This is a genomic window from Spirochaeta cellobiosiphila DSM 17781, assembly GCF_000426705.1.
Classification (GTDB): domain Bacteria; phylum Spirochaetota; class Spirochaetia; order DSM-17781; family DSM-17781; genus Spirochaeta_E; species Spirochaeta_E cellobiosiphila.
The window spans coordinates 685,728-743,398 of the sequence record NZ_KE384554.1 but is presented as its reverse complement, the minus strand read 5'-3'; the positions used below and the strand labels follow the sequence as shown (position 1 = coordinate 743,398).

The following is a 57,671-nucleotide window of genomic DNA, read 5'->3' as shown; positions in this document are numbered from 1 at the left end:
CTGCTGATAATTATACAACACTAAACTATTCTTATTTTCAGGATAAAAATTTATTACTATACGGTTTTCAACAAACCTATTTCTTAACGAGAAGAAAGCATTATACTTTTTTGGAAATTCAAGAATATATAGATGAGAATGTATCTTTTAGTTATCGTAAAGAGAAAAATGATCAAGGTTATTACATTTTTGAAACAAGTAACAAAAAGAAATCCATAGATATCATAAAGAGATTTGAAAAACAAAGGGAAGAGATTATGTCTTACTATATCTCTCAGTATCCTAATGAAGAAAAGGCAATAAAGAAGTTAAATATTTTGTATCCCACTAAACAAGGGAAAGACTTAGTGGGAGTGGTAGATACATATTATAATATTAATAACGGAATTTTTCTATTGACAGAAAAAGGTGATTTCCATGCTTACAATACTAAAGGGAAGATAACTATCAGTGATGATGGTAGAACGGCATATATCATGGAGGAAAAAGCTAATCAGTCTTGGCTTTTCACCAAAATTGATTTAACTAATTTAGAGATACTAGATTCACAAAAGATTTATTTAAATGAGTATGGAATTAATGGTGTCTATGTTTCTCTGTCGACATATTTTAATGGAAAATACACGGTGTCTTTTTGTGGGAGCGTGTATCCCTTACCTGAGGTGATGCCACGTGATGGAAGTTATCATGATGAAAGTTTTAAGGAACTCATTATTTCTTTTAACAATACCAATTTTGCATATGATATTGTTAAATATGATGATTTTAAATATCCTTTACTTAATTATCCAACATATCCTGATCTTAAGTATTACTTAGTTAATTCGTTGTATAAAACGGATGTTAATATATCATATCTTCCTGTGGGATTTGCATCGAGTTATATGAGGAAATATTACTTTAGTAATCCTACCTATTTATATAAGCTAAACAAAAGATTATATTTTTTACCGGAACAGGAATATTATTTCACAAAAAAACCTGGATACATTACCCATGTAGAATACATAAAGAATCATACAGATTATCAATTAGACATAGAAAACATTATTAGCAGTACATATCAGAATATAGATTTTGGTGAAACAAGTAGGTACCAAGGTGATAATGATATAGATAATGTAACTCAGACTATAAAACTAGAAAGTGATCATGATTTATTTAGTATTGTAATCTGCAATGGGCAATATGATAATGAACGAAAGAATATGGATCGTAATTATGGGCGAATTAAAGAAATAGAGATAAGATATGATAGTAGACCAGATTTAGTTCATAAGGTCATGTTAGAAGATTTCCATGCAATGCAGTTAATACCATTAGCGATTCAGGATGAACATTCTGTTAAAATTACTATTAAAGACATCTATGAGGGTAACAGTATCGATCAACCTTGGGTTTTAGATTTTGTAGGAGTAATTTATAAATAACTCAGTGTCACATCCAATTATATACCTGGTGTAAGCCGTTGGGGTTGCTTCAGTTCAATTTTGGGTGACACTGTTGGTAACAAAATAACAGAGGGTCACATATTGATGGAGCAGTGAATAATGCTTTTTCAGGCCCCATTATCTGGGCAACAGACTCAAAAACAGGTAAAAAATATCAAACGGACACGGCAACTAATATGGGATTACTGGAAATGAATCTAGCAGGAAGTGATCATTTATAATATGTCGCAAGTCCTAAGTGGTGTAAAACTCATAAAGCTTAATCATGATATAAACAAGAAGGTTATGAGAATGGAATAACACCTATTGTAACTAATGATTTTCATAACAGTGCAAAAAATATAACATTGTATCCATTATATGGATATAAACGCCATGACCAGATTGATGTCGTAAGCAATGATCATGCTTTGGTTAATGCTTTTGCCGATGAGACCTGAGAATGGTGAGAGGGTTTGGCCTTCAAGCCACTATTAACATGAGGAGATGAGGGGCATCAAAGGCATGTAATCTTGATGATTATTTCATAACGACATCAGAAATATTACTTACAACTGGCCTGGCAACTGCTAACAATACAGATAACTGGAATAATATCTATAATTTCTCCAGTCAAAATCCTCAAATAAACGATTGGAATAATTTTTTCTGGAACAATTATAGAAGTATGCCCTTGGATTATTGGGATTCATTAGATAGTCAGACAAACAGTTATCTAGCTAATTTAATGTTTAATAGTGATATTTATGGAGCAGCATTTAGATGAAAAAAATTACAATATATCTATCTTTCTATTTAATAATTTCCACCATGGTATTTAGTGATGATTTTTCTATTGATCTTGTTGATAAATTGGGAAAGGAGTTAAAGTTTAGAGACATTGCCGCTACTTATTGTTTTGTTACTGACGATATTATTTTCTCTAGCGGTGCTGATACAGAACCCGTATTATTCAGTATTTCAGAAAATAGAATAATTAAAAAGGTTCCCGTTGAAATATATGACTGGAAATGGGGGTGGATTGGTGTATTGCCTCCCTTAATCTGTGATGATTCAAATGATAGTCGAGTTATGTATTTTAGTTTTGGAAAAAATTACTATTCATTAGATAACTCCTTGAAATTGCAAAAATATAATAGAGAAGAATTCAATACTATTATCAGTCTCTCTCAAAGCAGTTGGTACAATATTGAAAAAAAGCTTACAGATGAACATTTTATAGAAGATCCACATTCTGCTTACCCTATCAAAGCTTTTAAACTAAAACAGGGTTATGAAATCCATTTTGGAGAAGATACACTTTATAACCAAACCATCGGTGAAGAAGATCTATCTCGAGTAAAAGTCTATAAACACGGAAAGATGATTATGGGCTTAGAGGATGTTGTCCCCAACTTCTATCATAGCATTTGGGATAGTCTTCAATACGATGTCAGTCCTAATAAGGAGTATATTATTATTCTTGGTTGGGAAGGGATAACATGGGAGTGGGGAAAAAACCGATATCCCTATGAAGATGTTTACCTTTTTAAGATAAACTATCCAGAATAGTTACAACTAGCCTTAGTGGTATGACCGGCAGTACCAATGTTAACCTGGCCAAAATAGCTTTTAAGGATTTAAAAGGCGGTTATGATATGAGTATGGGTAGATTATCTTTTGTAGCTCAGGGATGTGATATCCCTAAGTCATGAATCCATGAGAAATGTTTATGCCAATGGAGATAATAGCCAGGCTCAGGAAAACTGCAGGATATATTCCTAAATAAACTGATATCAGAAAAATTAGTAGTGACATAATAACCAATGTAGAGTATCCACTAAATGGTAGCCTAGGAAGTGTCTTGGATATTTGACTCTTTTTGAGGCATTTAGAAAAGTGTTGCTCTATACACTTATTGACCATAAGAGATCATAGAGATACCGTTGAATAAGAAAAAAAAGCACAATAAACAAGGAGTAATATATGATGAAAAAAATACTTTTAATTATGGTTATGAGTATAATTACATTCTCATGTAGCATCACAGAGGAGATAGATTCTGATGTAAACTTAAATGCACCTGGAGAGTACAGTGTTGATAAGGGGTATGTTGTATCGCTTCCATATAATAATGCCACCGTAAATACTACTATCAAGTCAATCACCGTAAACAATGATTTATCTCTAGGTATCAATATGATTTGGACCGTGTATGTTGATCAAGGTTATAGTGTTACAAAATATTCAGATGCTAATAATTATGACATTAACCTAACAGATAATTTTGGGAATACATATTTTATGACAGATGCTAAAGATGCTGCTGGTGTGGATGTTACGATGACTAATGGTGATAGTTGTTTTGGGACCTTTGTTTTTCCACAACCCACTAATGGTATAATTGAATTATCTTTTAATGATGATGATAATAATATTTCAATTACAATAAATGTAGTCAAATAGAGTTTTAGGTGTAAAAGAAAGATAGAAGAAGTCTAATTGATTTGCCTTATAAATAAAAAGTTACAAGCTCAAGCTTTAACTTAAAGTTGTAACTATAGAAAGCACCCCATTGAGTAGTTAAGTATTCCCCTTTTACTTTCCAAATAGGTGCCTTTCATTACTACACTATGACAGTTGTGGAATTCACCCATCGTCAATTGACAAATTCCGTCATCTTCAATTGACGATGGGTGACAGTGACAGGCTAAAATGGTGACAGTGACAGGCTAAAATGGTGACAGTGACAGGCTAAAATGGTGACAGTGACAGGCTAAAATGGTGACAGTGACAGGCTAAAATGGCGACAGTGACAGGCTAAAATGGCGACAGTGACAGTACTACCTCTTTTAAGACCTCAATTTACCTTTCGAAAAGTGCGGACATCAGTTAAATCTTACCATCCCAACACTTCCCCTCATAATAACCCCATAAAACCAAAAATCACCCATAAAGGGTGATCTCCTGATTCCCAATACAAGCTAACATTGCCTTTAGAATAAGGAATCGATATATGAAAAAAAGCAAAAATTTAAACCTATCAACCCTCATAGTTATTGTCTTTGCCACATTAGTTATAGCCTTAGTATTGGGGGTATTACATGCCGCCTTACAAACCATCACTGGAGTTATAGGGAAGCTTTGTTTAGGATTAGTGACAAGCGCCTTAATCGGAGGAGCCTTTGTTGGATTAGAGTATCTAACCAAATGTAACCGTCCTTCACTATTTCAAAAATTCTGTATGATATCAGCGGCCTTGTCCCGTTATGTTAGCTGGGTGTTTTTCTTAAAATTCATGGATATAAGTGATGGATTAGTCCTTAATCCTATTCATCTTTTAGATTTGATCCATAAGATTGGCTCTGTGGGCTTGTGGGAAGTCTCAGGAATGGTCGTCAAAGGACCTCTATTATACCTTGCCTGGATCATAGAATCCCTCTGGATCATCCTATTCTCACCTGTGATCATCTCCCTCTTCAAAATAGATCTAACCCTATGTCCAGGATGCCATAATTGGATTAGGAATAAAACAAGCTTTGGCCCTTATAAAGAAGACTATGACAAAAAGAGTCTACGATATGATTTAGAAAGGGGATCCTGGAATAGTCTCAAGAATCTGTATCCTTCCTCAGGAGATGCTTTAACTCACACTATTATAGATATTTACAGCTGTCCAAAATGTAAGGATAGAGCTTATCTTCAGGTGGTTAGCAACAGAAAAGAAAACACTCCTGATCAAAAGGAACGCTATAGTACTACCGTCCTCATACCCAAAATAACCTTATCCCAAACAGAATGGGATTATGTCAAAGACATCTTATCTTAGCTAAAAAAGAGACCCCTGGGAAATTTATCTTGTTGTGTAAATCCATAGGATGACAAATTCAAAAAGGAGGGGGATGAAAAAGTTAATCAATCAGGATTGCTCCCCCAGGGGTACATATAAATAAAAAAGTTTTATGAAGAAGCACCCAGACTAATTCAAGGCAACTAACAGAAGCCTCTCCTCTCCAGGTGAATTCAATAGACAAACAACAAAGAGAAGGAAAAGGTTATAAAAAAATATATAAATAAGATACAATTACTAGATTGGTGAATGAGTGAGGAAAATTTGATAAAGAATGTACTAATTAAGTTTTTGTTGATTTGTATAATGATCATTATAATTTTTGTGATGGCCCATAGATATTTAAGTAAATCCATTCAGAAACAAGAACAAAATCAATCAGACGAGGCTAACCTAGACTTTTCTCCTGATACAGAGTAAAACGAGGATCATGAAACAAATACAATGGTTTCCCGGCCATATGAACAAAACCCGCAGGTTAATAGGGGAGAATCTTCCTTCCATTGATGTGATTATTGAAATCCTCGACGCAAGGGTTCCCGAATCCTCCAGAAACCCTATGATAAAGGATATTATTGGAGATAAACCTCGTCTGGTCATCCTTAATAAAACTGACCTGGCAGATCCTTCTGTCACTAAGATTTGGATGAAGCGTTATGCTGAAGAACCGGATGTGTTACCCCTCGCTTTAACGAGTAAAGATAAGAATCAGATTAAGCAAATTATCCCAGGATGTCGTACTTTAGGTAAGGATCGTAATACCAGAAAGCGACGGGCTTTACGTGCCATGATTGTCGGAATTCCTAATGTGGGGAAATCCACTGTTATAAATGCTCTTAAGGGGCAGAAAAAAGCTAGTGTGCAAAACAAACCAGGACATACTAGACATTTACAACGGGTAGCCTTAAATCCTGACTTTGAATTGGTTGATACTCCGGGGATATTATGGCCTAAATTTGAAGATAAAAGAGTCGGTTATCGATTGGCTCTCCTTGGCTCTATTAAAGACGAGATCCTGGATCTATTTGATATCGCAGGTAAAGGTCTTAATTATCTACGTCTTAATTATCCTAAAGAGTTACAGGAAAGATTTAAATTAGAGGAATTACCAGAAGAACCTATGGTACTTCTAGAACTTATGGGCCGTAAAAGGGGTATGCTTCAAAAGGGTGGTATTGTGGATATGGAACGCATTTGCCATGTCTTCTTATCAGAGTTACGAGAAGGCAAAATAGGACGTGTTAGTTTTGAAAAGCCTGATGAAGATACTTTATGGTTTACAGAAGAGGAAGAAGAGTCAGGGGAAGAGAATTAAACTTCCCCATTAACAAAACCTTCTTAATTGAATTGATAGAGGGTTACATCTAAACTTCCATATTGGATATAACGTTTGATGTGAGCCTGTTGATTATATAACTTTTCCAGCTTTTCATTATTGGTGATAATGACCTTTCGCCAAGAGGGGTAGCTTTCATTCCACTGACTTAAGCTTCTATAGAGGTCTTCTGCTTTTTGTTTGTCCTGAAGCCTTTCCCCATAGGGGGGATTAGTAATGATGTATCCTTCATCAAAGTCTGCTTCTCCCTTGGTGGCGTCTTCCTTGTAGAACAGAATCTGATCACCAATTCCAGCCTTCTTAGCATTCAGCCGAGCTGTATCCAGGACTTTATCATAGTTATCTCCCCCGCTTAAAGGACTGGTAAGTTCTCTTTTCGCTTGAAGTCTTGCTTCTCTTTTGACCTTTTTCCATAGATCCTCCTCGTGGAAGTTCATTTGTTCAAAGGTAAAAGTCTTCTTGATACCAGGTGCTATATTGAGATCCATAAGGGCCGCTTCAATGAGTATGGTTCCACTTCCGCAGAAGGGATCATGAATAGGATAGCCCGGTTGCCATCCTGAGTAGATAATCATAGCTGCCGCCAGAGTTTCTCTTAAGGGGGCTTTCCCGGCTTCTTCTCGATAGCCCCTTTTATGAAGTCCATCGCCAGTTAAGTCTAGACCAACTAATAATTCGTCTTTATCCCAATAGAGTCTTATATTGGCTGGTTTTCTATTGTTCGTCTTTTCTGTACAGTTGAGTGCTTCCAGGATAGCCTTATGAGCTGTCTTTTGTGTAATAGGAGAGCTTTTGATCTCTGATCGGTAACTTCTTACCTTATCAATCTTTATATTCCAAGTGTTATCTATGGCAAGTGACCAGTTCAGTTCTTTTATCCCATCAAAAAGCTGATCAAAATTATGGCATTTCCATGTGCCCATTTTTAAAAGGATTCTTTCTGCTGTTCGTAAATAGATATGGGCTTTATATAAGCCTTCCAGATCTGTATCTACGATAATACGACCACGACTTTTGTCATTTATTGTTAAACCTAATTTATCCAGCTCCTTCTCTAGAGCTTTTTCAATCCCTGGAGCGTGGAGGATTATTATTTCCATCTTCCTTCCTTTTGCTTGTCAGGCCTTAGTATAACCTATAGAATAACTTAGGTCGACGGGACTTCCCTCGGACATTAGGAAGGATATAATGAATAATACATATTATCTCATGAGACATGGCTTGAGCGAAGCTAACATTGAAGGTCTAATCATTTCTGATCCTGAAGTGGGTACAAAAAAGTATGGCCTCACTCCCCAGGGACGGGGTGTGGTTCGTCAGGCTTTATCCTCAAGGGAATTAGATTCTCAGACTATTATATATAGCAGTGATTTCTTACGAACTCAGGAAACAGCCTGGGAAGCATCACGATTGTTAGAATCCAATGCCCCTATCTTAACAGAAGCCTTAAGGGAACGATTCTTTGGAGACTTTGATGGGGGGCCAGATACTCATTATGCAGAGATTTGGGAAAAAGATGAAAGCTTACATAATGATAATACCTGGAAAAATGTTGAGAGTCCCCAGTCTGTACGTCAGCGTACAGAAGCGCTGATTCATCAATTAGAAAAAGATTATCAGGGAGAGAAAATCCTTCTCATTTCCCATGGGGATGCCTTGCAGATACTGCAAACCTTTTTTGAAGATGTGGAACCATGGACTCATAGATCTCTGGATCATCTCCATACAGGGGAAATCCGGAAAATGACAAAAAAAGGAGAATAATCCATGCCTTATACAACAGATGATGTACGCATAAAGGAATTAAGACCTTTGATACCACCGGCTATTCTGATGGAAGATATTCCCTTATCAGAAGAAGATCGCCGTCTAGTGGTAGACACAAGAATCAAGATAGCAAAGATACTCAAAAAGAATGATGATCGTCTTTTAGTTGTTGTCGGACCCTGTTCTATTCATGATGTGGATGCGGCTCTGGACTATGGCAGACTTTTAAAAGAGGCCAGACAGAAATATTCCGGTGAACTTGAGATTATCATGAGAGTTTATTTTGAGAAGCCTCGAACCAGAGGTGGTTGGAAAGGGCTCATTAATGATCCTGATTTAGATGGTAGTTTTCAGATTAATAAAGGTCTTCGTATGGCTCGGAAGCTATTAGTAACCTTAACTGAAATGGGTCTTCCTGTGGCGGTTGAGTTTCTGGATACTATCAGTCCCCAGTTCATTGCAGATACTATATCCTGGGGTGCCATAGGGGCACGGACAACAGAAAGTCAGGTTCACAGAGAATTGGCTTCCGGACTCAGTGCTCCCATAGGTTTTAAGAATGGAACCAATGGTAATTATAATATAGCCATTGATGCTATTCATGCGGCACGGGCTTCCCATAGCTTTTTGTCAGTAACCAAACATTCTTTGGCTGCCATTGTCTCTACAAAGGGGAATCCCCATTGTCACCTTATCTTAAGAGGTGGTGTGGATGGTCCTAATTATTATGAAAAAGACATCTCCGAGGCCGTAAAGGCTCTGGAAGCTTCCGGTTTAGAAGGCAGTTTAATGGTTGATTGTTCCCATGGTAATTCCTGTAAGGACCATACAAAACAACCTATGGTAGTGGATTATCTATCAGATCTTGTTGGCAGGGGAGAGAAAAACATTATTGGTCTTATGATTGAGAGTCATCTCAAGGGGGGGAAACAAAGTATTAATCCCGATAAGAACTTAATGGAATATGGCAAGAGCATAACAGATGCCTGCTTGAGCTGGGATGACACACTACCCCTATTTGATCGTTTGGCAAAAGCAGTTAAAGCTAGGCGTCAAGGTGATTAAGTAAATAAATCAGCTGGTGTATAGCTGTTGTTTTTCTAATATCTATATGCCAGTCTATATGAGCTGATAATCTTTCCGTTTTTTCTATACGGGGGGATCCAAATAAAATAATAGTGGATGGTTCTCGCCCTTCTTTGGCTTCATACTGACGAAGCTCATTAATGAATTCTTCACCATATAGTCCCATCCCGGTAATAAAGACGGGTTTGGGATAGAAGAAAAAAAAGTCTTCACCCCTAAATTCTAAAGGAAGATGATCGAGGAAAGCTCTCACATCACCATAGGCCATCTTAAGCTCTCCTGTCCGGAGAGGAATATCACCAGTATAGGATTTTGAGATAGAGAGTCGGGAAAAAGCAGAATCCAATAATAGAAAAATATTGTCTGGTTTACCTTCTTTTAGGGTATCAATAAAGTTGGTAAACTCTTTAGTAATCATAGAAAACTCCTGATGTAACTTGTTAACATTATGATATCAAATAAAGGAATATCAAGAGTATTTTCCTAAAAACATACTTTTTTTGTAACACTCTGAGTGTTCTCTTTGTTTAAAGGATGTATTTGAATTGGAAAACAATTCACCCTCCAAGCTTATGAGCCCCTTCGGTTTATCTCCTTTACCTTAGGGACTCATTTTTTATTTTTTGCCACCGTAGATACTATTGTAATGCTTGCCGTAGAGTTTATCAGAATTAGCAATATGTTTAATAAGCCAGTTAGCTACTTCGTCTTGCACTCTGGTTGCCAGTAAAGGAGTAGGGCCTTTTTCTTCTAGTTCTTTTGATAGAACTTTTAGCTTGTCTATGAACTTATTATGAATGACTCTATGGTTTTCAAGGTCTGGATATTGTATCCTTTCCATCATCTTTTCTTCATCACTGAAATGTTCAATGACGTATTGAGCCAGCTTGTCCAATAAAGGCTTGATACTATCTGTCCCTTTTCCTGACACCATGGCTATCAGATAATCATCCAAAGCTTTAATAAGCTTCTTATGTTGATTATCCATTTCTTCCACACCAACACTAAATCCTTGTGACCATTTTATTCCTATCTGGGCTTCACTTATGCTGTTTTCCTGGATACCAGTATCCATTTGTTCAATACTCTTACTCAGGGTTTCCATGTTGATGCGGTTTTGATGGATTAAGGTCATTATCTGCATTCCCACCTCATTAAGGTTTTCCATACGAGTGGTGATTTCTTTAATGGATGTTTCTGTCTGTTGGCTGGATTTATCCACCGAAGCCATAGATTCGTTAATGAGTTTTGTCTGTTCTTTGATTTTAATAGAGCTTTCATGAACATCATGGCTTGTATCTGACAGTATCTGAACAGACTTGAGGATTTCATGTTGTCCAATGGCTAATTCTTCCATGCTGGAACTGATTTCCTGGAAGGATTGACTAGCATCATGAACTTCTTCATTAACCTCGGCAAATATCCTTCCACTAGCTGTACTAAAATCTTGAACCTGTGCCATTCTGTTGGTGATTTCCGTCAGGGAATCTGTTATATTTCTCGCGTTATTTGCTGTTGTTGAGGCTAACTTGCCTATTTCACTGGCAACGACAGCAAAACCTTTACCCTTTTCCCCTGCATGAGCCGCTTCAATGGAGGCGTTAATGGCTAAAAGGTTTGTTCTGCTCGCTACGTCATTAATCATTCCCAATAATTCCATGATAGTACCGGTCTGCTGGGAGACTTCTTTTATCTCTCTAACGGTTCTATCAATAACTTGATTGCCTTCTGCTGATTTTTTCTTTAGGTCATCCATGTCTATGGTTCGTTCTTTAGTAATGCGCGCTACGTTTTGAATACTGGCATTCATTTCCTCTACAGCTGAAGAACTAACCTGAACCGCTGAGGACTGGTTTTCCACTAAGCCTGATAGATCTCTGATAGCGTTTAATATATAAGTAACCGCATCATTGGACATATGGATGTCCTTGGTTAATGAATCCACATTCGTACCAACTTCTTCAAGGTGTCCCCCGATTTCCTGCATACGTTCCAAAGACTTGTCATAGCGTTTGACCAGGGAATTCCCTAGTGTTTTATTGTTACCAGCCAAGGTGTTGGCTTCCAGTAATAATTCGTGAAGTCTTAAAAAATACCGTTGCAGATGGTTCCGTAGATTACGGTTACCATCGTCTGTCCATGTGCTTAATAAGTTATGTAGGTTGATCTCACCTTCATTAAGCTCTCGCAGGTGTTCTTCCAATACCGTTACCTTACTTCCCCGGTTGAGTAATAGGAATACTATTCCTGGTATTGCCGTAAAGATAAACATTATCGGCCATTGGATGGGAGTTAAAGTAAAGATAAAGGTTCCTGCTATGGTAACTACAACAGCTGCAAAAATAGATAAGAGTATGTTCCTTATGTAGATTTTGATTGTACCCACAGTCTGAGCCTCCAGATGAGTTTATGATGGCTGTATATTAGCATTTTTCAATGAATTAGCACAGCCTTAATCTTGCTTAACAATCAAGCTGACAGGGTCCAAATTTGATTTTTGACTGTTTTTTTATTAAATTTATATCAGAACATTATTACGGAGGTGTTTTATGAAAAAGATTTTATTACCTGTAGATTTCTCTGATGTGACTACACGACAAGTTGACGAGGCTGAGAAACTGGCAAAGAAATTCGGTGCTCAAGTTAAGATCCTCCACATAGAAGTTCCTGTTGTTATACCTGCTGGTTATCCCGGTGCGGGACCAGCTGTCGTTGATCATATTCAGCCTAATACAGAATTTGATGAAAAACAGCTTACTGCCTTGGAGTCTACTCTGGCTAGATCCGGTATTGATGTAAGTCAGGAAGTGGCAGAGGGTGACCCTGCAGATCACATTCTTAATAAAGCAGAAGAATGGGGTGCTGATTACATTATATTAGGGTCCCATGGTCATGGGGGATTGTACAATCTCTTTCTTGGGTCTGTTAGCCAGGCTGTTGTCCATAAGGCTAAGTGTCCTCTTATTATAGTTCCCTCAAAGAAGTAATTCTTCATGTGATGATTTGCGAAAAGCCCCTGGACTCAATCCGATTTCTTTACTAAACAATCGGTAGAAGTAGTGAGGGTTTTCAAATCCTGACTCATAACTAATATCGATAATCGATTTGTCGGTATACCGGAGCAGATTAACGCTATAATTTAGTTTTTGACTGTTAATAAATTGACTGGGAGTCTTCCCTATGTATTTTTTCATACTTCGGGAAAGATGTTCCCGGCTTTTGCCGGATAAACTAATCATTTTCTTCAACCCGCCCCTAAAATTAACAGGTTTTATCATTTGTTCCAGTAGTTCGTTGAACCACATAGGTTTATCCGAATCATAGGTTTTAGGTAAATATAGTAATCCTACTAAGTCAAATATGAGATTCCTTAAATACAAATTAGCACGTAATTTGTCCCAATGATGTTGATAATGAATTTTGGTAATTTGTTCTGATAGATTGCCTTCCTGAGTCGCTGACAGATGGATGGTTGGTGGCATTGGTGGGTCTAGTATAGTTTGACGGTCAAATCCCGGTCCAAGATAGCTGAAGAGATCTTCCATTACCTTTGTGGATATTTCCAGATTGAATAGGGTACAGCTGTTTCCATGAAAGGGCAGAATCCTATGGATATCTCTCGGTCGGATAAGTATCAAGGTTCCCGGGAGAACAACCTGTTCTTTGTTATTAATAATATGGAGCATCTGTCCTTCTTTAATAAGCATGATTTCAAAAAAACTATGGCGATGGAGCTGTGTATAATAATCATTAGGAATTTTAACTTCCTTGAAGAAAGTTTCTGAAATCTTATCAAACTCACCCTTCAGTAACGGTATAGATTGCTGACTGTTCATATCACAATAGTGTATTTAAATTATTCTTCACAGCAATAGTTATTATTCTATTTTTAACAAATAAACCTTGATATCCCTCGATAAATACCTAATCTCTATACCAGATATCATCTATGTGAAACAAATAGATCACAATAGTGCAAGACGAGTGCCGTTTTATAGCTCATATTGATATTGTCATTATAGAAAAGAAAAAGGAGGGACTATGATAAAGAATATTACTGGTCCATGGAAATTTTCAACGGCTCATGATGATAAGTCTATCTCAGTCTCAGTTCCCGGGTCAGCCTTGGATCACCTGTTGAAATCCAATAGAATCAAGGACCCTTTCTGGGGAACAAATGAGAAGACAGCCCTTGAGGCATTAGATCAAGACTTTATTTATGAAGTCGATATCACTTTGACGTCTCAGGATCTGGAACAAGGCCATCTGGATTTATATTGTGAAGGTTTAGATACTCTATGTGAGGTCTATTTCAATGATCAATGGCTAGGTTTCACAAACAATATGTTTAGACCTTATGCTTTTTCAATATTAGATCAGGCTCAATTAGGTCTAAATCGCTTGAAGTTCCTTTTTAAGAATGCTCAGGAGTATTTGAAAGCACAGCAGAAGAAAGAATTCTTATGGAATCCTGAACATACCCTTAGCGGTCTTGGTCATATTAGGAAAGCTCATTATATGTCGGGTTGGGATTGGGGCCCTAAGTTACCCGATGCGGGCCTGTTTAAGTCTGTCTCTATTAGAAGTTGGAGAGATAGTCTATATAAAGGTATTAAGATTTATCAGGATCATAATAAGGATGGTGTTACTTTAAGTTTTGAGGCCCAGTTTGAAGGAGCCCTTCCTTCTGAATTAGAATGGTCCTTCCTGGACCCCGAATCCAATCTAATTAAAACCTGGACCAGTACCTCTTCAAAAACTGAGCTTGTCCTTGAGAGCCCCCGATTATGGTGGCCAAGGGGGATGGGGGAACAACCTTTGTACCAGCTCCAATTAGTCTATTCTGATGGATCAGAGTCTCAAGAGGTTACTCAGATTATTGGTTTAAGGACATTGACCGTGACTCAGGAAGAGGATGAGTGGGGTCGTTCCTTTGCCTTGACTGTTAATGGGATTCCCTTTTTTGCGAAAGGAGCTAACTATATTCCAGAAGATAATTTTCTTACAAGAATCACAAAGGAGAAAACAGAAGCCTTATTAGAGGAATGTCTATGGGCTAATTTTAATCTCATTCGAGTATGGGGTGGCGGCTATTATCTGGATGATTACTTTTATGATTATTGTGACAAAACCGGTTTAGTTGTTTGGCAGGATTTTATGTTCGCCTGCTCAACCTATCCTACTCGGGAAGACTTTAAAGAGACTGTTAGAGAAGAAATCCAATACACTGTCCGCCGTTTGCGAAATCATCCTTCTATTGCCCTGTATTGCGGTAATAATGAGTTGGAGACGGCTCATGTAGATTGGGGGTTTGATGCTTCCCAGGAGAATAAAAATAATTATCTTGAGCTTTTTGAGAATATGATTCCTTCTGTTTTGAAAGAAGAAGATCCTCATCGCTTTTATTGGCCTTCCAGTCCTTCCAGTGGAGGAGGGTTTGATAAGCCTAATGATCACAATCATGGGGATGTTCATGATTGGCGCGTGTGGCATGGTGAAGAACCTATTTCCTATTTCAGGGATAAGTATCATCGCTTCTTGTCAGAGTTTGGCATGCAATCCTTTCCTGTGTGGTCTACAATTGAAAGTTTTACTGAGCCTTCAGATCGGGAACTATTATCAGAGGTGATGAAGAATCATCAAAAGAATGAAGCGGGAAATCAGAAGATTGCCCATTATATAAGAGAATCCTTTGGTAATACAAAGTCTGATTTTAAGACCTTGGTTTATGCTTCTCAAGCGGTACAGGCAGAAGCCATAACAGAAGCGGCTATTCATTTGAGACAGCATAGAGGTCGTTGTATGGGGGTTATTTATTGGCAGCTAAATGATTGCTGGCCCGGTGCTTCCTGGTCAAGCATTGATTATTACCATAGACGAAAGATGCTTCATTATCAAATCAAGGAAGCTTATGCTCCTGTCGTCATTACCTCACGCAGGGAACAGGATAAGATTATCCTGTATTTAGTAAATGATACGAATAGGGAAATCCAGGGGGATTTCTATTACACTTTGAAGAATCAGGATTTTGAGGTGAAAGAAGGGGATTCTAAATCAGCTATGTGTCCAGCCTATTCTGTTATTAACTGGGAAGTTCCTTTGCCTAAGGGCACGGACATAAGTCGTGACTTTATGGATTACCATTTTCAAACCAGGCAAGGTCAGTTATGGGAGGGCTTTAGCTTATTCTGTGATAGAAAAGAATATAATTTTGTCTCTGCCAAAGTTAGAATTAGTTCCCTTAAAGATAATAGTTTGACTTTAATCGCCGACAAATTCACTCCTTTAGTTTGGATTGATTCCAGTCAGGATTTGAAATGGGATCGTAACGCCTTCCCCATGACAAGACGTGAAATATCAATAAACCTTGAAAGTTTCCCAGAGCCTGTTGATAGGGAGAAACTTCAAGTTATGACACCTGATGAGTGGCAAATATAAAATAAAACATGATAAGGAGATAATGATGGCTGATAATATTCTAGTCAATGCTAAATCACTTCCTAATATCCCTTGGCAGGACAGACCTGCTGGATATGAATTACCTGTATGGAGATATTCAGAAAACCCTGTTATCAAAAGGGATGCAACAAAAAACTCCAATAGTATTTTTAACTCTGCAGTAGTGGCCTTCAAAGATGGCTTTGCAGGAGTCTTTCGAGTCGATGATAGAGCTCGTAGAATGAATATTCACAGAGGTTTTAGTAAGGATGGTATCAATTGGAAGATTGAAGATGATCCTATTGCCTTTGTTCCTGCTGTACCTGGTTTGCCTGACTCTGAGTATAAATATGATCCAAGAGTGATAGAGATCGATGGGCGATTCCATATTATTTGGTGTAATGGTTATCACGGTGCTTCACTTGGTTATGGTTACACTGATGACTTTGAAACCTTTTACCAGGGTGAAAATCTTATGATGCCTTTTAATAGAAATGGGGTCCTCTTCCCAAGGAAGATTGGTGGGGAATATGTTATGTTATCCAGACCTTCTGATTCAGGACATACTCCTTTTGGGGATATTTTCCTTTCCCATAGTCCTGATTTAACATACTGGGGTAAGCATAGGCACGTGATGGCTCCAAGAGGTTCTGATTCTGGTTGGCAGAGTACCAAGATTGGTGGGGGACCTACTCCTATCGAAACTAAAGAAGGTTGGTTAATTATCTATCATGGTGTCCTTAACTCCTGTAACGGCTTTGTTTATTCCATGGGAGCGGCTCTGACAGACATTGATGAACCTTGGAAAGTCATAGCTCGTACGAGACCTTATTTATTAGCTCCAACCATGCCTTATGAACAGGTTGGTGATGTTCAGAATGTTTTCTTCCCTGTAGGTTCTGTTGTTGATGGAGATACAGGTAGAATCGCCATCTATTATGGAGCTGCTGATACTGTAACTGGTTTAGCCTTTACCTATGCTGATGAATTAGTAGAATTTGTTAAGAATAATAGTCTTTAAGTGTTGAGGTGACATGATAGAAACTTTATTTGAACTAAAACGGTCCTTAACTAAGGAACTTAAGGATAACGTCTTAGCTTTCTGGCTTAAGGACATGATCGATAGGGACAATGGTGGTTTCTATGGTCATCTTAATAACCAGGGAGTTCTCCAGAAGGAGGCTCCCAAAGGTTTAGTAATGCATAGCCGATTTCTCTGGGCCTATGCTGCGGCTTATAATCATTTTGGGAAGGAAGAATATCTTGAGGGAGCTAAGCATTCTTTACTATTCCTGGATAAGTATTTTTATGATATAGAGAATGGTGGTTATTATTGGCTTACTGATTACAAAGGTGAGCCTAAAGAAAAGCATAAACAAATATATGGCCAGGCTTTTCTTCTCTATGGTTTGAGTGAATATTATATAGGCACAAAGTCTCCTGAAATTCTTCAAAAAGCTCAAGATATTTATTCTGTACTAGAGGACAATGCTTATGATCCCATATGGGGTGGTTATTGGGAAGCTTTAGATGAAAGCTGGAATCCTGTTAAGAATACTGCGTTGAGTGATGTGGATATTGATTGTGATAAATCAATGAATACCAATCTTCATGTTCTGGAAGGGTATACAAATTTTTACCGCATCAATCCTACAGCGCAGGTAAAATTATCATTAACTCGTTTAATAAAGAATATATGTTTAGATATCAGGGATCCTCAAACAGACCATATGAATCTGTATTTTGATAAATCATGGAAATCTCTTAAGTCTGTTGTGAGCTTTGGCCATGATATTGAAGCCAGTTGGTTACTTAAAGAAGCGCTCCAAGTCCTGGACGATGAGGATTTAAACAAAACCTATAATCCTATTGTCCTGTCTATGGCGAATAAGGTTCTGGCTGAAGGCTGGGATGATAAAGAGGGCGGTATTTATAATGAACGTGAAGGTTCCCATTGGGATAAGGATAAAATCTGGTGGCCCCAGGCGGAATCTATGGTCGGTTTTTTCAATGCCTGGCAAATGACAGGACAACCTCATTATCTAGAGGCTGTCTACAAAACATGGGACTTTATAAAGAAAAACATTATTGATCATGATAAAGGGGAATGGTTCTGGGGACGTCGTGCTTCCGGTACTGTTATGGATGAATATGAGAAGGGGGGACAGTGGAAGACTCCCTATCATAACGGACGTGCCTGTATGGAACTCATAATGAGGATTAAGGAGTAATAAATGAGTGTATTTGAAGATAGAAAGAAAGCTGTATATAAAGCTTATAATGACCTTATCAGTAAAAAACTTAAGAAAGTAGAACCCTCAAATGGAGTCTATTACCGATATGATGCCCCTATTTTAACAGAAGATCATGTTCCTGTTCATTGGAGATATGATCTAAACCCTAAAACAAATCCTTTATTTCAGGAACGTCTGGGTATTAATGCTGCTTTTAATGCAGGGGCCATTAAGTTTAAGGGAGAATATATGATGGTGGTACGCGTAGAGGGAGATGACCGTAAATCCTTCTTCGCTACAGCAAAGAGTCCAGATGGTATCAATCATTGGGAATTTGTTGGGGAACCACTTCTTTTGGAAGATGTAGATTCCATGGAAACCAATGTGTATGACATGCGATTAACAGCTCATGAAGATGGATATATCTATGGTATCTTTTGCGCAGAAAGTCATGATCCAGATGCTCCTGAAGGAGACACTTCCCGTGCCGTAGCTGCCGCAGGAATCGTAAGAACCAAAGACATGGAGAATTGGGAGCGTCTGCCCAACTTAAAGACCCCTGGACCTCAACAGCGAAATGTCCTGCTTCATCCGGAATTTTATAAAGGGCAATACTTATTATATACTCGCCCTCAGGACGGCTTTATCTCAACAGGTTCTGGTGGGGGTGTCTGCTGGGGACTATCCGATTCTATGGACAATGCCCATATCAAAGAGGAAAACCTCATGGATCCAAAAGTTTATCATACCATTAAGGAAGTGAAGAACGGAGGAGGGGCTGTTCCTATTAAAACAAAAGAGGGCTGGCTTCATATAATGCATGGTGTTCGTAACACGGCTGCAGGACTTCGCTATGTTATCTATGCTGTTCTCTCTGATCTTAATGAACCTGGAAAGGTTATAGCCTCTCCAGGAGGACATTTCATCGCACCTAAGGGTATTGAACGGATAGGTGATGTATCTAATGTTGTGTTTTGTAATGGAGCTATTCTCGATGATGATGGACGTTTACTAATCTACTATGCTTCCAGTGATACTCGAATGCATGTCGCAGAAACTTCTATCGAACAGATGCTGGATTATGTAAAGAACACACCAAAAGATCGATTGCGATCCAGAACGAGCGTGGAAGATCGTATATCCCTTATTAGAAATAATAAGGAATTCCTATAGTAATGATAAAGTCTTCCTGATTGAGGAAGACTTTTCTTTTATAGAGGCCTCCATTATATTGGGGGTAACAAAACACTTCTTGTAAGGAGACATTGGTGGATAACCAAAAAATCGTTGAATTAGCCCAAGAATATATAGCCAAAGAGAATCATCCCTTTTTTAAGAAGGAAGTGGAAGAGCTTCTTAAAAAAGAGGATTACCCAGAGCTTAATGAAAGATTCTATACTTCCCTTAGTTTTGGCACAGGTGGATTGCGGGGCCCCATTGGTGGTGGTTCTAACCGTATGAATCCCTTGGTTGTTCGTAAAGCCACCCAGGGGTTGGCTAATTATGTCAATAAAGCTGTTCCTCAGAGTCCTTCTGCTGTCATTGCCTATGATTCCCGTAATTATAGTGATCTCTTTGCTCTGGAAGCTGCTTTGGTTTTATGTTCTAGTGGTATAAAGACTTATTTGTTTACTGAGTTAAGACCTACCCCGGAATTATCCTTTGCCTTGAGGGAACTGAAAGCCTCTACGGGTATTGTTGTCACCGCTAGTCATAATCCAGCTGCTTATAATGGTTATAAAGTTTATTGGTCCGATGGTGCCCAAATTGTTCCTCCCCATGATAAAGGCATCATTGAAGAAGTCCGTAATGTAAGCTCTCTTCCCAAGATACTAACGAAAGAAGAAGCAGAGGAGAAAGGTCTTCTTGTTTGGATAGACAAAGAATTGGATGACAAGTATAAGGCTCAACTTAAAAAAGAAGTGATTCGTCCTGAGTTAATCAAGGAATTAGGTAAGGACTTAAAAGTTGCTTATACCCCTCTTCACGGAACAGGGGGGACCATGGTTCCCTCCGTATTGGCTGATTTGGGAATAGAGGTAAATATGGTTCCAGAACAAGCTGAGCCTAATGGTGATTTCCCCACTGTTGAATTCCCTAATCCAGAAGAGGCCAGTGCTCTTAAGATGGTTCTTGATTTAGGTAAGAAAATAGGAGCACATCTTGTGATGGGAACTGATCCAGACTCGGATCGATTAGGCATTGCTATTCCTGAGGGAGAGGACTATCGTCTGGTGACAGGTAACCAGCTTGGGGCCTTATTGGCGGATTATGTCTTCTCTGGCATTAAAGAAAGGGGGGATTATCCTGAGCATCCAGCCTTTGTTAATACGATTGTAACTTCTGATTTCCAACGAAAGATTGCTGAAAGCTATGGCGCTACCCATTTTCAAACTTTGACCGGGTTCAAATACATAGGGGAAAAAATTAAGCAATTTGAAGAGAAAGGAGACTACCAGTTTCTTTTTGGTGGGGAAGAAAGCTATGGATACCTTGTTGGTACTGCTGTGAGGGATAAAGACGCTGTTGTTGCTGCCATGATGACTGCGGAGATGACCTTATACCATAAGTCACAAGGGAAATCCTTACTGGACCGGTTAAAAGAACTATGGTCAGAACATGGTTATTACAAAGAAATTCTTCTCACCCATACCTTTCAAGGCCAAGCAGGTTTAGAAGATAGAGAAAGGCTAATGGAAACCTTGAGAACAAAAACACCCAGCACCTTAGGTGGAATCGCCATTGATAAGGTAAAGGACTATCTTACAGGAGAGACTATTATGGATGGGAAAGCTCTTCGTAATATTGATCTTCCTGAATCTAATGTTCTCCAATTCCTATTAAAGGATGGCTCTATTGTGACAGCACGTCCCAGTGGTACTGAACCTAAGATCAAATTCTATGGGAGTTGTTGTACAGATATAAGTTCTACTTTAGAACAGGCAGAAGCAGAAGTGGGCAAAAAAATAGAAGCCATACAGCAGGATCTTAAAAGTTTTCTTCCTTAATGGGGAATTAAACCTTCTTGTTTCAAAATGAGAAGAGTATCTTCACGCCAGAATTTATTAGCTCTTGGGTTTGCAGGACTGGGATGAGGAATATTGATAAGCTTTACTTTATTAGAGGGGAGTTTGGGAATGATTCGTTCCAGATAGGATAAGCTGAACTTCCCAATCCCAATGCAATATTCAGGGTTCATCCAAGCGAGCATGTCCAGATAATATTTATCACATAGGGGAAAGAGTTGGTCTTTCTCCTTTTTTTTGAGTTTGTCAGGTGTGATATTTCGACCCTTTTCATCCAGGAATAAGAGGGGACAGTAATTATGAACAAAGTTATTCGCAAAAAAATCATCTGCTGTTCCATAGAGTTCCTTCATTAGTCCCCAGAAACGTTTGCCGCTTACTTCCCGCCTGGTTGAATCAAATCCCAGTATGGGTTTAGCAGGATGAGCGTATAAAGGTTGAAAGACTTTCCCCTCTATTCTTAGCCAGTTTTTAACTGATTCAATATCTCCAAAGGGAATTCCAATCTGCCCCATACCGTAAGGACCGGGATTCATCCCACTGTAGATTATTTTCCTAGGGGATTGTAGATACCTATCTATATATTTAAGATAAGGATCTCCTGCATAGGTCAGAGGATTAAGGACTGTGTGAACAGGTTGGCTGAAAGTCAGTTGAGATAGTTCTGCATTGAGTGTCTGTGTTAATAAGTGGAAGTCTGGTTTGCTCATAAGCTAGAGTATAGAATAAGGATACCTTTATGGTAAATCGTATAGATTTTGAAATCATTAAGAAAAAAGCCAATGCCCTGGGATTAGAGTATATGGGTGCGATTCCAGCAGATCCTGATGGTGATAAAGAAGAACTGTATAAGCAGTGGATTCAGAAAGGGTATCATGGTGATATGGCTTATCTAGCTCAACATGCCTCTATGAAATACCATCCCCAGAATATCCTGGAAGGGGCTAAAAGCCTTTTCTTCGTAGGACTCAATTATTATCAAAAGCCTCAACCTATTGTAGAAGGGGAAGGTAAGGTTGCTTTATACGCATGGGGCAGAGATTATCATAAGGTGCTAGGTAAAGCCTTAACAAAGTTAGTGAAAGAACTGGGCCTTGAGTATCCTGGAGAAAGTTTTAGGAAATTCACTGATTCAGGACCTCTTGATGAACGTTATTATGCTGCTAAAGCTAATTTGGGTTATGTAGGTCGTCATACCTTATTAATATCCCGATCCCTGGGGAGTTATTTTTTTATTGGGGAAATCCTATCAACCATAGAAATTGAAACATCTAAACCTGTTGGTGATCATGGAAGTTGTCCTTCGGGTTGTTTCCGTTGTATTCAATCCTGTCCCACAGGGGCCTTATCCAAAGAAGGGGTAATGAATAGTAACTTGTGTATTAGCTATTTGACCATTGAATACTCCGGCTATATTGACGATTCCTTATGGCCCCTTATGGGAAGCTGGATATTTGGTTGTGATTTATGTCAGACTTGCTGTCCTCATAATCTGCGAGCCCGTCCTACTGAGGTTGAAGATTTTTTAACATGGAAAGCGGGACCATCATTCCCTCTGGATAAACTTTTTAAGATGGATCGTGATGAGTTCTTGAAATATGGAGGATCTCCTATTATGAGAGCAGGTCTACCACAGTTACAGAGGAATGGCTGTATTGCTGCTGTGAACCAGAAACGCACTGATCTTCTCCCTTTAATAGAGGCTCTAATCTCTTCTGATCACGTCGTTCTGGGACAAACTGCTAAAAAAGCCTGCCAATTATTAGGTAAATTAGTGAATAATTAAGAAATTTACTGAAATTTAACTAATAAATGTCCAGAATTGTTTGCTTTTTTCCAAAGCATGGGGTATATTCTTATTGTAATGTGAGACGTTACCTCCCATCATAAATTCTTAGAGAAGAGATGGGAGGCAGGGACGTCTCGTTTTTTTTGCCCTATTGGTTTTTATCATCTATAATTCTAAGAGGGAGGTTCCTATGAATAGGGATGTAAAAAACCGATTAACCATCGGGGGGATACTGGTTCTTTTGGCCGTGCTCTTTTCCTTCGCTCCTTATCAGAAAAATATGTATGATCATCTTCTCTTTTCTCTCTTAATGGGGTCTGGTTTACTCATCATTGGACGATATGCTTTTCTTGTATTAAGTGATTTGACTATTAATGAAGAAGGTATCAAGCCTGTGTTTTTTCATAACTGGGGCCATTTTATTCCCTGGGATGATATCTTTGAGATTGAGATATGTGATTCTCATTTGCTATTCATCACTAAAAGCTGTGTTCAAATAGTTTATCAAAATCCATGGGGGCAGATACGATGTTTTCGTATTACAAAGTCTTTTCTCACTCATGATGTCTTTGGTTTACTGGTTTATGAAGCAGAAAAGGCTATTCCCCAAAGAATTAGGTACACTTCAAAAAGTATAAGCCTTAGAGTCTAAAGCTTACTTAGAACTGTTGTAGTACAGCTTGGTAGACACTGGGATAAAGTGATTTGCTCCTCTTCTGTGAATTTTCCTAATACATAAGAAGATACACTCCCATGTTGTGGTCTTCCAATTCCTATCCGCATCCTATTGAATTGATTGGTTCCTAACATCTGTTTTATAGAACGCAGTCCCTTATGTCCTGCCAATCCTCCCCCTATTTGATAGCGGCATTGACCGAGTGACAATTCTAGATCATCGTGTACGACCAATAGTTCTTGAGGTTCTATTTTGTAAAAAGCAAGGAACTTTTGAATCGGTTCTCCGGATAAATTCATATACCCCTTGGATTCTATAAGCCAATGAGGGGTCCCCTTATGAATAATCTTCTGATATTGAGCTGAGAATTTGTTTTCCCATTCTGTATTTAAGGGAAGAAAATCCTTGATTTGTTTTGCCACATTATGTCTTGTGTTATCAAATTCTTTTCCATAGTTGCCTAATAGATATATAACCATGATGTCTTTATAATAAATATAAGCCGTTTATAGAACAGGTATTTTTTGACAGATTGATCATATTATTCCATATTTAAAGGGATGATAGGAGACCATATTGAAACTCAAACGTGAATTAGGTGCATTAGAAGTTTTTGCTATAGCCTCAGGGTCGATGATCTCTTCTGGGCTCTTTGTCCTACCTGCCATGGCTTATAGTAAAGCTGGACCTTCTGTTTTTCTTGCTTATTTGGCAGCCGCCTTTTTTATTCTCCCTGCCTTAGTTACTAAAGCAGAATTAGCAACGGCTATGCCCAAATCAGGTGGAGACTACTTTTATATCCAAAGGAGTTTAGGTCCTTTGTTTGGTACTTTTGCAGGTTTATCTACCTGGTTATCTATAGGTTTGAAAAGTGCCTTTGCTTTAGTGGGGATAGGTGTTTTTCTTGAACCATTATTACCAGGACTAGGTTCTTATGGGGTTAAGATCATTGCCGTTATTTTTACAATAGTCTTTATTTTGATCAATATATTCAGTGTTAAGCATTCAGGACGGTTTCAAGTTTATTTTGTTATTGGATTATTGATAATTATTGGTATCTATCTAATAGGCGGATTACCAAAGATAGATGTACATAATTTTGTCCCTTTCACTAAGGGGCCTATCTTTAGTTTTTGGCAGACTGCAGGTTTGATATTTATTTCCTATGGAGGCTTAACAAAGGTTGCCGCCATTGCTGAAGAGATTAAGGATCCGGGCAGGAATATTCCCCTCGGGATGTTCTCCTCCTATATTGTTGTGTCTACATTATATGTTCTATCTGTATTCGTCACTGTCGGTGTTATGAAGTCAAATGTTTTAAGTTCCTCCCTTACTCCATTGAGTGATGGTGCGGCCGTTTTCTTGGGAAAGCCAGGATGGATCATTCTATCAATAGCCGCAATGATGGCTTTTATTACTACAGCTAATGCTGGTCTTATGTCTGCATCGAGAAGTCCTTTAGCTATGTCAGAAGATCACCTCATTCCAGGTGTCTTTGGGCGAATATCCATTAAGTATCAAACTCCTGTTGTTAGCATTATTACTACAGGAGTCTTTATGATACTTCTGATTGTAGGTCTGGATATGGAAAAATTAGTAAAAGCAGCCTCAACGATGATGCTACTTCTCTTCTTATTCGGTTGTATTGCTGTCATAGTTATGCGTGAAAGCAAACTTCCTTCATATAGACCTTTATTCAAGATTCCCCTTTATCCTTTGGTCCCTATTCTGGGAATTATTATCTATAGTCTGCTTATATTGGCCATGGGACTCATCCCTCTCCTTATAACGGGAGCTTTTCTTGTGGTTACACTGGTCTGGTATTTCCTATATTCCAAGTCCAGATCAGCCAAAGACTCAGCTATTATTCATATGGTTGAGATGGCCAGTAGTCAGGAGTTGCAAACAGAGTCTTTGTCAAAGGAATTAATGGGGATCCTTCGTGAAAGAGATGGTATTGTGGAAGACCGTTTTGATGAGTTGATACATGAAGCAAAAGTCATCGATTATGGGGACTTTATGTCCAAAGATGAGATGTTTAATACCTTATCCTTAGCTCTGGCAGAAAAGCACAATATGGGAGAGGATAAAATTAAAGAGCTTTTTCTTGCGAGAGAAGGGCAATCGACTACAATGATTACTAAAGGTTTGGCAATACCTCATATCATCCTCCCGGGAGAAAATGAGTTTGAAATCGTAGTTCTCCGTTCTATTAAAGGTATTCTCTTCGATGAAGGTGCCGAACCTGTTCATATGGTTTTTGCTTTAGCAGGCTCTGAAAATGAACGGAATTTCCATCTTCAGGCATTAATGGCTATTGCCCAGATTGTTCAGAATGAAGGTTTTACCACCAATTGGTTAAGAGCCAGAAATTCTCAAGAGCTCCGGCAATTAATCCTTTTGGCAGAGCGTTTAAGACGGGGCAATGTTTAATATTTATCAATAAATACGAAAGAATCTCTTCACTAATATCATAAAATCATTACAATAGTTGATGATAACAACAAATGAATAACTATGGAGGACTCTCTTGAATCCCTATTATTTAGATCTTGATAAATATGCTGAATTAGCTCGTGAAATAATTGCTGAGGGGATTGTCTTATTAAACAATGAAGATAACATATTGCCTCTCAAAAAACAGACACGACTGTCTATCTTTGGACGGAGTGTTTTTCATTACTACAAATCAGGTTTGGGTTCTGGTGGGCTAGTTAATACTCGCTACACTATTGGTATAAAAGAAGCTTTAGAAAAAGAAACGGACCTTATCATAAATCAACAATTGATGGACCATTATAGCCAATGGATTGAAGAGAATCCTTTTGATGAAGGAGAAGGTTGGGGGAAAGTTCCCTGGTCTCAAAAGGAGATGCCCCTTAGTGATGCGCTTGTGAAAGAAGCAAGGGAACAATCTGATGTGGCCATAATTGTCATTGGCAGAACTGGTGGAGAAGATCAGGACACTAAGAATGAACCGGGAAGTTATCGCTTAACTGATGTGGAATTGGACATGTTAGATAAGGTGCACAAACATTTTACTCAAACCATCATCCTTCTTAACACAGGTAATGTGATAGATATGTCATGGGTAGACAAATACCATCCCAAAGGGGTTCTCTATGTGTGGCAAGGTGGTCAAGAAGGGGGATATGGCGTCGCTGATATCCTATCAGGAAGGGTCTCTCCCTCTGGCCGGCTCAGCATGTCCATTACCAAAGAAGTAGAAGATAATCCGGCTCACAATAACTTTGGTAGCCTGGAAAGAAATATCTACGAAGAAGATATCTATGTAGGGTATCGGTATTATGAAACATTCGATAAAGATGTGATTCGCTATCCTTTTGGGTATGGCTTATCATATACAGATTTTTCCATAAACGATTTTTCTTTTGATGTGAATCAAAAAACTGTCCTTGCAAAGTGCAAAGTTCATAATATCGGGGAGGCTCCTTCCAAAGAGGTTGTTCAAATTTATTGTGAAGCTCCTCAGGGACGTTTAGGTAAACCAGCCAAGGTCCTGGTCGATTTTGGTAAAACAGAAATCATTCCTGTCAATGGATCTGTTGATATGGAGTTTTCTATTCCCTTTGATCGTTTTGCTTCCTATGATGAGAAGACCTCAGCCTATGTTCTCGAAGAAGGCAGGTACCGCTTTTATGTAGGCTCTCATATCCGGGCAACAGAATTAATAGGAGAATGGACGAGTCCTTATACGGTTGTTGAACAATGGGAAGAAGCCTGTGCCCCTGTTGTTGCTTTTGATAGACTTAAAGCAATAAGTAAGAATGGCGTCCTTACTCCTGTTAAAGAAGCAACCCCCTTAAGAAAGGTTAATCTTGATGAGCGTATTTCTTCTCAAAGACCAGAGGAACTGGAGTACCTGGGTAATAAAAACAACAGCTTAACCGATGTACTGAATCATAAAATTGGATTGGATCAATTCATTCAGCAACTCAGTGATGAGGATTTAGCTTGTCTTGTGAGAGGAGAAGGGATGTGCAGCCCCAAAGCCACTCCCGGAGTGGCCAGTGCTTTTGGTGGTCTCACTAAGGGATTGCGGGAAAAGGGAATTCCTGTTGCCTGTACGGCAGATGGACCTTCCGGTATCCGAATGGATTGTGGGACGAAAGCCTTTAGTTTGCCTAATGGAACCCTTATAGGTTGTACCTTTAATGAACGACTCTTAGAAGAATTATTTGAAATGCTAGGTAAGGAATTACGTAGAAATAAAATTGATACTATCTTAGGTCCTGGATTGAATATTCATCGTCATGTATTAAATGGTCGTAACTTTGAGTATTTCTCTGAAGATCCTCTGCTAACAGGGCGCTTAGCCTCTGCTGAATTAAGAGGTCTTCATAAGTCTCAAGTGACTGGTACCATTAAGCACTTTGTCGCTAATAATCAGGAAGCAGGCCGACAAACAGCTGATTCTGTGGTATCAGAAAGAGCTTTACGTGAGATTTACCTTAAGGGATTTGAAATCGCTGTCAGGGAAGGGCAGGCCCGTTCTGTTATGACTTCCTATGGACCTGTCAATGGTATCTGGACAGCTAGTAACTATGATTTATGTACGCAAATTCTCAGAAAAGAATGGGGTTTTAAGGGCATTGTCATGACAGATTGGTGGGCGGCTTTGAACTTTGAAGGTGAACCGGCTTCCCGCTCCAATAGTGCCGCCATGGTGAGAGCTCAAAATGATTTATATATGTGCGTCAATGATGCTGAGTCTAATTCCGGTGGTGACAATACGATCAGTATGCTTGAGGAAGGAGTTATTACACGATCTGAGCTTCAGAGAAATGCTAGAAACATCCTTGGATTTATCCTTAATTCCTTGTCTATGCTTCACTATACAAATGCTATTTCCAAGGAAGAATTAGAAGGTCTTAATAGCGAAGAAGATGATGAATTTGATCCTTCCTCTTTAGAATATCACTATGGTGAAGGTCCTGAATTGATCGTCGATGCTTCTGTAATATCAACAAACAAGGGGCAGCATGAACTGTTTGGTATTTGTTTAGCCATTAATGGTACCTATGATCTGGTAGTTAGATATAAGTCAGATTTGACCGAATTAGCTCAATTACCTATAAGTCTGTACATTGATAATGTCAATAAAGGAACTATTAGTCTTAATGGGACTCAAGGTGAGTGGAAGGAAGCCGTACATCATATTGGGCATTTGTTTGGACCTAATCACTTTATTAAGCTGTATTTTGGAGTCACAGGTCTGAAGTTAGATAATCTTAAATTTCAATTGGTTGAAGAAACAAAACCTTTTGGTTAATGATGAGAGCCGTTGGTTTCTCAGCCAACGGCTTATTATTGAGATTTAATAGCTAGAATTTGGTCTTTAAAAGTAAAATCCGGAAACTCGATGAGTTCTCCCTTTAACCAATTACTCAAATAATACAGATAGTGGGCTGAATGACGGCAGGCTTCAAAGAAACATTCCTGATAAGACCGTTGCCAATAGGGAATGTATTCCATTAATTGTTTATCACTCATCTGTCTCAACTTTTTATCTATACGTCTACGTAGATCATAGAAGTAACTTTCTAAGGCCATTTTACTGGGATGAGTGTTGGGAAAAGGGTCTCTGAAGGTCACAGGTGATAAGATCCATAGATCTAAAAAGAAAAGCATTTCAACAAATTTTTGTCCAAGGGTTTTTCCTTTAAACTTCCATATCAATTGATTCGCACTAAGATTATGGAGTATATCTTCCATATCCCACAGATAGACATTCATGAGTTGGTCGTATCTAATTTGATTATCCAACTCCTTAACAGGAATTGCTTGCTTCTGGTTACGAAGGAGATAGTCATATTGTTTCTTTTGTTGAGCATCAGAAAGGACTTCATAAGCTTCGGAGATCAATAAATAACGACTTTTATCATAGTCTTTGTCACTTGTGTCAGGATGATATTGTAAGGCTAATTTTTTAAAAGCCCTTTGTATTTGGTCCTTTGTTGAACCATAAGGAATTCCTAATATTTGATAATAATTATCCATACGACTTTACCTATTGATAATATTATACTGCCTTATTCGTTCTTTTCATATACCCACTTATATCTATGACGCAGACCTTTATTCCAATATCCCATTATCTCCGTTGAAGGGGCTACTGTGACGAAAGCTTCGGGGTCAATATCATAAATGCCGTCTTTGATCTTGGCCAATCGCAAACCTGGGATAACAGAATAGATGACACGAGTTTCTTTCCTCTTATACGCCCCTTCTCCTTTAAGAAGAGTCGCTCCTCTTCCTAGCCTTACAGTAAGAAAGTCCGCGATATCTTCCCATTTTTCAGAGACAATAAAGAGAGATAAACGGGTTTCAAATCCCTTCATCATTCTGTCGATCACTGAGGACCCAATGAAAACACCTATCAAGGAGTATAAACCTTTATAGGCTTCAAAGATAAAACAGCTGCTAATAATTATAATAAGATTAAAGAAGAAAAGTGTTGTCCCCAGGTTTATGGACAGTTTTCGTTTGGCAATAGCTCCTATAATATCTGTTCCACCAAAGCTGGCTCTATTTCTTAAGACCAATCCCATTCCTACACCATTAAGGGCTCCTCCCACAATGGCTGCGAGTATATCATCTGGAACAAAGAGCCATCCTTGTAAGTCCTTTGTAAGATGGAGAAATAGGGTGTAGGAGAAAAGACCAATTAAACTAGATAAGGCAAAGGGCATATCAATATACAAAAAACCTAATAAGAATATGGGGATATTGAGAAGGATTAAGATAAGTGCCGGGGAAAAGTCCCATAAATAATTTCCTATGAGGGCTATTCCGCTTAAACCTCCTGATAGGAAGTGATGGGGGATAAGGAAAACATTAAGTGCAGTAGCTGAAACTAAACCACCTAATATGATATAGACAAATCTTTTTAGGTAGACATGTAAACTGGGGATATCTTGAAAAGATAGCAATGGTCATTCTCCCTTCTTATTTGTAACAATATAATTTTTGATGATCTTATATAGCCTCGAAAGTCCATAGAAGATCAGGAGCAAACTTACACCTATATTAAGAAAAGGAACAATCCCCATTGGAATAAATTGGCCAAGAAAAAATAAAACTATAGATAAGAATAAAAAAGTAGCCCCCCCAGCTCCAATACCAAACACAACAAGCTCATTTTTGCTTAATTGTAGCTCTACAGCTTTGGTAGCAAACACAGCTGTCCAAAAGACAATAGTCAAGGGACTGGAAATGGTCAGAACAAAGGTTGTGATAAAGGGCTGAATCAAGGAAGTCATTTTCATTAAGTTTTGATCTTCAGAGAGAGGGGTATTCATAGTACCAACAAAAAAGTAGATTCCAAAGATAATGAGTATAGCAGAACCTATAGTTCCTAATACCAATTGTCCTCTTTTTGTATTTAATAAGCGACCCAATCCTAAGATAGCTGCGGTTATAAATAGATAATCTACGATTGTCGCTGCGACTATCCCTGCTAAACCAAATATAAAACCATTACTTATTGTTATGTTAAGAAGCAACAGAAATACAGGTCCTATAGAAAATTGGAGTATTAAACCTGTTAATAGGCCTTTCCATAATATTGATATGCTTTTGTTAATCCTACTTTTTTCAACCATAAATAGAGGCTACACGATTCTTAAAGTATTGCATAGTAAAAAATAAGCGACAGTAGATATCCTGAATATTTAGATATCCCCGCTGCCGCTCTATTCTTTCCAGCCCTAACGACTGGTTTTTATTCAATGACATTGAACTTAGGTGTAAAAAACTCGAAAACAGATAATGACTTACTTCTAACCTCCTTTATATCAAGAATAATTTTCTCTACAATAGGGTGGCTCCATGATCGGCCTCCTTTATCACCTTGTTCATAATTACTATTACAAATCATGTGCCAAGATTGGGTGATAGTTAATAAATCCTTTTAATATATAACTATAAATAGATTCTTCCTTCTCTATCAGTTTTTTAAATAATACAATAATGTAGGTTGATGTTTGTAGTGATACATAATGGTTGAAAATTGCTCTTTGTGTTGTTTTAGTGATGCGAATAGTTTGCAAAAACGGGCTTGTAAAGCTTGATAATGATATATGAAATGGTTATATTTCATCCATTATGACAAGAAAACGACAAATGTTATTAGACATTATAAGTGCTTCTAGTACTCCCTTGAATGCTCAACAAGTTGTTGATCAGACACAGGGCATAGTAGATCAAGCTACTGTTTACAGAGGATTGAAGTATCTTGAAGAGAATAACATGATTACATCCTTTGTTTTTGATTGTGATGATAGGGGCGTAGAACGTTACTATAATGTGTCTGGTAAGAGCAGTCATCATCATTATATGCATTGTGAAGGATGCCATCAATTTTTTCCCTTCTCCCATTGTATTGGAACAGAGGTTCTAGGTGAAATTCAAAAAGAATCTGGTTTTCAGGTAACAGAACATTATCTGACTTTAAAAGGTTACTGTAAGGAGTGCCAACTCCATGGATAATAGTTTGTTATGTTACGGGAAAACCTGTGACCATCCTCCCGTTCCTCATCGCCCTGCCTTAAATGTATCAAAAGTGAATTATCAGTATGACAAAGGTAAAACGGTTCTTGATGATGTTAATTTTTCCATATTACCTGGTGAGAAAGTAGCTCTTGTAGGACCCAATGGAGCAGGAAAATCTACCTTGATGAAGCTGATTATCGGTTTAGAGGCTGTTCAAAAAGGGGACATTAATATCTTTGGTCACAAAGCACATACCTGCAAGCATCGTGTCGCGATGGTCCCTCAAAAAAGTTCTGTTGATTGGAGTTTTCCTGTTACGGTACGCCAAGTTGTGACTATGGGTCGTTATGTTCATTTAGGCTGGTTGAAAAGGCCTAATAAGCGTGACAAAGAAATCGTTAGTGAGGCCCTTAAAACAATGGAAATCCTCGATCTGGCAGAACGTCAGGTAGGGGAGTTGTCAGGAGGTCAGCAACAGAGAGTTATGCTGGCTAGAACCTTAGCTCATGATGCGGATCTTCTTCTCATGGATGAACCACTTAATCATGTGGACATCGCCACCCAGGAGCTAATGTTTCATACCATAGAAAAATTATGCCAAAATGGTAAAGCTGTGCTCATCAGTACTCATGATTTAGGGATTTTAACAGTTCACTTTTCTAGAGCTCTCTTTTTGGATAAGACCATTATTGCTGATGGTCCTGTTAAAGAAGTACTCACTCCTCAGAATATTGCAAAAGCCTATGGGTTTGAGTTTCACAAACAAAAGGAGTTAACACCATGGTTGAATGGATAATGGAACCACTTAGTTATGGATTTTTTCTAAGAGGTTTAGGAGCCGGGTTAATTGTAGCTTTAGCCTGCGGTGTGCTTAGTGCTTTTATTGTCTGGAGGGGAATGGCCTTTATTGGAGATGCACTAGCTCATGCTGTTCTTCCTGGAATAGTCCTATCAGTGATGTTAGGTGTTCACATCTTGGTTGGCGCTTTGATAGCGGCCTATATCACCGTATTAGCCATTGGTAATCTTACTTCAAAGGATTCCTTTAAGGATGATACTGCTATTGGTGTGATTTTTGCCGGTGCTTTTGCCTTGGGAATACTTTTAATCAGCAAGATTGCAAGCTTTCAGGATTTATCTCATATCCTTTTTGGTAATATCCTGGGAGTTAATAAGATCGATCTAATTATTATTTCTGTTATAGCTATTATTGTAGTGTTAGCCGTTATTTTATTCTTTAAAGAGCTTCTTGTGACTAGTTTTGACTCTGCTCATGCCATCGCTATAGGTATTTCTCCCCAGCTTCTGACTTATGGCTTACTAATACTAATAGCGTCCACAACGGTTATTGCTACTCAAACAGTGGGTGTTGTCCTTGTAATGGCATTGTTAGTTACTCCAGCAGCTACCTCTTCCTTGTGGGTAAAGGAACTACATAAAATTATTATCATTAGTATCATACTGGCTATTCTGGCTATTGTTACCGGTTTTTATGGAAGTTACTATTTTGACCTTCCTGCGGGAGCATTAATTGTCTTAATCCTAACCAGCTTTTTTATTATCTCCTATATAAGTGTAGGAATTAATAAGAGATTCCTGAATGCATAACAAAGTTCGTCAAAAAAAAACGGGAGTAATTGTTGACAATTGCTATAATGTTTAATTATTGTTAACATAGGTTAATTAAATAAGAGTAAAGCAAGCATAGGTTTTGAAACGTCACATTTCACAAACTTTTTTGTAAGTATCCTTTTTAGGTATCAGCTGCTTTAAGCTTGCAAAGTAGCTGATGCCATTTTATTTAATAAAATTCACTACAAGCCCTTTAAAATTTAATATATTAAAATAATAATAGACTAAATTGGTAATATTAGTGTTTAAGGAGAGTAATGATGTCTACACTTTTAAATAGACCCGCACCTAAAATGTATGAAGTAGAATTGATAAAAATAGTAAATGAATACGATGAAGTGTATAGCTATTACTTCAAGTCTAATGAATCAATTCCTTTTAAAGCAGGTCACCATACCCACTTGGTAGCTCCTAATGTAGAGATCGAGAGAGCCTTCGTTAGACATATGTCTATAGCTTCTACACCTAAAGACAATGAAATTGTTTTTAGTATGGATTTATCTTCCCAAAGTCCCTATAAGCTTCAATTCAGAAATGCCAAAGTCGGGGATAGGACTAAGATCTTTAAATTCGGTGGTGATTTCTTATTAGATATGGAAAAGCTTCGTTCCAAAGTTGTGTACATAGCGGGAGGTATAGGTATTACGCCCATTAGGTCTCTCATTCGTCAGGCAGAACAAGAAAAACTTGATATCCAACAAGAGTTAATCTATGTGGGTAAAGGTTACATGTATACACAAGAGCTTGATGATTATGGTTTTCCTATCAAGAGAATCAAACGTCCTGACGTTCCTGATACCCTTAAAAAAGCAGCTACTGAAAAACCAGATGCCTTGTTCTATATCTGTGGTTCTGTGAGCTTTATTGATGCGATGAGACAGCAGTTAATAGATTTTGGTATTGGAGTAGATAGTATTATTGTTGAAAATTTCACCAAAAATAAAAAACCTGAAGAGCTGGGAGAAAACGAAATACGTATTAAGAGCTTATAAGGTAAGATCTATAATAACTGAGTTAATTCCTCGAGAGAATTAACTCAGCTCTATCCCTTAATTGTGATTAAATGTAGTAGTAAATCCCAAGGAAGAAACAAATATTTCCTCCTAAAACAAAGAGATGCCAAATCCCATGATAGTAGGGTATCTTTTTCATAGCATATACTATCGTTCCCAAAGTATAAGTGATACCACCAGCCATAGCATAGGTTAAAAACCGTGGATGTACATGGGAAGCTACTTGATTCCAGCCGATAACGACAAGCCATCCCATGGCAATATAAAAGAGCACATGAAAAATCCCGAATTTTCCCCAGAATAATATTTTAAGGATCATTCCCAAAAAAGCTAACGTCCAGATAGTGGCAAATATACTCCAACCCCAGACACCTCCCATAGCGATTGTAATAGGAGTATAAGTACCTGCTATCATCAAGTAGATAGACATATGATCAAATATACGCATCAAACGCTTTCGATCACTAGGTTCAAAAAAATGATAGAGAGTCGAGCTCGTGAATAGGATAATAATAGTGAATCCATACAGAATATAGCCTAAGGCGGTACCTGTATCGCCAGTATGATAACCTTTTTTAGCTAAAAGAATTAAAGCAACTAATCCAAAGACCATACCAATAGCATGAGACCAAGCTGATACTAGATCTTCCTTGCGATTATCATAGCTATGAAGAGTTATGTGTTTATGTAACCAAGTTTCCTGTTCCATAAGAATGATATTACTGAGGGAATGATAATAAGGCAATGTTAATCCCCAAAATAAATATGCGAATAATTTGCAAAAATGTATTGACCATTGATTCGGAGCGCCTTATATTCGTGTTAATAATTATTCCAAGAGGTATTAAGGTGAAAAGAATATTCTTATCTTTTATTCTGATGACTATGATGGTTTTCTTTAGCTTCGCAGGGGGAGCTAAGGAACAGTCTGGTAATATATCTGTTGTTACAACAACAAGTATTGCAGGTGATGTTGTATCACAGGTCGTTGGTGATAAAGTAGAACTTACTATTCTAATGAAACGAGGGGCTAACCCTCATAGCTATGAACCAACTCCAAAAGATATGGCTGCTGTTGAGTCTGCTGATGTTGTCTTTGTTAGTGGCGTAGGGCTTGAAGAAAGTTTGCTTGAATCTTTAGAGAATGTTAGTGCTAATGTTATGTCCTTATCTGACGGCGTTGATATTAATACAGATTTTGAAGACCATGATGAAGATGAACATGATCACCATGATGAAGGTGAAGATCATGATGAAGACGAACATGAGCATCATGAAGAAGAGCATCACCATCACCATGCAGAAGGGGATCCACACGTATGGATGAGTCCTATCAATGTTATTGTATGGGTTCAAAATGTTGAAAAGACTATGAGTGAATTAGATCCTGCCAATTCCGATTACTACGCTGCTAATGCAGATGCTTATATTGAAAAACTATATGCAGTAGATAAAGAAATTCAGGATGCCTACAGTGCCATCCCAGAAGCTGATCGTGTATTGATTACAGATCATGATGCCTTTGGATACTATGCCACTAGATACCATCTGAGTGTTATTGGTACTGTTGTGAGCAGCTTCTCAGATAATTCTGAGTCTTCTGCAAAAGATTTAAAAGATCTTGTGAATATCATGGAAGAGCACAAAGTGTCTGCCTTGTATTTAGGTAATACTTCATCTGACAGTGTTAAGGATCTAACAACGACTTTAAAGAACGAGTTAAGTTATACCGTTGATATAAAAGAACTTCTTACTGGGTCTCTAACAGAAGAAGGTGGCGATGCTGATAACTATCTTGATTTCTTAAGATTCAATACAAAACAAATCATTGATGGATTAAGTAAATAATATCCGTTCTTGTTCCATAAGAAGGGGCTGTAACTGTAGTAATACCAGTGGCAGCCCTTTTTTTATCTTCTTTCTACGGTCTTACTATGCCTATTAACGAAAAGTCCTCATAGAACTAAATCTCGAAAGGCCCTTTCGAGATTTTTTAAAGGACCAGTAAAAAAAATTGAAAGGGCCTTTCGAGAATATTTAGGGGCGCTCTTATATGGTAAAAGCCTCTTTACCGTCTTAGGTGATCCCTTGTGTATTTCTTATTTTTTAACAATAATGTCTCAATGAATATTAACTACATAAAGAAGATTCTTAGTGCCTTTGTTTATGATGTGGCCATTCAAACACCCATAAGTAAAGCTAAGTTCTTGTCTGAGCGTATAAACAATGAAATTCTTCTTAAGCGTGAAGATTTACAACCTGTCTTTTCCTTTAAAATACGGGGAGCCTATAATAAAATCATTCAATTAAGTGAAGTAGAAAAAAAATCTGGTGTTATCGCTGCGTCTGCAGGTAACCATGCCCAGGGAGTCGCTCTGGCAGCGCGCAATATTGGTATTAAATCAGTTATTGTCATGCCCATTACCACTCCAGAAATAAAAGTTCGTTCTGTAAGATCCTTTGGGGGAGAGGTTGTCTTGTTCGGAGATAATTTTAATGCCGCCTATGAGCATGCTCGGGAGTTACAGAGAGAGCATGGTTATACTTTTATTCATCCCTATGATGATCCTGATGTTATTGCAGGACAAGGTACGGTAGGATTAGAGATCACCCGTCAAGTCTCTTCCCTTGATTACATTTTTGTCCCAGTGGGGGGTGGGGGATTATTAGCAGGTATTGCTACTTACATAAAATTCATCAATCCCGGGATAAAGATCATTGGAGTGGAGTCGGAAGATTCCGCCTGTCTCACTGAAGCTTTTAAGGCTAAGGAAAGGATTGTACTCGACCATGTGGGAATCTTTGCAGATGGGGTTGCAGTAAAACAAGTAGGGGAAGAGACCTTCAGGCTCATTAAGGATAATGTGGATGGCACCATAACAGTCAATACAGACGAAATTTGTGCAGCCATTAAAGACATTTATGATGATACCAGATCCATAGCAGAACCAGCAGGGGCTTTGGCTTTAGCAGGCTTAAAAAAGTATGCAAGTGAGAATAAGCTTGTGAATCAGAAGATGATAGCCATCTTAAGTGGTGCCAATGTTAACTTTGATCGTCTACGGCATATATCTGAAAGAACAGAGATCGGAGAAAAAAGAGAAGGCCTTTTCGCTGTTCAGATACCTGAAACTCCAGGTGCTTTTAAAACCTTTTGTAATGTCTTAAAAGATAGAAACATCACTGAGTTTAACTACCGCTATTCTGATCCCGACAGGGCTATGATTTTTGCAGGTGTCCAACTGGATGATCCTGTACTGGGGCGAGAACATATCATGGAGGCGCTTGAAACGCAGGGGTATAAAGTGGTTGACCTGTCTGAAGATGAGATCTCTAAGCTCCATGTACGGTACATGATAGGCGGTAAGGCTCAGCATATGGCAAATGAGCACTTATTTACCTTCGAATTCCCAGAGAGGCCAGGGGCATTAGCTGATTTTTTGAATGGTCTTGGGTTTAGATGGAATATCTCCTTGTTCCATTACAGAATCCATGGAGCTGATTATGGAAGAGTTCTCCTGGGGATACAGGTGGATAAAAAGGACTTACCTGAATTGAAAAAATACCTCGATTCTACTGACTATAACTTTACAGAAGTCAATGACAATGTGTCCTATAGTCTGTTCTTAAAATAGGAACCCCAGTGTTGAGATCCTCTTTTTCTATTGTGTATGAAACACAACAGGAGCTTGTTGTATTTAAACCTTCCGGCATGGCTTCTGAGTTATCTAATGATGTGAAGAATGCTTCCTTATATAGTCAATTAAAACTGGCTGGATATACCAAGGCTAACGGCTTGCCCCATCGTTTGGATAGGGTAACCTCTGGCCTTATATTGGTGGCAAAGACCAAGGAAAGTTTGGCCTATCACAATAAGAATATTCAGGAAGGGAATGTCCATAAATATTATATCGCCCGTGTGACAGCCAATGAGGGCGTAAAGGTAGACGACCTTCTTGGGACCCATGTTGCTCACTTAAAAACAGAAAAGGGATCTGCCAAGATTGTTCATAGTGGTGGTAAAAAATCAGTCATGAATATTCTTGGTATTGAACCTTGTATCAATAGCAAGAAAGGCAGAAAAGAATACCATGTCCTTATAGAATTAATAACAGGCCGTTTTCACCAGATTCGCGTTATGTGTCCCTCACTGGGAATCCCTTTGACTGACGATTATAAGTACAATCAAAGAGCTTCGTCGAAAACAGATAACTTCTACCTTGATTGTTTTCTGTTAAAATATGTTAGTTATGATACGAAAGAACCCGTAAGGGTTATGAATATTAACCCCTTACATCAAAAGACAATATCACCACATTTGATTGAAATGATGAAGAGATTATAAGACTTCACTTATTCAAAAAGATAACTAGTCATGGATAAGGACCCCATAATGGAGGCTTCATTGAAAATATTGATGCGGTCCTTAGTATCTGTTGCCCCCATCACATAGAAGAGAGGATCCAGGTGATCCGGGGTAGGAACGGACAATTGAGCCGCTTTTCCCAGGGACTGATAATCAATAATATTGTCGATCTTATGGCTTAAAATAGAATCCTTTATGTAGTTATCAAAGGCAAAATTCCAGTCATATCCCTTGTCTTGCTGACCAAAGTCTACCAACCTTAAATTATGGACAATGTTGCCCGATCCAATGATGAAGATACCCTTATCACGGAGATGACGTAATTCTCTACCCATTTGATATAGTTCCTGGGGGGTGGCATTGGCGTTGACACTAACTTGTACTACAGGAACGTCTTTTTGAGGATACATATGGACCAGAACAGACCATGCTCCATGATCGATACCCCAGTCATTACGTATCTGTACAGGTACGGACAAAGATTCACGTATGAGTTTCGTGAGTTCTCCATTACCCTTTGGGGTGTAGTTGATATTGTATAGTTCTTCAGGAAATCCATACATGTCATTGATTACTTTGGGATGTTCTTCATCTTGAACAAAGAGCCCCCTTGTGTACCAATGGGCCGATATCATCAGGATGGCTTTGGGTTTAATTTTTTTTCCTAATTGCTTCCATTCTTCTGTAAAAACATTATGTTCTATAGCATTCATAGGGGATCCGTGACCCACAAATAAGGCTGGCATTCTCATAGTATGGCTCCTAAAGACCAGCTTATACAGCTGGCCTTAATAGAATATGTTATTTAATATTAGATTCGATTTCTGCTGCTAATTTGTTAACATCACCTTTTACGTAATCAGCCTTTAATTGACCTTTTTCGTCAATAGCTTCCCAGATTGTGTTAACACCAATTTGAGAACTTACAGGTTTCATTCCGAGGAATTCTACAACAGGCTTAAGTTGATCAATCGCAAGTTCAGCACCATTTCCACCATAACCGACAAATCCTACTGGCTTTTCTGACCATTCTTTCATTAAGTAATCCAGGGCATTTTTAAGAACTGGTGAATATCCATGATTGTATTCTGGAGTTACCAAGATGAATCCATCTGCCTCGGCAATGGTTTTACTCCATGCTTTTGTATGATCTTCTGTATAACCATCAGCCATCATTGGGGGAACTGGTTCATCCATGAATGGAAGATTTACATCTTTAAGATCTATGAAATCGAATTCCAATTCACCAGAATAGGAACCTAACTGACTCATTACATAATCTGCCACCGCTTTACCTGCACGGTTTGTTCTAACACTACCTAAAATTACTTTGACATTCTTTGCCATTATATTACTCCTCTTGGCTATCGCCCTATATTCTTTATATTTCATCACCCTAAAGGGCTTATTGATTTTCTCTTATCTTATCGAGTGTTGTTGATAATAATTCTGCTTCACTCTCATCTATATTATTCTCAATCACTTCTTGGATTTTCCAGACTAGTTTTCTGGATTTCTTATAGATATCCTTTCCTTCATTTGTGATGGTAATATCCACCTTGCGTCTATTTTCCGGACATACATTTCTAGTAACCAAGCCTCTTGATAATAATTTATCTATGATCCTGGTCACATTACTTGATCTTTGTATCATCATCTGTTGAAGCTCTGACACTGTCATCGCTTCCTCTTTCGCTTCATACAAACTACTTAATATATTAAATTGCGGCTCAGACAAATCCATTGGCTTTAAAGCCTGATTTACTAATGATACAAACCAGTTAGCCGTATAAAGAACATTTATTATTCCTTTAGACTGTGTGCTTTTAAAGCGTCTGACTTTTATCTCTTCTTGTATGCCCATCTTCATATCCTTGTACTATCAACTGTTGTATGTACATAAGTTAACTGATGTAGGTACAACAGTCAAGTCTTAGTTTATAAAAATACTCAAAATATTTCTAATGACATTAGTGAATAAAAAATTTAGTATGATTCTGTAAGAGGAGAACTAACTATGTCCATAATTAATGCTCGGGAACACTTATCGAAATGGAATAGAGAACAGGATATCTTAGAGTTTGATGTTTCAAGCGCCACTGTAGAATTGGCTGCCAAAGCTTTGAATTGTGATCAGGCACGGATTGCCAAAACCCTTACTTATAAATTGGATAATAGGGTTATAATGATCGTAGCGGCTGGTGATGCCAGGGTGGACAATAAAAAATATAAAGCATTCTTTGAGGCAAAAGCTAAGATGCTTCATCCGGAAGAAGTGGAAACCCTCGTAGGTCATCAAATAGGGGGAGTCTGTCCCTTTGGTGTTAAAAAGGATGTCGAGATATACCTTGATAAATCCTTGAAGAGATTTGATTCGGTATTTCCCGCCTGCGGAAGTTCTCATTCAGCAATAGAGCTAAGTTGCCAGGAACTGGAAACATACTCCGAATCAAATCAATGGATAGATGTGTGTAAAGATTGGCAGTAGGCTTATACTGGTGTATAGCCTGCTTCCGTTACGGCCTTTTTTACACTTTCTTCATCTTCCTGTCCGTCAATAAAGTTGTATAATAATTCACCTTTTTCAAGATTAACGACGGCTTCTGAGATATTGTCCAAGGCATTAACTGCTTTCTCAACTGACATCTTGCAGTGATTACAACTCATACCTTCTACTTTCAATGTGTTTGACATGGTCTTGTCCTCCTTGTTGTTTTCTTTATCTTCCAAGTTTGGTTTAAAGCGCTTTAAACTCAAACTATTCGTTACGACAGATACGGAACTGAAAGCCATGGCCGCACCAGCTATTATAGGATTTAGGAATCCTAAGGCGGCAAATGGTATTCCCACGGAATTGTAAAAGAAGGCCCAGAATAGATTCTGGCGTATCTTTTTCATTGTTTTTTGGGATAAGGCCATTGCTGTACCGATTTCTGTAAGGTCTCCGCGCATCAAGGTTATATCCGCACTTTCCATAGCCACATCTGTTCCCTGTCCCATGGCAATCCCAATGTCTGCTGTAGCCAGAGCTGGAGCATCATTGACCCCATCACCTATCATGGCCACTTTCATTCCTTGTTTTTGAAGTTTTTTTACCTCATTTGCTTTTTGTTCTGGCAATACCTGGGCTATGTACTCATGGATACCTGCTTTCTTTGCAATGGCTTTTGCTGTTAATTCATTATCTCCAGTGAGCATGATGGCCTTTATTCCCAGGTTTTGAAGTTGTTTTATAGCTTTAGTAGAGGTGCTTTTAATGGAGTCTCCTATGGTTATTAACGCGATGACCCCCTTGGGATTTGCTAAGAGAATAGCTGTAGATCCATTAGCTTCCTTTTCCTGTTTAAGGGAGATAATGTCATCTGTTGTGATATTGTTTTCTCTTAGGTAGGCTTCTGTCCCTATAAAATAATTCTGCCCTTTATATTTGGCCTTGATTCCTTTACCTGGTTCTGACTGGAAATCTTCTAAACCTTCCGGCTTTTTTGTCCTACCATAGTGAGCCACTATGGCTTGTCCCAAGGGATGTTCTGAATAGTATTCCAAGGCGGCTGCTGTTTCTAGAATATCATCTCCCTTTGTATCACCAACTGGGATCACGTCCTGAACCTTGGGTTTTCCTTCTGTTATGGTTCCCGTTTTATCAAGAACGACCGTATCGATATAGCCAATATTCTGTAGGATTTCTCCATTTTTAATCAGAATTCCCTTTGAAGCCCCAATACCTGTTCCTACCATTATGGCTGTGGGTGTTGCTAAGCCTAAGGAGCAGGGACAGGCAATAACTAATACTGATACTGCGGCGATAAAGGCATGAGTGGAATCTCCTATGATTAGCCACCAAACTAGAAAGGTTAATAAGGCAATAAGGAGCACTACCGGGACAAAGATGGAAGCTACTTTATCAGCCAGCTTTTGGATCGGCGCTTTTGAGCCTTGTGCTTCTTCTACAATAGTAATGATTCTGGCTAAAACAGAATCTTTTCCGACTTTTTCCGCTGTAAAAGAAAAGGAGCCATAACTATTAATGGTTCCACCAAGGACTTTATCACCGGTCTTTTTTTCGATAGGTAAGCTTTCTCCTGTTAGTAGACTTTCATCAACTGCAGAGGCCCCTTCTGTTATCCTTCCATCAACGGGAATACGTTCTCCTGGCTTTATTAAGACAATATCTCCTGGTACAACGTCAGATAAGGGGATTTCCATTTCCTCACCCTTTCTGGATACTCGGGCTGATTTGGGCTGGAGGCCCATTAATTTTTTTATAGCTTCTGATGTTTTGCCTTTAGCAACGTTTTCCAGGTATTTCCCGAATAATACAAGAGTTATGATGATAGCTGAAGCTTCGAAATATAGACCCGAACTGGGATGTCCGAGTAGGGGAGCTATAAAACCATTATAGATGCTAAAGAAATACGCAGCTGAAGTTCCCATGGCTACTAATACATCCATACCCGGATTCAATGCTTTTAGTGTTTTAAAAGCTCCTATATAAAACCTTTTACCTATCCATAGCTGTACTGGTGTAGCCAATACTAATTGTACTATGGGGTTATGGAGGAACATGAGGGCCTTAATATTAAAAAGGCCGGCAAACATTGCCAATAATAAAGGCGCACTAAGAATAGCAGAGATAAGAGTATGCCATTTTAGTTTGCTTAATTCTTTGGCCTTCTTTTTGTCCTGTTCTGATTCTTCTCCTTTTACTATAGGAGAAGCTCCATAACCGGCGTCTCTGACCGACTTTATGATATCATCAATATTTGTTGTTGAGGGATCATAACTGACTGTGGCTTTTTCCGTCGCGAGATTGACCGAGGCCATGTCAATACCTGTACCCTTTTTGATGCCTTTTTCGACATGGTTTACACAAGCGGCACATGTCATACCCTGAATGTCTAACTGTACTATTTCCATATCTCAATCCTATTTTGTCATTTTGCTAATTGTATTAAGAAGCTCGTCTACTACTTCTAGTTGTCCCTCTTGGATCTGGTGTACAACACAGCTCTTAAGGTGGGCTTCGAGTAAGCTATTCTTGACTCCGTTAATCGCTGATTCCACACTCATAAACTGGTGAAGGATATCATCACAGTAAACATCTTCATTAATCATCTTGGCGATGCCTCTAATCTGTCCCTCGATTCGGTTTAGTCGATTTACCATCTTTTCCTTTGTCTCATAAGGATGATGCGCTTTTCTTTTTACCTTTAAATCTGAACTCATATAGGATACCCCCCTATCCTAAAAGTTAGGGGGCAGAGTCTTATAAGTCAATGGTTAATTATGAGAATATATAGAAGGATTCATTGGATTAGTCTTCTAGATAGGCAGATATTTCCCTTGAAGATGCTGATATGGGACCACTCATTAATACAGGTTGAGAAGCTATTTTGTCGGCATTCATCATGGCTGCAATACGTTGTAGGGAAGAAATGAGCATTCCCTGTTCCCAGTCACTTAACCTTTCAAATTGTGTGGTAAAGTCCTCTTGCAGGAGACCAGGATTGGTTTTGAGTATCTCAATTGATTTCTCTTCTAGTTTTATATTTACTTTTCTTTTGTCTTCACTGCTACGAATACGAGACACAAATTTCTGCTTTTCTAATCTGTCTAATATACTTGTAACAGTAGCCTGACTAAGACTGACATTGGCTGCCACTTTACCTACTGTTTGTTCTGGTGATTTGTAGAATTCCTTCAATACAAGTAACTGAGGTCCTGTTAATCCATACTTCTTTGCTAATGTCTTAGAGTGGAGATCTATGGCTCTAATGATCTGTCGTAAAGTTGTAAGAATTTGTTCGCTTGTATCCAATATATAACTCCTTATATAATTTAAAAAATTAACTGGAAATATCCTTCCATCCTAGTTGATAATGAACCTAGATAGATAAAAGTCTATTTTGTTTATAGAGATTTCTATATTATATTTAGTACACTATATAATTTTACACAAGGTCGAATCTTTAATTTCAACCAAATGAGGTGCATATTTTGAACAATGGTATTATCAATCCCCTAAAAGGTCTTAATTATGGTGTTGTCGGTAATGGAATATCAGCAGCATTGATCTCCCATGAGGGAAATGTAGACTTTCTCTGTCTGCCCCATTTTAATTCTCATGGGGTATTTGCCTCATTGCTGGATAAAGAAAAGGGTGGTACTTTTAAGATCATCGTATCTTCTGATTACAGCATTAGTCAAAGATATTTACGTAACACTAATATTCTCGTTACGGAATACCGCAGTGCAGAAGGGAATTTCAATGTAATTGACCTTATGCCACGCCATAAAACACCTGACGGTCATCACTGTCCCTCTGAATTGATAAGATACATTAAGTACAAAGGCGGAAAGCCACGATTTAGGGTCATGTACTCTCCTCAATTAGGATTTGGGCAACATCCCACACATAATGAAAGTAAAAAGAAGTTCATTAAGTCTTATACAGAAACTGGAACTTATGAATCTATTTATCTTTATAGTAGTATTGATCATCAGAAAATTTTGAACTCTGAAGAAATCCTTCTGGAAAAGGATGAGTACTTTGACATCAGTTATAATCAGAAAATCTTAAATGTATGTATGGATTCCATCTATCTGGAGTACTATAAGACAAAAGTCTATTGGCTGGATTGGGCAAATCGAACGGTATCTTTCAAAAAATATAATGATGAAATCATCCGTTCTGCTTTAGTTTTAAAGCTTTTGACCTTTCAGAAAACAGGAGCCATTATTGCAGCGGTAACAACGAGTCTGCCCGAAACTGTAGGGGAGGAGAGGAATTGGGATTATCGTTTTTGCTGGATAAGAGACGCTTCTATGATTATTCAAGTGTTATTTCAATTGCGTCATTATGATGTTGCTCAGCGCTTTCTTCAGTTTATAATCAATGCCATCCCTTATAAGGATGAGAAAGTACAAATTATGTACGGGATTAGAGGAGAAAAGCAATTAACAGAAAAATCTCTTGATTGGCTTGCAGGATATAAGGATAGCAAACCTGTACGAATTGGAAACGGAGCTTATCATCAAAAGCAGAATGATATCTATGGAGTCCTGTTAGATGTTATTTATAGGAATTTTAAGTACTTTGGGACGCAAGTTGAGAATGCCGAGGATTTATGGACCATAGCTAGAAGTCTGGTGAGAACTGTATCCAAGAATTGGATGAAAGAAGACATGGGAATATGGGAATTCCGATCTCAGAAGAGACATTTCGTCTTCTCAAAGGTGCTCTGTTGGGTCGCTATAGATAGGGGGGCTAAAATTGCTGAGCTTCTTGATATGAAGGAGTACTACAAGGAATGGAACCTTCTGGCTGATCAGATTAAAGAAGACGTTCTTCAAAATGGATGGAATGAAAATCTGCAATCCTTCACCCAGGCTTATGAGAACGAGGTTCTTGATGCAGCAAACCTCATGATGGCCCCATATGGTTTTATTGATCCTAAGGATCCTAAATATGTAAAAACAGTAATTCAAACAGAAAAGCGTTTGTGCCGTAACGGACTTATGTTCCGGTATAAAAACAAGGACGACTTCGGAATGCCTAAAAGCTCCTTTACCGTGTGTACCTTTTGGTTAATAAAAGCTCTGCATCAAATAGGAGAAAAAGAAAAAGCTCAAAAGTATTTCGATCAAATTTTACAAGAATCCAATCATTTAGGTTTATACTCGGAGGATATAGATTTTGAAACCAAGGAATTACTTGGGAACTTCCCTCAAGGATATTCTCATCTTGCTTTGATCGATACAGCTATCACACTAATGGATAATGAGCTTTCAGCTGAAGAAACAATGCTGGACAATTTAGAGAGAACTCAAACAACTACGGATATCTTGGAGGATATAGATAAAGAATATGAGTAAAATAATTTTTGTATCAAATCGATTACCAATTACAGTTAATTTAGAAGATGATGAATATCAAATATCAGAGAGTATAGGAGGTCTGGCCACAGGTTTAAAAGCTTTTCATAATGATAGCAACAATATCTGGATGGGTTGGCCTGGTTTAAAGCAGGAAGAGATAGCCGGCCGTGAAGCTGACCTTTCCCAAAAATTAGAGAGTCAATATCGTTATGTTCCAGTCTATCTTAATCAGGAAGACATGGATTTATACTACCAAGGTTTTAGTAATTCAACCTTGTGGCCTCTTTTCCATTATTTTCCCAACCTAACTACTTTTGAAGAGAGTTATTGGGATGGTTACATTAATGTTAATCAAAAATTCATGAATGCCTTGGATAAGGTGTTAGAACCGGGAGATACAGTCTGGATTCATGATTATCAGTTGATGCTGCTTCCTGGAATGGTAAAGGATAAGTTTCCTGATGTTAATGTTGGGTATTTTCTTCATATCCCTTTTCCTTCTTTTGAATTGTTCCGCTTGCTTCCCTGGCGTTCAGAATTACTTGAAGGCCTGCTAGGCTCTGATTTAATAGGTTTTCATACTTATGACTATGCCAGACATTTTTTATCTAGTGTTCGCCGAATATTAGGGTATGAACATGATATGAACTTCATAAAGTTTAATAATAGAAATGTTAAAGCTGATGTATTCCCTATGGGAATTGATTACGATTACTTTTCTAACGCTGTGTATAATAAAGAACTTCAAGATGAAATCAATGAGATGATGTTGAAAACCCAGAAGACACAGGTGATTTTATCTGTGGACCGTCTCGATTATACCAAAGGTATTCCAGGGCGTATTCAAGCCTACGCTAGGTTTTTGAAGGATAATCCTAATTATCGGGAGCATGTTACAATGATCTTAATTGTGGCCCCTTCCCGTACTCAGGTTGATTTATATTCTGATCTTTTAAAGGAAATACAGGAATTGGTAAGCGAAACCAATGGAGAATATGGATCCTTAGGCTGGGTTCCTATTTGGTATTTCTATAGAACCTTTAGTCAAGACAACCTTATAGCTCTGTACAAGACAACAGATGTTATGATGGTTACTCCCCTTAGGGATGGTATGAATCTCGTTGCCAAAGAGTTCATAGCCTCCAGAGGGGATCAGTTGGGTATGCTAGTGATTAGTGAGACAGCAGGGGCCTCCAGTGAGCTAGGAGAAGCGGTCGTTGTTAATGCTAATAACTTAAAAGAAACTGCACAGGGAATCAAAACGGCCCTTGAAATACCTAAAATTGAGCAGATGGACCGCAACAGTATCATGCATAATCGTCTGAAGAGATATGATATTCATCGTTGGGCAAAGGATTTTCTAGACAAACTTGCCCAACAAGTGAATAAGAGTGAGGATCAAAGGGTTCTCTTTCTCAATAAAAAAGAGAATGAAAGATTACTGGACAAATACAAGAAAGCCAAAAAAAGACTGGTTTTCCTTGATTATGATGGCACATTAGTTGGATTCAAATCTAAACCTAATCTTGCTGCACCGGATGAAGAATTAATAAATCTTTTAACAAAGCTTAAGAGTGATGACTCTAATCATATCGTTATAATCAGTGGTCGAGATAAACATACTCTTGAGAAATGGTTAGGACATTTAGGTGTAGATTTAGTAGCTAGTCATGGATTATGGCTTAAGGAAGCCAGTGAAAATCAATGGCATCAGACAGAAGTCCTGGATAACAGTTGGAAGGATGAGATTCGACCTTTGCTGGAAGTTACCATGGATAGAACACCAGGTAGTTTGATTGAGGAAAAAGAATTTTCCCTTGCCTGGCATTATCGTAAATGTGAACCTGAGTTAGCCCAGATACGTTTGCGAGAGTTAAGGGATACTTTATTGACTCTTACAAGTTCAGGTCACCTTGGAATGTTAGAAGGTAATAAGGTCCTGGAGATTAAAGATACCACTATCAATAAGGGACGTACTGCGGGACACTTCCTTGCTTATGAAGAATTTGATTTTGTATTAGCTGCTGGTGATGATACAACTGATGAAGATTTATTTAGTGTTATCGATAAGTCCCAGTATACCATCAAGATTGGCAAAGGTGATACACAGGCTCGGTACTATTTAAATACGAGTGAAGACTTTAGAGCCTTACTAAATAACTTGTCTGAATGATAATTTAGTCTAGTAAATATTAGACTGCTATATAGTTTTTATGCAAAAACCCCACTAAATTACCTTATTTTGGCGGTATATGTGGGGTTTTGTCTTTTATTTTCTCCAATACTGTTGACTGTTCTTTGCTTATTAACTTAGTATTCTAAGTAAATCACAGACATATTTAAGGAGAACACTTTGAGAAAATTAGCATTAATGTTAATTATGAGCCTATTTTGTGTATCTACTGTTTTATTTGCAGAAGGTAGTCAGGAGAAAAAACAAACATTAGTTTTTGGAGATTTAACTTGGAATTCTGTCCAGGTACATAACAGAATTGCTGCCTTCATTATAGAAAATGGTCTTGGTAACTATAAGGCTGAATTCACATCCGCAGATACAGCCATCACTATAAATGGAATCATGCAAGGAGATATCAATATTGATATGGAGTCATGGCATTCTAATTTCAGAGACCTATATGATCGGGGAGTTGCCTCAGGTCAGCTGGTTGATTTGGGAAAAAACATGCCTGATGCCCCTCAAGGTTGGTGGATACCCCGTTATTTAGTAGAAGGTGAAAATGCACCAGCTCCCGGTTTAAAAAGTGTAGATGATTTGCCAAAATACTGGGAACTATTTAAGGATCCAGAGGATTCTTCCAAGGGACTTATTTATCTGGGGATAACAGGTTGGCTATCCACTGATGTATCTGATGAGATATTTGAAAGCCATAATCTGGGAACTCATTTTAATAAAGGTATTCCTGGATCTAGTGCTGCTCTGGCTGCCACTATGGTAGGTAACTTTGAAAAAAGACAGGGATGGATCGGATATTATTGGGCTCCAACTGCTGTCTTAGGTAAATTAGATATGGTTCGCCTTAAAGGTTCAGAATTTGAACCAGCTGACGTTAATATTCTTGTAGATAAGGACCTTCCTGAAAGAGCCCCTGATGTTGTAGCTTTCCTAAAAAAGTATAACACAACAGTCGCTGACAATAATGAATTCCTTGCTCAAATGGAAAGCCATGAATGGGATGCTGAGCAAACAGCCCTCTGGTTTCTTAAGAATAAAGAATCTGTATGGACAGACTGGGTAACACCAGAGGTCGCCGCTAAAGTCAAATCCGCCTTACCAGAGTAGAGGCGCCGATGACAGAAACTGAAAATAAACGGGGTCAATCGACCCCAAATGATTCAACAGAAACTATTATCACTGTGAAAGACCTTTGGAAGGTCTATGGACGTGATTCTAAACGTATACTATCAGACAAGTACAAAAGTATGGACAAAGAAACTATCCTTAAAAAAACGGGATGTGTTGTCGGTATGCGTAATGTTAATATCGAGATTAAACGAGGTGAGTTCTATATTCTTATGGGCTTATCTGGAAGCGGTAAGTCTACCTTGGTGAGAAATCTGATACGTCTTGTTAATCCAACAACTGGGACAATAGAAGTCAATGGTAAAAACTTAACGAAAATGTCCGAGGATGATTTACTTGATTTCCGTAAAGAAACTTATGGAATGGTATTTCAGCATTATGGACTATTCCCTCATATGACTGTTATAGATAATGCCGCCTATGGTTTAAAAGTCAGAGGTTTGCCCAAAGCACAAATGTATACAAAAGCCATGGAAGCTTTAGAGACTGTAGGACTTAAAGGATGGGAACATACCTATCCTAGTAGTCTCTCTGGAGGTATGCAACAAAGGGTCGGCTTAGCAAGGGCGTTAGCCAATGATCCTGATATCCTCCTAATGGATGAACCCTTTAGTGGATTAGATCCTCTTATTAGACGACAGATGCAGGATGAATTAGTCGAACTCCAGGATAAACTTCAAAAAACAATAGTTTTTGTAACCCATGATTTACATGAGGCTTTAAAGCTGGGTGACCGTATTGCCATTATGCGTAATGGTGAAGTTGTTCAAATTGGGACACCTGAAGATATTGTTACAGATCCTGCCGACGACTATGTACGTGAATTCGTTCAGGATGCCTCTCCGGCAAAGGTCTTAACAGCAGGAAATATTATGAGTAAACCTAGTGTTTTGCTCTATGCCTGGGAAGGGCGGAAAACAGCTCTGACCATTCTTAAACGTGAAAATCGCAAGGCTGCTTATGTGGTAAATAAGCAACATCAATTATTGGGAATAGCCTCAGTAGACAGATTAGAGAAACATATAAGTGAAAATGCATCTTCTACTGTGGTCAAGTTAGGTCCTCCTATCACAAAGGAAGTTCCTTGTGTTACTGAAGATACCATCATTGAGGAGCTTTTTAAGATAGTGCGAACCTATCCATATCCTTTACCTGTAAAAGATAAGGATGGAAAGTTTCTAGGTGTTGTCAGTACGGATGATATTTTTGAAGCCATTACCCCAGTGGATAGTGAAGGAGAGTTTCATGTTTGATTTTCCAGAATTTATCCGATTTCCTGTAAGAGGTTACATAGATGCCGGGATGAAATGGTTATTAAAACACTGTTCTGTCTTTTTTGATGCCCTTGGTTGGCTAATTTTGCATGTGATGAATTTCTTTACATTTATCTTTACCAGTATTCCCTGGTTTGTATTGATAATCGTCATTTTCCTTCTAGGATGGAAGCTCATGAAGAGCTTGAAAACCGCCTTTATGATGTCTCTTATGTTATTCATTATTGGGGGTTTTGGGTACTGGGAACTAGCCATGCAGACGTTGGGTTTAGTCTCTGCTTCTGTAATGTTTAGTCTCTTGATAGGTATTCCTACAGGAGTTGCTATGGCCCAAAGTGATCGAAGTCAAATGATTCTTAAACCAATATTGGATGGTATGCAGACTATGCCTAGTTTTGTTTATTTGATACCGGCTCTTATGTTTTTTGGCTTAGGTAAGGTTCCTTCTGTTATTGCTACTATTATCTATGCCGTTCCTCCTGTTATTCGTTTAACTAATGTGGGAATAAGAACTGTAGATAAAGAAGCTGTCGAGGCGGCTAAAGCCTTTGGGGCCAAGAAAAGCGAAATCCTCTGGGATGTTCAGTTACCATTGGCCAAACCATCTATCATGGTTGGTATAAATCAAACTACTATGATGGCCTTAGCTATGGTAGTCATTGGATCTATGATTGGAGCAAAAGGATTAGGGATGGAAGTTCTTATGTCCATTAGCCGTATAGATGTAGGTAGGGGATTTGAAGCAGGAATCAGTATAGTCTTCCTGGCAATCATCATTGACCGTATCACTCATACGATATCTCAGAATAAAAAATAAAATAGGGAGGGTGAGATCCCTCCCTTGTTTTTAGGCAATTACTTTTTGCCAGTCAGTTTAATGATATGTGTTCCGAATTGGGTTTGTACTAGATCACTGACGCTTCCTACACCCATTCTTTGACAAGCTTGTTCGAAGGCTGGAACCATTTTACCTGGCCCAAACCATCCTAAGTCTCCCCCTTTGCTTTTGCTGGGGCAGGTTGAATACTCACGGGCCATATCTTCGAAACGTGCTCCTTGCTTTATCTTTTTAAGAAGATTAGACGCCAGGCCTCTATCCTTAACTAATATATGACTAGCTCTCCATTCCATTATAGAACTCCTGCGATAGATATTTTATTAAGCAAAATATAGGCAGGACCTTCATAATTTTCAAGTGTCATCATAGTCACACTGAACTGATAAGACTTTTGTGCTTCCCTAATATTACCACTTATGGATCCTCCACTAATGGGAATACGTCTATTTCCATCATAATAATAGCCGAGACGAATCTCTCCACCAAAGCTTCCACTAATCATGTTCACATCAAAATTACTGAAGTGTACGATTTCCAGATAAGGCTTTCCTTTTAATTCATCTGAACTCAAAGTTCCAGGTGCTACAGTAAAATTAGGACTCAAGGCTTTAACTGGTTTATGAGAGTAATAGGCATATTGTTGATTATAAAGCTTTTCAATTACCTTTCCTCCCTTATATAAATAGACTTCGTGATAGGGACTACCAAAGGAATCCACAGGTTCAGAATAGGGACTGTTATAAAGATAGGGCTCCGTTTTTAAGGTTAATTTGTCCCCTGATCCATTTAATTCTTCACCTACTTCGAAGAGATTTAAATTTTGATATTCAATCTTACCACTTGCCTGATTACGGTAAAAGGAAAAGAAATCTCTGACTGAAGTCTCTGTTAGAATAACAGGACATTCCAATTCTTTTTTAAGGGGAATGGCCTTTGTTCTATCTTTAATGAGATCTAGTTGATGATCAATAATGTTTTGAAGATTTTCCGGTTCATAGTCACTGAATTTGATTTCCCTTTCTATTTCAAACTCTTTTTCTTCTTGATCCTTTCCGGTTATCACTAAATCCATAAAACCTTTATAATAGGTATAGCTAAGTTCTAAACCCTGGGAATTTTCCCATACTACATCATGGTAAGTAAGAGTAACTTCTGCTGAGTTTATCCAACTTGTATCGTTAGTATGAGTTCTTTTAAGAATATCCCCCAAGGATTCAATAGATTCTTTAAGAGGAAATCTATCAAAGCTATTAGTATGCCTCTTTGGAGCGGGTATTTTCTCTTGTAAAGGAAACCAGGGGGATACAGATACGAGAGCATTTTCTCGAGCGGATTGAAGCTTGTCTGCCACTTCTTGCTGTGTGTCTAAGGGAGTGAGAGTCAAGGATTTCTGTCCTCTATATTTTGTTCCCTCTTTTTCAGTATCCATATAGAGAGTTATAAAGTACTCAATAACTTCTACAAAACGGTGTTGATCTATATCCCCGTTGATATAAAATACTTCTTGAGACTTGGACATAACCTTCTTTAGAGTCCAAGCTGATGCTTTTGCTAATTCCTGTTTGATATATTCTTGCATTATCCTAGCCTCATCTTGGTTTTAATGTAGGGGCCTCCATCGGAGACTTTAATCCATTCTTTGTAGCCTTTACCACACTTGCCTGATCCATGCAATTTATAATCATCTGATACCATGGTGATATTGTTGAGCACATCTGGAACAAATCCTGTTAAGTAAATAGGTCCAAAGGATTCTCCTGTTAACTTCCCATCCTTGATAGCCCAACCCAGTTGGCAGACTAACTGAATTCCCCAGTTCTTGGGATCTTCCATTCCAGAAAGCATGTTTTCAATGAGATAACCCTCTTTTATGGATTTAATCATCTCTTCTTTTTTATCTTTTCCTGGTGTGAAGTAAGTATTTGTCATACGAGCGTAGACTTTCCGTTTGTAACTTTCCCGGCGTCCATTTCCCGTTGGTTTCATTCCTAAGCTTTGGGCCGATGCCAGGTCTGTTAAGCCAGACAAAAAGATACCCTTATCAATGATGGTAGTATCTCCAGCCAAGTTTCCTTCATCATCAAAGAAGTAGGAGGCAACATTGTCTGCGCTGGCTGCACCGTCTTTCATGGTTAATAAAGAACTTCCCACAGTTTTCCCCAAGTAGTCCTGGGCTAAGGCTCTCCCTTTGATAAACATATCTGTCTCTACACCATGACCAAAGGATTCATGGGCAATTGTACCAGATACATCTGGACTCAAAATCACGTCGTACTCTCCGGGCTGTATCCTTTTGGCTCGTGACATTCCCTCAATTTTGTTTTTAATGGTTTTTGTATCAAAGGAAGTATTTACTATTTCTTCAGGGTTATGACCTGTTAGGCTTTCAAATAGAAAACTGCTGCCTTTTAATGTCTTAAAGAAGGGGATGGCAGTAAAAACAGCCCATTCATAATGCTGTTCCAGGTTTTTATTTGGGCTTAGATATAGTTTGTTAATAATAGAATGCTCTAGCATTATCCTTGTGTGGTGAATACGCTCATCTAGAGAACTGATTTGTTCATACACTTGTTCCAGCTTTTGACGTATTTCCTTTGTGGAATATTTTTTGCCACTATCTGTAGTTTTAACAAAGGATTCCGTAATTTCTTCTTCCCTAGGAAGCTCTCTCTGGGGAGTATTATCCTTAGGGTAGGTGAATACCAAATTACTTTTAATAAGATTTAGTAGCCCTGTGATCCCTGATTCCGGTATAATATTGCTTGAATATTCGGCTATTGCCCCTTTGTGGTAGATCCTTATTACATAACCTCTTTCAGAGAAACGGGAATCACTTATAAGGAATTCTGTACTGTTTTTTTCACAACTAATTCCTGTAACATCTGTGGCGAGGAGAGTCGCATAATCATATTGTTCACACAAGAGGGTGATCAAAGCTTCAAATTTCTTTCTGTTGTTATTAATAAATATTGATGGACCGACTTCTTTCATTTCTATATTTTATTCTGATTATTTAGAGATGTACACCATTTTACCTTTTGACAAACATGAGAAATAGATTATATTTTTCCTATGAGTATGGAACCCAGAGAAAGGATAGGGGAGTTTTTAATACGTCAGAATGAACTTTCCTTCGAACAAGCTGAACAGGTACTTGCTTATCAAAACAAAAACCCCAGAAAACGATTTGGTGAGATAGCTGTAGAATTAGGTTTTGTTGGCTATGACCAGATTTATGAATACTTACGAGGACAGAATGAGCTTTAGGATGAGTGTTGCACCCATGGTGGATGTAACAGACCGTCATTTCAGATATTTTAACCGTTTATTGACAAAGAATAGTTATCTCTATACAGAGATGATCTCCACAGGAGCCATTATACATGGAGACAGACATCGTATTCTGGATTTTTCTCCCCAGGAAAAGCCTTTGGTGTTACAGATTGGAGCTGCTAAACCTGAAGAAATGGTGGAAGCTGTAAAAATTGCAGAAGATTGGGATTATGATGAAATTAATCTTAATGTTGGCTGCCCATCAAATAAGGTTCAAGAAGGTGATCTAGGTGCCTGTCTTATGGCCAAGCCTGAATTGGTGAGAGATATTCTTACCGAAGCTAGGGGTATTACAAGTAAACCTGTTACTGTGAAACACCGTATTGGTATCGATGATCTGGATAAATACGAAGATATGGAGAACTTCTGTTCTATTGTAGAAGCTAGTGGTGTGACCCGTTATATCGTTCATGCCAGGATTGCCATACTCAAAGGCTTAAGTCCCAAGGATAACAGAAACATTCCTCCTCTTCGTTATGAGGATGTGTATCGTTTAAAAGAAGAGTATCCCCATTTTCAAATAGAGATTAATGGGGGATTTAAGGATAGAGAATCTATCCTGGCACAGAAAGAAATTTTAGATGGAGTGATGTTGGGACGTGCCGCTTATGAGCGCCCTTATTTATTAAATGAGGTAGAGAATGTTTTATATCCAGAGGATACAGCCTCTATCACTCGTCAAGAAATCCTTGAGCATCTCATAGGGTATATTCAGGAAAACTTCGATGAGGATAACAAAGCTTGGCCCTTGTATAGAAATATCTATGACCTTTTTGCCTTTCATAAGGGGGCCAAAGTGTGGAAGAGAATCCTCAATGAAGGTCTTAAGGAAGATAAACCTGGAGACGCTCTTAAGAAAGCTTTGGATCAACTGCCTCTGGAGAGTTTGCTTTCTTCTTCTCTTCTCCCTTTATCTTCTTAATGGCTTTCTTGACAGCCTTCTGTACATCTTCATAGTAGTCTGATATTTCCAATCCTTGGGAATATATCTTCCCCATGAGTGTATGGCTGTAGGCTGGTTTTATATGATTGAGTGCATAGGTGGCTATGTCCATTATGATTTCTTCATCATTCCAGTCTTCTTGGGGCAACTGAGCTTCCATCTCCTTGATGACCATTTTCTCAGCTTCATTTACGACTTGCTCAAAGTCAAACATGTCTGCAAGACCCATATTGTCCTCCGGTTGCATAGTGTCTATAAGATTAATTTAAAATAAATTTGATTGCAAGCAAGTTATATTCCCGTGTATTGATAGGTGGGAGTCTCATTTGGGAATCCAGTTTTAATATGTTGACTCCAATTATTAAAATCCTATCTTCCTATAACCAGTGTTAGTATCTGCTCCCTCAGTTAATAGTAATTCTGTTATATCTTTATACCCAGCTTGTTGGCTCAACTTAAGAGCAGAGTTCCCAGAGCTATTGACCTTATTGATATCAGCTCCTTTACTGATTAAAAGACTGACTATTTTTAATCTGTCCGCAAGGTTGAGATTATTAGGTTCTGCCATGAGAGCATACATGAGAGGGGTATTATTTTCTTTATCTAGCACATTGACACAATCAGTCCTGGTTAGGAACATTTCTACTAAATCCTTGTTGCCATTTAACAGAGCTATTTGAATGGGGTGCTTTCCTGCATTATCACCTATCATTGGAATTTGAGCCTTTATTAAAGCATTCCAACATCTGTCCCTATCATTGTTATTGTTCAAATAGGATAGAAAATGCCATAGATTCTCTCCAAAGTTATTGATTACAGATAAATCTATATTAGGATGATCCAATAATGTTTTAATAGCAATGGAATTATTTTTTATTATCCCCCACATAAGAGGAGTCAGCCCTTGTTCTGCTTTACTATTAATG

54 protein-coding genes (2 of these 54 cut by a window edge) are annotated in these 57,671 nt (G+C 38.3%); 33 read left to right on the top strand and 21 right to left on the bottom strand.

The genetic code is table 11. From position 1 onward, the window contains the following. From K345_RS0110275 to ylqF, 6 genes are all read left to right on the top strand, one after another. Positions 1–1,430 carry the 3' portion of a hypothetical protein gene (locus tag K345_RS0110275; RefSeq protein ID WP_156888367.1) on the top strand. The gene continues 124 nt to the left of window position 1, outside the view, so only the last 1,430 of its 1,554 coding nucleotides appear in the window; its start codon lies beyond the left edge, outside the window; its stop codon occupies positions 1,428–1,430. A 113-nt stretch (positions 1,431–1,543) separates the two neighbouring features. Beyond that, positions 1,544–1,672 carry a hypothetical protein gene (locus tag K345_RS23665; RefSeq protein WP_281169315.1) on the top strand — a complete coding sequence of 43 codons (129 nt, stop codon included), beginning with the start codon at positions 1,544–1,546 and terminating at the stop codon, positions 1,670–1,672. Positions 1,673–2,213: 541 nt separating this feature from the next. Next, entirely contained in the window at positions 2,214–3,002 is a 789-nt protein-coding gene (locus K345_RS0110260) for a hypothetical protein (RefSeq protein WP_028974075.1), read from the top strand. Between the two features lie 444 nt (positions 3,003–3,446). Further along, positions 3,447–3,896, top strand: a complete 450-nt coding sequence (locus K345_RS0110255) for a hypothetical protein (RefSeq protein ID WP_156888366.1) — start codon at positions 3,447–3,449, stop codon at positions 3,894–3,896. Positions 3,897–4,446: 550 nt separating this feature from the next. Beyond that, positions 4,447–5,259: a hypothetical protein gene (locus K345_RS0110250; RefSeq protein WP_028974073.1), complete on the top strand. Its 813-nt coding sequence runs from the start codon at positions 4,447–4,449 to the stop codon at positions 5,257–5,259. Between the two features lie 451 nt (positions 5,260–5,710). Continuing rightward, positions 5,711–6,595, top strand: coding sequence for a ribosome biogenesis GTPase YlqF (gene ylqF, locus K345_RS0110245; protein WP_028974072.1), 885 nt, complete (start codon positions 5,711–5,713; stop codon positions 6,593–6,595). Positions 6,596–6,618: 23 nt separating this feature from the next. Here the strand turns inward: ylqF and K345_RS0110240 are convergent, their stop codons facing one another. Then, positions 6,619–7,716: a THUMP domain-containing class I SAM-dependent RNA methyltransferase gene (locus K345_RS0110240; protein WP_028974071.1), complete on the bottom strand. Its 1,098-nt coding sequence runs from the start codon at positions 7,714–7,716 to the stop codon at positions 6,619–6,621. An 88-nt stretch (positions 7,717–7,804) separates the two neighbouring features. Between K345_RS0110240 and K345_RS20640 the strand changes: the two genes are divergently transcribed. Both K345_RS20640 and K345_RS0110230 read left to right on the top strand, forming a co-directional pair. Then, positions 7,805–8,380: a histidine phosphatase family protein gene (locus tag K345_RS20640; protein WP_037571760.1), complete on the top strand. Its 576-nt coding sequence runs from the start codon at positions 7,805–7,807 to the stop codon at positions 8,378–8,380. 3 nt (positions 8,381–8,383) lie between these two features. Beyond that, positions 8,384–9,448, top strand: coding sequence for a 3-deoxy-7-phosphoheptulonate synthase (locus K345_RS0110230; protein WP_028974070.1), 1,065 nt, complete (start codon positions 8,384–8,386; stop codon positions 9,446–9,448). On the opposite strand, the gene K345_RS0110225 is transcribed toward K345_RS0110230, so the two are convergent. After that, positions 9,429–9,887: a hypothetical protein gene (locus tag K345_RS0110225; protein WP_028974069.1), complete on the bottom strand. Its 459-nt coding sequence runs from the start codon at positions 9,885–9,887 to the stop codon at positions 9,429–9,431. The genes K345_RS0110230 and K345_RS0110225 overlap by 20 nt on opposite strands. A gap of 198 nt (positions 9,888–10,085) precedes the next feature. Beyond that, positions 10,086–11,855, bottom strand: coding sequence for a bacteriohemerythrin (locus K345_RS0110220; protein ID WP_028974068.1), 1,770 nt, complete (start codon positions 11,853–11,855; stop codon positions 10,086–10,088). 163 nt (positions 11,856–12,018) lie between these two features. On the opposite strand from K345_RS0110220, the gene K345_RS0110215 reads away from it, so the two are divergent. Continuing rightward, the gene (locus K345_RS0110215) at positions 12,019–12,456 is read left to right on the top strand and encodes a universal stress protein (protein ID WP_028974067.1); all 438 of its coding nucleotides are present in this window, start codon (positions 12,019–12,021) and stop codon (positions 12,454–12,456) included. Here the strand turns inward: K345_RS0110215 and K345_RS0110210 are convergent. Continuing rightward, complete coding sequence (locus tag K345_RS0110210; RefSeq protein WP_028974066.1) at positions 12,445–13,305, bottom strand: helix-turn-helix domain-containing protein; 861 nt, start codon at positions 13,303–13,305, stop codon at positions 12,445–12,447. The genes K345_RS0110215 and K345_RS0110210 overlap by 12 nt on opposite strands. A gap of 205 nt (positions 13,306–13,510) precedes the next feature. On the opposite strand from K345_RS0110210, the gene K345_RS20635 reads away from it, so the two are divergent. From K345_RS20635 to K345_RS0110185, 5 genes are all read left to right on the top strand, one after another. Beyond that, positions 13,511–15,907 (top strand): glycoside hydrolase family 2 protein, encoded by a 2,397-nt coding sequence (locus tag K345_RS20635; protein ID WP_053228206.1) that lies wholly within the window; start codon positions 13,511–13,513, stop codon positions 15,905–15,907. Between the two features lie 25 nt (positions 15,908–15,932). Beyond that, positions 15,933–16,928 (top strand): glycoside hydrolase family 130 protein, encoded by a 996-nt coding sequence (locus tag K345_RS0110200; RefSeq protein ID WP_037571757.1) that lies wholly within the window; start codon positions 15,933–15,935, stop codon positions 16,926–16,928. A gap of 13 nt (positions 16,929–16,941) precedes the next feature. After that, on the top strand, positions 16,942–18,138 hold the full coding sequence (locus K345_RS0110195; RefSeq protein ID WP_028974064.1) for an AGE family epimerase/isomerase: 1,197 nt from the start codon (positions 16,942–16,944) through the stop codon (positions 18,136–18,138). A 3-nt stretch (positions 18,139–18,141) separates the two neighbouring features. Next, a complete protein-coding gene (locus K345_RS0110190; protein WP_028974063.1) occupies positions 18,142–19,314 on the top strand; it encodes a glycoside hydrolase family 130 protein in 1,173 nt (390 codons plus the stop codon). A gap of 95 nt (positions 19,315–19,409) precedes the next feature. Continuing rightward, positions 19,410–21,149, top strand: coding sequence for a phospho-sugar mutase (locus tag K345_RS0110185; protein WP_028974062.1), 1,740 nt, complete (start codon positions 19,410–19,412; stop codon positions 21,147–21,149). Here K345_RS0110185 and K345_RS20630 read toward each other — a convergent pair. Further along, positions 21,146–21,877, bottom strand: a complete 732-nt coding sequence (locus K345_RS20630; RefSeq protein ID WP_037571754.1) for a uracil-DNA glycosylase family protein — start codon at positions 21,875–21,877, stop codon at positions 21,146–21,148. The two genes, K345_RS0110185 and K345_RS20630, sit on opposite strands and share 4 nt — an antisense overlap. 29 nt (positions 21,878–21,906) lie before the next feature. On the opposite strand from K345_RS20630, the gene queG reads away from it, so the two are divergent. Further along, the gene (gene queG, locus K345_RS20625) at positions 21,907–22,953 is read left to right on the top strand and encodes a tRNA epoxyqueuosine(34) reductase QueG (protein ID WP_053228205.1); all 1,047 of its coding nucleotides are present in this window, start codon (positions 21,907–21,909) and stop codon (positions 22,951–22,953) included. 193 nt (positions 22,954–23,146) lie between these two features. Continuing rightward, entirely contained in the window at positions 23,147–23,608 is a 462-nt protein-coding gene (locus K345_RS0110170) for a hypothetical protein (protein WP_028974061.1), read from the top strand. Here K345_RS0110170 and pth read toward each other — a convergent pair. After that, positions 23,605–24,111: an aminoacyl-tRNA hydrolase gene (gene pth, locus K345_RS20620; protein ID WP_037571738.1), complete on the bottom strand. Its 507-nt coding sequence runs from the start codon at positions 24,109–24,111 to the stop codon at positions 23,605–23,607. The two genes, K345_RS0110170 and pth, sit on opposite strands and share 4 nt — an antisense overlap. Positions 24,112–24,208: 97 nt before the next feature. On the opposite strand from pth, the gene K345_RS0110160 reads away from it, so the two are divergent. Together K345_RS0110160 and K345_RS0110155 are read left to right on the top strand one after the other, a co-directional pair. Continuing rightward, a complete protein-coding gene (locus K345_RS0110160) occupies positions 24,209–26,065 on the top strand; it encodes an amino acid permease (RefSeq protein WP_028974060.1) in 1,857 nt (618 codons plus the stop codon). 97 nt (positions 26,066–26,162) lie between these two features. Next, a complete protein-coding gene (locus K345_RS0110155; RefSeq protein ID WP_028974059.1) occupies positions 26,163–28,925 on the top strand; it encodes a glycoside hydrolase family 3 protein in 2,763 nt (920 codons plus the stop codon). Positions 28,926–28,960: 35 nt separating this feature from the next. Here the strand turns inward: K345_RS0110155 and K345_RS0110150 are convergent, their stop codons facing one another. Genes K345_RS0110150 through K345_RS0110140 form a run of 3 tightly spaced genes read right to left on the bottom strand, consistent with a single transcriptional unit; the run spans position 28,961 to position 31,257 of the window. Next, positions 28,961–29,653, bottom strand: a complete 693-nt coding sequence (locus K345_RS0110150) for a DnaJ domain-containing protein (RefSeq protein ID WP_028974058.1) — start codon at positions 29,651–29,653, stop codon at positions 28,961–28,963. A 32-nt stretch (positions 29,654–29,685) separates the two neighbouring features. Next, complete coding sequence (locus K345_RS20615; protein WP_053228203.1) at positions 29,686–30,585, bottom strand: YitT family protein; 900 nt, start codon at positions 30,583–30,585, stop codon at positions 29,686–29,688. Between the two features lie 3 nt (positions 30,586–30,588). Then, positions 30,589–31,257, bottom strand: a complete 669-nt coding sequence (locus K345_RS0110140) for a LysE family translocator (protein ID WP_028974057.1) — start codon at positions 31,255–31,257, stop codon at positions 30,589–30,591. Positions 31,258–31,759: 502 nt separating this feature from the next. Between K345_RS0110140 and K345_RS22355 the strand changes: the two genes are divergently transcribed. The 4 genes from K345_RS22355 (at position 31,760) to K345_RS0110115 (ending at position 34,770) form a co-directional block, all read left to right on the top strand. Further along, positions 31,760–32,143 carry a Fur family transcriptional regulator gene (locus K345_RS22355; protein WP_083963718.1) on the top strand — a complete coding sequence of 128 codons (384 nt, stop codon included), beginning with the start codon at positions 31,760–31,762 and terminating at the stop codon, positions 32,141–32,143. Beyond that, the gene (locus tag K345_RS0110125) at positions 32,136–32,942 is read left to right on the top strand and encodes a metal ABC transporter ATP-binding protein (RefSeq protein ID WP_083963717.1); all 807 of its coding nucleotides are present in this window, start codon (positions 32,136–32,138) and stop codon (positions 32,940–32,942) included. The genes K345_RS22355 and K345_RS0110125 overlap by 8 nt, the downstream gene beginning before the upstream one ends. Beyond that, positions 32,927–33,754: a metal ABC transporter permease gene (locus K345_RS0110120; RefSeq protein WP_028974055.1), complete on the top strand. Its 828-nt coding sequence runs from the start codon at positions 32,927–32,929 to the stop codon at positions 33,752–33,754. Before K345_RS0110125 ends, K345_RS0110120 begins: the two co-directional genes overlap by 16 nt. Before the next feature lie 284 nt (positions 33,755–34,038). Further along, a complete protein-coding gene (locus tag K345_RS0110115) occupies positions 34,039–34,770 on the top strand; it encodes a ferredoxin--NADP reductase (protein ID WP_028974054.1) in 732 nt (243 codons plus the stop codon). A gap of 67 nt (positions 34,771–34,837) precedes the next feature. Here K345_RS0110115 and trhA read toward each other — a convergent pair whose 3' ends face one another. Next, the gene (gene trhA / locus K345_RS0110110) at positions 34,838–35,500 is read right to left on the bottom strand and encodes a PAQR family membrane homeostasis protein TrhA (RefSeq protein WP_028974053.1); all 663 of its coding nucleotides are present in this window, start codon (positions 35,498–35,500) and stop codon (positions 34,838–34,840) included. A gap of 140 nt (positions 35,501–35,640) precedes the next feature. Between trhA and K345_RS0110105 the strand changes: the two genes are divergently transcribed. The 3 genes from K345_RS0110105 to K345_RS0110095 all read left to right on the top strand — a co-directional run bounded on the left by K345_RS0110105 (position 35,641) and on the right by K345_RS0110095 (position 39,136). Beyond that, positions 35,641–36,639 carry a metal ABC transporter substrate-binding protein gene (locus K345_RS0110105; protein ID WP_037571735.1) on the top strand — a complete coding sequence of 333 codons (999 nt, stop codon included), beginning with the start codon at positions 35,641–35,643 and terminating at the stop codon, positions 36,637–36,639. Between the two features lie 275 nt (positions 36,640–36,914). Beyond that, a complete protein-coding gene (gene ilvA, locus K345_RS0110100; protein WP_028974051.1) occupies positions 36,915–38,426 on the top strand; it encodes a threonine ammonia-lyase, biosynthetic in 1,512 nt (503 codons plus the stop codon). Between the two features lie 11 nt (positions 38,427–38,437). After that, positions 38,438–39,136, top strand: a complete 699-nt coding sequence (locus K345_RS0110095) for a pseudouridine synthase (protein WP_169714797.1) — start codon at positions 38,438–38,440, stop codon at positions 39,134–39,136. A gap of 8 nt (positions 39,137–39,144) precedes the next feature. Here K345_RS0110095 and ygiD read toward each other — a convergent pair whose 3' ends face one another. From ygiD to K345_RS0110080, 3 genes are read right to left on the bottom strand one after another with little or no spacing between them, the layout of a single operon-like run. Next, entirely contained in the window at positions 39,145–39,909 is a 765-nt protein-coding gene (ygiD, locus tag K345_RS0110090; RefSeq protein WP_037571732.1) for a 4,5-DOPA-extradiol-dioxygenase, read from the bottom strand. Between the two features lie 49 nt (positions 39,910–39,958). Beyond that, positions 39,959–40,504, bottom strand: coding sequence for an NADPH-dependent FMN reductase (locus K345_RS0110085; RefSeq protein WP_028974048.1), 546 nt, complete (start codon positions 40,502–40,504; stop codon positions 39,959–39,961). Positions 40,505–40,562: 58 nt separating this feature from the next. Then, complete coding sequence (locus K345_RS0110080) at positions 40,563–41,021, bottom strand: MarR family winged helix-turn-helix transcriptional regulator (RefSeq protein WP_028974047.1); 459 nt, start codon at positions 41,019–41,021, stop codon at positions 40,563–40,565. A 153-nt stretch (positions 41,022–41,174) separates the two neighbouring features. Between K345_RS0110080 and K345_RS0110075 the strand changes: the two genes are divergently transcribed. Next, the gene (locus tag K345_RS0110075) at positions 41,175–41,645 is read left to right on the top strand and encodes a YbaK/EbsC family protein (RefSeq protein ID WP_028974046.1); all 471 of its coding nucleotides are present in this window, start codon (positions 41,175–41,177) and stop codon (positions 41,643–41,645) included. Between the two features lie 2 nt (positions 41,646–41,647). Here the strand turns inward: K345_RS0110075 and K345_RS20605 are convergent, their stop codons facing one another. From K345_RS20605 to K345_RS20600, 3 genes are all read right to left on the bottom strand, one after another. Further along, complete coding sequence (locus K345_RS20605; RefSeq protein WP_053228200.1) at positions 41,648–44,074, bottom strand: heavy metal translocating P-type ATPase; 2,427 nt, start codon at positions 44,072–44,074, stop codon at positions 41,648–41,650. 9 nt (positions 44,075–44,083) lie between these two features. Next, positions 44,084–44,383 carry a metal-sensitive transcriptional regulator gene (locus K345_RS0110065; RefSeq protein WP_028974045.1) on the bottom strand — a complete coding sequence of 100 codons (300 nt, stop codon included), beginning with the start codon at positions 44,381–44,383 and terminating at the stop codon, positions 44,084–44,086. A gap of 88 nt (positions 44,384–44,471) precedes the next feature. After that, positions 44,472–44,975: a MarR family winged helix-turn-helix transcriptional regulator gene (locus K345_RS20600; RefSeq protein WP_037571729.1), complete on the bottom strand. Its 504-nt coding sequence runs from the start codon at positions 44,973–44,975 to the stop codon at positions 44,472–44,474. A gap of 179 nt (positions 44,976–45,154) precedes the next feature. On the opposite strand from K345_RS20600, the gene K345_RS20595 reads away from it, so the two are divergent. The 5 genes from K345_RS20595 to K345_RS0110035 all read left to right on the top strand — a co-directional run bounded on the left by K345_RS20595 (position 45,155) and on the right by K345_RS0110035 (position 52,448). Beyond that, a complete protein-coding gene (locus K345_RS20595) occupies positions 45,155–47,032 on the top strand; it encodes a glycoside hydrolase family 15 protein (protein ID WP_211227876.1) in 1,878 nt (625 codons plus the stop codon). After that, entirely contained in the window at positions 47,025–49,208 is a 2,184-nt protein-coding gene (locus K345_RS0110050; RefSeq protein ID WP_028974044.1) for a bifunctional alpha,alpha-trehalose-phosphate synthase (UDP-forming)/trehalose-phosphatase, read from the top strand. The genes K345_RS20595 and K345_RS0110050 overlap by 8 nt, the downstream gene beginning before the upstream one ends. A 180-nt stretch (positions 49,209–49,388) precedes the next feature. Beyond that, positions 49,389–50,336: a glycine betaine ABC transporter substrate-binding protein gene (locus K345_RS0110045; protein WP_028974043.1), complete on the top strand. Its 948-nt coding sequence runs from the start codon at positions 49,389–49,391 to the stop codon at positions 50,334–50,336. 8 nt (positions 50,337–50,344) lie between these two features. After that, positions 50,345–51,610, top strand: coding sequence for a quaternary amine ABC transporter ATP-binding protein (locus K345_RS0110040; RefSeq protein WP_083963714.1), 1,266 nt, complete (start codon positions 50,345–50,347; stop codon positions 51,608–51,610). Next, entirely contained in the window at positions 51,603–52,448 is an 846-nt protein-coding gene (locus K345_RS0110035) for an ABC transporter permease (protein ID WP_028974041.1), read from the top strand. Before K345_RS0110040 ends, K345_RS0110035 begins: the two co-directional genes overlap by 8 nt. Positions 52,449–52,486: 38 nt before the next feature. Here the strand turns inward: K345_RS0110035 and K345_RS0110030 are convergent, their stop codons facing one another. Genes K345_RS0110030 through K345_RS0110020 form a run of 3 tightly spaced genes read right to left on the bottom strand, consistent with a single transcriptional unit; the run spans position 52,487 to position 55,460 of the window. Then, on the bottom strand, positions 52,487–52,762 hold the full coding sequence (locus K345_RS0110030; RefSeq protein ID WP_028974040.1) for a peptidylprolyl isomerase: 276 nt from the start codon (positions 52,760–52,762) through the stop codon (positions 52,487–52,489). Next, a complete protein-coding gene (locus K345_RS0110025) occupies positions 52,762–54,048 on the bottom strand; it encodes a metallopeptidase TldD-related protein (RefSeq protein ID WP_028974039.1) in 1,287 nt (428 codons plus the stop codon). Before K345_RS0110025 ends, K345_RS0110030 begins: the two co-directional genes overlap by 1 nt. Next, positions 54,048–55,460, bottom strand: coding sequence for a TldD/PmbA family protein (locus K345_RS0110020; protein ID WP_028974038.1), 1,413 nt, complete (start codon positions 55,458–55,460; stop codon positions 54,048–54,050). The genes K345_RS0110025 and K345_RS0110020 overlap by 1 nt, the downstream gene beginning before the upstream one ends. 81 nt (positions 55,461–55,541) lie before the next feature. Between K345_RS0110020 and K345_RS0110015 the strand changes: the two genes are divergently transcribed. Continuing rightward, positions 55,542–55,736: a cyclic di-GMP-binding domain-containing protein, MshE-related gene (locus K345_RS0110015; RefSeq protein WP_245584616.1), complete on the top strand. Its 195-nt coding sequence runs from the start codon at positions 55,542–55,544 to the stop codon at positions 55,734–55,736. A 1-nt stretch (position 55,737) separates the two neighbouring features. Next, positions 55,738–56,724: a tRNA dihydrouridine(20/20a) synthase DusA gene (dusA, locus tag K345_RS0110010; RefSeq protein ID WP_211227875.1), complete on the top strand. Its 987-nt coding sequence runs from the start codon at positions 55,738–55,740 to the stop codon at positions 56,722–56,724. Here the strand turns inward: dusA and K345_RS20590 are convergent. Together K345_RS20590 and K345_RS0110000 are read right to left on the bottom strand one after the other, a co-directional pair. Continuing rightward, entirely contained in the window at positions 56,654–56,974 is a 321-nt protein-coding gene (locus tag K345_RS20590; protein WP_053228199.1) for a late competence development ComFB family protein, read from the bottom strand. The two genes, dusA and K345_RS20590, sit on opposite strands and share 71 nt — an antisense overlap. 132 nt (positions 56,975–57,106) lie before the next feature. Next, positions 57,107–57,671, bottom strand: partial view of an ankyrin repeat domain-containing protein gene (locus K345_RS0110000; protein ID WP_028974035.1) — the end only. 2,660 nt of this gene lie beyond the right edge of the window; 565 of the gene's 3,225 nt are visible here — the last part of the coding sequence; the start codon falls outside the window, past its right edge — the gene reads right to left on this strand; its stop codon occupies positions 57,107–57,109.

Excerpts from the sequence above, each read along its gene's own strand:
- K345_RS0110260 (WP_028974075.1), top strand. The coding sequence starts at position 2,214 with ATGAAAAAAATTACAATATATCTATCTTTCTATTTAATAATTTCCACC.
- K345_RS0110255 (WP_156888366.1), top strand. The coding sequence starts at position 3,447 with ATGAGTATAATTACATTCTCATGTAGCATCACAGAGGAGATAGATTCT.
- K345_RS0110250 (WP_028974073.1), top strand. The coding sequence starts at position 4,447 with ATGAAAAAAAGCAAAAATTTAAACCTATCAACCCTCATAGTTATTGTC.
- ylqF (WP_028974072.1), top strand. The coding sequence starts at position 5,711 with ATGAAACAAATACAATGGTTTCCCGGCCATATGAACAAAACCCGCAGG.
- K345_RS0110240 (WP_028974071.1), bottom strand. The coding sequence starts at position 7,716 with ATGGAAATAATAATCCTCCACGCTCCAGGGATTGAAAAAGCTCTAGAG.
- K345_RS20640 (WP_037571760.1), top strand. The coding sequence starts at position 7,805 with ATGAATAATACATATTATCTCATGAGACATGGCTTGAGCGAAGCTAAC.
- K345_RS0110230 (WP_028974070.1), top strand. The coding sequence starts at position 8,384 with ATGCCTTATACAACAGATGATGTACGCATAAAGGAATTAAGACCTTTG.
- K345_RS0110225 (WP_028974069.1), bottom strand. The coding sequence starts at position 9,887 with ATGATTACTAAAGAGTTTACCAACTTTATTGATACCCTAAAAGAAGGT.
- K345_RS0110215 (WP_028974067.1), top strand. The coding sequence starts at position 12,019 with ATGAAAAAGATTTTATTACCTGTAGATTTCTCTGATGTGACTACACGA.
- K345_RS0110210 (WP_028974066.1), bottom strand. The coding sequence starts at position 13,305 with ATGAACAGTCAGCAATCTATACCGTTACTGAAGGGTGAGTTTGATAAG.
- K345_RS20635 (WP_053228206.1), top strand. The coding sequence starts at position 13,511 with ATGATAAAGAATATTACTGGTCCATGGAAATTTTCAACGGCTCATGAT.
- K345_RS0110200 (WP_037571757.1), top strand. The coding sequence starts at position 15,933 with ATGGCTGATAATATTCTAGTCAATGCTAAATCACTTCCTAATATCCCT.
- K345_RS0110195 (WP_028974064.1), top strand. The coding sequence starts at position 16,942 with ATGATAGAAACTTTATTTGAACTAAAACGGTCCTTAACTAAGGAACTT.
- K345_RS0110190 (WP_028974063.1), top strand. The coding sequence starts at position 18,142 with ATGAGTGTATTTGAAGATAGAAAGAAAGCTGTATATAAAGCTTATAAT.
- K345_RS20630 (WP_037571754.1), bottom strand. The coding sequence starts at position 21,877 with ATGAGCAAACCAGACTTCCACTTATTAACACAGACACTCAATGCAGAA.
- queG (WP_053228205.1), top strand. The coding sequence starts at position 21,907 with ATGGTAAATCGTATAGATTTTGAAATCATTAAGAAAAAAGCCAATGCC.
- K345_RS0110170 (WP_028974061.1), top strand. The coding sequence starts at position 23,147 with ATGAATAGGGATGTAAAAAACCGATTAACCATCGGGGGGATACTGGTT.
- pth (WP_037571738.1), bottom strand. The coding sequence starts at position 24,111 with ATGGTTATATATCTATTAGGCAACTATGGAAAAGAATTTGATAACACA.
- K345_RS0110150 (WP_028974058.1), bottom strand. The coding sequence starts at position 29,653 with ATGGATAATTATTATCAAATATTAGGAATTCCTTATGGTTCAACAAAG.
- K345_RS0110140 (WP_028974057.1), bottom strand. The coding sequence starts at position 31,257 with ATGGTTGAAAAAAGTAGGATTAACAAAAGCATATCAATATTATGGAAA.
- K345_RS22355 (WP_083963718.1), top strand. The coding sequence starts at position 31,760 with ATGACAAGAAAACGACAAATGTTATTAGACATTATAAGTGCTTCTAGT.
- K345_RS0110125 (WP_083963717.1), top strand. The coding sequence starts at position 32,136 with ATGGATAATAGTTTGTTATGTTACGGGAAAACCTGTGACCATCCTCCC.
- K345_RS0110120 (WP_028974055.1), top strand. The coding sequence starts at position 32,927 with ATGGTTGAATGGATAATGGAACCACTTAGTTATGGATTTTTTCTAAGA.
- K345_RS0110115 (WP_028974054.1), top strand. The coding sequence starts at position 34,039 with ATGTCTACACTTTTAAATAGACCCGCACCTAAAATGTATGAAGTAGAA.
- trhA (WP_028974053.1), bottom strand. The coding sequence starts at position 35,500 with ATGGAACAGGAAACTTGGTTACATAAACACATAACTCTTCATAGCTAT.
- ilvA (WP_028974051.1), top strand. The coding sequence starts at position 36,915 with ATGAATATTAACTACATAAAGAAGATTCTTAGTGCCTTTGTTTATGAT.
- ygiD (WP_037571732.1), bottom strand. The coding sequence starts at position 39,909 with ATGAGAATGCCAGCCTTATTTGTGGGTCACGGATCCCCTATGAATGCT.
- K345_RS0110085 (WP_028974048.1), bottom strand. The coding sequence starts at position 40,504 with ATGGCAAAGAATGTCAAAGTAATTTTAGGTAGTGTTAGAACAAACCGT.
- K345_RS0110080 (WP_028974047.1), bottom strand. The coding sequence starts at position 41,021 with ATGGGCATACAAGAAGAGATAAAAGTCAGACGCTTTAAAAGCACACAG.
- K345_RS0110075 (WP_028974046.1), top strand. The coding sequence starts at position 41,175 with ATGTCCATAATTAATGCTCGGGAACACTTATCGAAATGGAATAGAGAA.
- K345_RS20605 (WP_053228200.1), bottom strand. The coding sequence starts at position 44,074 with ATGGAAATAGTACAGTTAGACATTCAGGGTATGACATGTGCCGCTTGT.
- K345_RS0110065 (WP_028974045.1), bottom strand. The coding sequence starts at position 44,383 with ATGAGTTCAGATTTAAAGGTAAAAAGAAAAGCGCATCATCCTTATGAG.
- K345_RS0110050 (WP_028974044.1), top strand. The coding sequence starts at position 47,025 with ATGAGTAAAATAATTTTTGTATCAAATCGATTACCAATTACAGTTAAT.
- K345_RS0110040 (WP_083963714.1), top strand. The coding sequence starts at position 50,345 with ATGACAGAAACTGAAAATAAACGGGGTCAATCGACCCCAAATGATTCA.
- K345_RS0110035 (WP_028974041.1), top strand. The coding sequence starts at position 51,603 with ATGTTTGATTTTCCAGAATTTATCCGATTTCCTGTAAGAGGTTACATA.
- K345_RS0110030 (WP_028974040.1), bottom strand. The coding sequence starts at position 52,762 with ATGGAATGGAGAGCTAGTCATATATTAGTTAAGGATAGAGGCCTGGCG.
- K345_RS0110025 (WP_028974039.1), bottom strand. The coding sequence starts at position 54,048 with ATGCAAGAATATATCAAACAGGAATTAGCAAAAGCATCAGCTTGGACT.
- K345_RS0110020 (WP_028974038.1), bottom strand. The coding sequence starts at position 55,460 with ATGAAAGAAGTCGGTCCATCAATATTTATTAATAACAACAGAAAGAAA.
- K345_RS0110015 (WP_245584616.1), top strand. The coding sequence starts at position 55,542 with ATGAGTATGGAACCCAGAGAAAGGATAGGGGAGTTTTTAATACGTCAG.
- dusA (WP_211227875.1), top strand. The coding sequence starts at position 55,738 with ATGAGTGTTGCACCCATGGTGGATGTAACAGACCGTCATTTCAGATAT.
- K345_RS20590 (WP_053228199.1), bottom strand. The coding sequence starts at position 56,974 with ATGGGTCTTGCAGACATGTTTGACTTTGAGCAAGTCGTAAATGAAGCT.